Here is a 53,091-nt window from a genome sequence, read left to right on the forward strand (position 1 = left end):
GGACCGGACTGCTGATCCTGTACCCGCTGTTCCTCCTCGCATGGATTCCCATCGAGCTCCTGGCGCTCCTCAGCCTGGTGTTCGCGATCGTCGCCCTGGCGAAGCGGCAGGGCAAGACCGTCGGCACCGTCGCGATCCTGTTCGCCGACGTCGTCTTCGTCGTCATCTCGCTCCCGACGCTCTGGTTCGGCCAGATCCCGTGGTACCTCTTCATCCCTGGCGCGGCATGATCATCACGACGTGACCCCATCGCCACGGACACCCCGACGGACCGGCCTCGGACTCGGCGTGGTCCTCTGCCTGGCAGCGCTCTCCGCCTGCACGACACCAGACGAAGCCAGCACCCTGGACCGTTACTCGACGAGCAGCACGCCCGCACCGGCCGACGTCGTCGCACAGGTCGAGGTCGGCGGCATCACCGTCACCTGGCCGCAGGAACCGCGCGATCTCCTCATCACCTCCGTCGGCAGCTCGAGCTGTCCCCGCGTCCCCGTCGAGCTCCGCGGCGACGCGTCGCGGACCCTCGTCATCGCCGAGGACACCGGATCAGGCAGCGCCTGCTCAGCCGACCTCGGTCCCACCACCTCACGGATCGAACGGCCCGACGCCTGGACACCGGGCGCTGTCGTGACGGCGGATCACGACGGGGACGTGCTCCTGCTCACCGTGGAGTAGCGGCACCTCGGCGGGGGACCCCTCGGCGGACGACGCGCCCCACCGCATGGGGCGGAGGTGCCGCCCCGGAGATCGGATCGCGCTCCCGCCGCTGGGGGGGGTGTGGGGGACGAGCTACGGCGGTACCTTCACGATCATGGGGAGCGCGATGACCCGCTCACATGCCGTTCCTACCGCCAGCCCGCATTGCTCCACTCCGAACCGAGATGAGACGTCGATGAGGAACCTGTACGCGGCCGCCGCCGCGGGCGCGATGCTCATCGCCGTGTCGAGCTGCTCCCAGCCCAGCGCGAGCACGCCGGCCCCGACGGCCACACCGCGCATGAGCTTCGACGACGGCCTCCTGACCGTCCAGCAGGAGCGGGCCGCCGACGGCAGTCACATCTCCGCCACCGCCCGGCTCGCCGGCCCCTTGTCCTTCGAGGACGGATGCGTCCGCGTAGGCGGCGTCACCGTCGTCGTGCCACGCCCCGCGAGCTGGGACGGCGAGACGCTCACCGTCGGCGACCAGAGCTTCGCGCTCGGCGACGAGCTCGACATGGTCGGCGGATACGCACAGGAGCGTCAGCCCGGACAGCCCGACGACTGCCCCGGCGAGACGTTCTTCGCCGGCGGAGTCGGGCCCCTCGCAGATGAACGCTGAGCAGTGCACGTCCAGTCGCGCGAGCGGCGCTGCTTCCATCGAAGGCGTCCGATACGGGAACCTCCATCGCGACAGGTCGAAGGCTGATTCGCATCCTGCGGTGCAGGACCTCGGCCGTGCCAGCGGGATCAGTCACTCCACGGAGGGACGCGGGCACGCGCCCTCCATCGGGAAGCTGGACCGATGCAGCGTCACGAGGTGGGCCCCTACATTCCTGCGACAGCTTCGCGCAGACCACCGATGAGTCGAGCGGAGCGCACGGGGATCTGGCTGTGCGCTTCGCTGGTCCTCGGGCTGCCCGCGCTCGTGGGGCTCGGGATCTGGGCGACGTCACCTCCGCCTGTCGTGACGACCGTGGTGCGGGCGGACGGGACCGAGGAGCGCGTCGAGTGGCGTGAGCACCCCGGGCACGCGGAGTGGAGCGCCGCCGAGACGCTGACGACCCCTCCGATCGATGAGGCGATCACCACGCAGGAGTCGATGGTGCGGGAGGTGACGGACCAGCTGGGTTCTCGGTTCGGGATGTCCTGGTCCCTGGGCCCGGATCCGACTCAGAGGGAGTCGATCACGTTCGCGACCGAGAACGGATGGGGCGGGCCCTCCATGCTCCGCGGAGTCAACCTGCCGACGTGGCAGTCGGATGCCGTGCCGGGCACCTGGACCGGCAAGCAGGAGGCGATGCGGATCATCAGCGACGTGCTGACCGCGCACGGCTGGTCCGAGCCGTACCTCGATCAGGAGCGGTGGCCGGAGGCTCCCGAGGACCTCGTCGAGATGTACGGCGGCTCGCGACCGGAGGACCAGGTGCTGGTGACGGGAGGAGCGGAGGGTCCCGGAAGCCAGTGGATGTCCTTCTCGTTCCAGGACATGTCCCGGGACGACGCCGAGGGCACGTTCGCCAAGCGGTACGAAGGGGCCGCCGACTACGGCTGGGAGCAGGACTCGATCACGATCTCCTTCGGAGCCAGCGGGCTCCTGCCCGCGGGAGAGCGCGCGGAGTTCGAACGCCGCGTGGCGCCCTTCGCCGGGCTGCCTCAACCGGACGCCCTCGAGGACTAGAACCGCAGTCCGTCCGGTGAGGGGACCGGTCACCTGTCCGGTGCGCGCGCCCGCCGCTACGGTGGCGGCATGGTCGATCCCGCGCTGCAGCTTGTCGGCCGCCGACACGTCCTCGAGCGCTTCCGATGGATCGACGGCGACGCTGACACCTGGACGATGCTGCGCGAACCGGCCGCGCTGCGTGCCGTCGTGAATGCATTGGCCGACCTGATGGCCGACCAGGAGCTCGACGTGATCGTCGGCATCGAGGCGAGGGGCTTCGTGCTCGGACCGGCGGTCGCGATCGCCCTCGGGATCGGGTTCTCCCCCATCCGCAAGCACGGTGCGAAGTTCCCCGGCGATGTGGTCCGACACCAGAGCACGCCGGACTACCGCGGACGCACCCAGGTCTTCGCAGCACGACGAGACCACTTCTCGGCAGGCCTCCGGGTCGGCTTGATCGACGACTGGATCGAGACCGGGAGCCAGGCCGTGGCAGCGCAGCACCTGATCACGACCGCCGGCGCGGAGCTGGCCGCCGTCGCGGTGATCATCGACGAGGCGGGCGAGGACGCGCGGCGCGTCCTGCCGCCCATCCGATCGATCGTGACCGCGGCCGAACTCCCCTGACGAGCCGACCCGGATCACGGTCCTGACGCGTCTCCACAGGGGTGGCTTCTCGACCGCTGCCCGAAGCTGGTCAGTGCCTAGAAGCGTGAGGCCGAGCCCCTCGTGCCCGAGTGCTTCCGGCGAAGCGAGCGCGTGAGGAGAGACCCGCCGATGAGGACGAAAGCTCCGCCCGCGACGAACCCCAGGACCCGTTGCTCCGGGTGCATGACGCCGTAGACGATGGCCACGATCCCAGCGACGAGGAAGTAGAAGTACCGGGAGCGCATGAACGATCCAGACGCATCTGCGTCCTCGGACTTGCTCATGGCACCAGCCTTGCACGCCGACTGTCGGCGAGCGAGGACAGGTACGCCCCCTGGCTCCCGACGTCCCGGCCGCGCTTGCGGATACTGGGGCGCCCGAAGACGTGTCTCGAGAGGGGACCCCTGCTGGCGTCGCTACCTCAGCGCTTCTGTCGCCGTGCGTCTTCGAGGCGCATACGTCGAGCGAGCCGTACCCACAGGATGACTTGGCCGGTGACCACGAGCACCCAACCGATGACCGGCAATGCTTTCGTCTCGGACACGAAGAACGCCGCGACGAAGCAGCCGATGGCGATGGCGCTGAGGGTGAGACCGACGACGTCGACGAGCGCGAAGTGGAGGACGCCTTTGCGGCGCGGCGACGACATGAAGTCAGCTTCGCGCTGGATGGGCTCACCTCCGCCGCCCAGCAGGGGATCCCCACCCGCACGCTGACTGCCCCTCACAGCGCCTCAGCGGTCGGAGTCTCGGCCCTCGCGCTTCGCGCGAGCTCGATGAGCCACGCCCAGACCCGCCAGTCCGAGGCCGGATGCCACCGCGCCTGCCCCCATGCCCCAGACAGGCACTTCCAAATCGCCGAGCACTCCCCTCGTGCTCACCGCGTCCGGCCCCGCAGCAATGGCGATGACGAGCCCGATGGCAGCCATGACCGACCCGAAGACGATGAGATGCACGGGAGACTTCGGCGGCGGCGATCGGAACGGGTTGACGGGATCCACGGGGCACACGCTACGGGTTCGCCGGCGGCGACCATCTTTTGTGAGTGTCCGGACCGGGATGACTTACCGGACACTCAACGCCAGCCGATGCCGGGCGGCCTCCGTGCGGCTGAGCCGCCGCCTCCGACCGTCGGTCAGCGCACGTCGGACGAGAGCCGGATGCCATGTGCGAAGAACGTCTCACCAGTGCATTCGTCGGGCTGACCGGATATGCGCTCCGGGCGGTATGCGCCACCCAGGTCGACGGGGTCGCCGAGGGCGAAGCTCCTCTCGCCGACGGTCAGGGTCCGCCCGTCCCAGCTCGCAGGGCGCGCCACAGCGAGGGGGTGCCCTCCGGCGCGGACGCACCCGTCCTCGAACGACAGCAGGCCCTCGCCCCCGAGGAGGGACGCGGCGTAGCTGCCGTCGGCGGCCCGCGTCATCTCGAAGGTCAGTAGACCGTCGTCGTAGCTCATCTCGGGTGTCGACGTCCCGGCTGGTGTGCGGGCTGCCGTACCCGCGCAGCCGGACAGAGCGAGCACGAGCACGAGCTCGCTGGCGGCAGCGGCAGGGTGCAGGTGCGTCGTCCTCATCGAGTCCTCGGGCTCAGCGGTCTCGAGTCGCGAGACGCTGCATCGTCGATCGTCGGAGCCATCCGGTGACGAGCCGTCCGATCTTCTCGTCGGCACGAGACCTGCCGACACCCACCGACGGCACCCCCAGTCGTGGGAGCCACGATCCAGCGTCCGGTAGAGGATCCCGCGCCGTACCACTCGGCTTCCGGGCACGCGATCCTCAGGCGAGCCGTGGTGCTGCCACCGGCGCTCTGACACCCTCCACACATGCACATCACCGACGACATCGAGCGCGGCACTTGGCTGGCGCACCGGATGGACGAGCTCGGGCGGTGGCGACGATGAGGTTCGCGGCACAGGTGTCGGCGCAACCGGTGACCACCGCCACATTCACGGGCTAGTCTTCGACCACGCTCCCAGACCCCGGGTACCTGCACGATCACGTTCGAAGACCCGCGATCATGACTTCCTCTCGACCACCCATGCGCGTCACGGTGGCTCTGGCATTTCATGACCCGAAGGGCGCAGCTCATGTCCCGTACGATCCACCTCCCGGTGTTCGAGCACCTCATCAACCGCGTGGCCGTCGATGCGGCGATCACGCACAACTTCAACATCGCGGGTGCGCGGCGCGGGTTGTCGCCGTTGGCGTGGCGGCTGGGGTCGATCGATGAGGGCATCCACTTCTTCGGCCATGCCGATGCGTACTCGGTCGATCTGCGCTGGGACATCGTGGAGGCGTGGCTCGTGGACCTCGGTCTCGCGGACGAGTTCGAGTACGGCGATGAGCCGATCCGCCGAGCGGGACCGGACATGATGTGGACCGGCGCGGTCGATGGAGTCACGGTGCAGCTCTCGTTCCCGGCGTCGACCAGGTTCTGAGCCGCTCCCGCGCTCCAGGTGCGTGGCGATGGCTCTCTGCCCGCTGCCGCATCCGTCCGGGCAGCCATCCCCTCCCGGACAGCTGCGCTGAGCTCAGACTCGCTGCGTGGCGGTGCTGATCGTCGGCAGGTTGATGGTGTCGCCGTCCCAGGAGAGGTCGCCGTCTTCGGCGACTTCGCAGGCCTCGAAGCATCGACGAGCACGGCAGGATCGAACCGGACGTCGCCGGCGACGAGTGGGCCACCGTGACCGGCTTCCTCGACTACCAGCGAGCCACGTTCGCCTGGAAGATCGCAGGCCTCGAAACGGACCAGCTGTGCCGGCCGCTTCCACCGTCGACCATGACCCTCGCCGGACTGATGAAGCACCTCGCGTACGTCGAGGACGACTGGTTCGGCGGCTGCCTGCTCGGTGAGCCCCGTCGGGAACCGTGGGCATCGGTGGACTGGGCAGCCACTCCCGATTGGGAGTGGGACTCCGCGATCGGGCAGGACCCGGCTGAGCTGTACGCCCTCTGGGAGGGCGCCGTGATGCGAGCGCGGTCCGTCGCCCGCACCGCCTACGAGACGGGTGGGATGGGCCAGAAGGCGGTCAGGGTGTGGCGCGATGGACGCTCACCCAGCCTGCGGTGGATCCTCACGCACCTGATCGAGGAGTACTCCCGCCACAACGGCCACGCCGATCTCCTCCGCGAGGCCGCCGACGGGCAGGTCGGCGAGTAGGCCCTGACCGACTACCCGGTGCTGAGGCGTGTCCGCTGATCGTGCCGAGAGGGCACGACACCAGCCGTCATCGTGCTGCGGGCGTCGGGGAGGATGAGGAGGAGGGGCCGGCGGGCTCGTCTCGGGGATGACGAGCCCGCCATCGGCGGGGTCTGGGCCGACTGCATCAGGCACGTGCGCTTCCCGGAACCCTCGGGGTGTCCCGGAAGCAGATCGCGACGCCACCGCGACCACGGCCCGGGTAAGCCCTGGTCCGGATGCGTCTCCTCTGCTCGACCACACCGTCGAACCGATAAACCATAAGAGCGCACACGAGATACGACCAGGGTCACGGCTGCCCTTTCAAGGCCCCGTAATGACCCTTCCACCGGTCGCTCGCGGCGGACGCGATCGCGCTCGAGTGGTGAAACCGCACGACCCTCATCTCAGCACCATGTTCAGCAGCCTCGCCGCCTCCGACGTGGTCGAGGTCCTCGACGGGCTCGTCCCCGCCGGCACCGCCCTCACCTCCGCGACCGCGGGCGGCATGGTCCTCGCCGACAGGGACGGTGAGCTCCACGTCGTCGCCTCCACCCACCGAATGGGTATCTCCGTCGACGCCGCCTTCGCCGTCCTGCGGCAGCAAGCCCGCAGCACCGACCAGCGCATCCACGACGTCGTCTCACGGGTCGTGCAGCCGCGGACCGCGTGAACCGGGAGGCGCCGAGGATCGCGCCCCGCTCTCACGGAGCAGGACCTCTCCGGCACAGCCGACGCGCCACCCGCGTTCCGTTCGCACCGGCGACGGCCAGCGGTCGAAGTCAAGGGGTGCGAACCATCTTCGTCGGCGTCCCTAGGCTCGCGTCACGCCCTCCATCACCTGATCTCGCATCCGTCATCGGATCCCGCACCCGTCTGTGACGCGTCACGACGACTCGTCGGAGATCGCGCGAGGTGCCGACTCGTGGATCACGCCCACGGGGCCGAGACCGACAAGGAGCCGCCCGTGGGCCACCTCATCTACGACTCCAGCACCCGCATGGAGCTGGAGGACCGCGCCCTCGCGCACCTCCAGGTCGTCATCACCAGCAAGCTCCGCCGCCACGAGAGCTTCACGTTCTCGTGGAGGAACCCGCCCACCGAAGGCGACGGACGCCGGACACTCTGGATCGCACCGGAGGTCCCGCTCGAGTTCGTCTTCGCCGGCAGTCGTCCCCCGGCGATCAACGAGGCGTGGTTGACGTCGCTCATGCTGGCCGCCAACAGCACGGCCGGCCTGCACCTCACCCGCGAGCCCGAGCGACGGACCTCAGACCTCGAGACCGGCTAGCACGCAGCGCTTCCGGGCCGCAGCGCCGGCATGCGTGATGGCCGATCCGGCTCGTCAGGCGTGCAGGTCCCACTCGGCGACGTCATCACACGAGTGCCTGGGTGCATCTTCCGGCTGGATGTCGGCTGGTCGTTGCCGGCGCGCGATGTCTGCGCGCACGCGTTCGACGAGCTCCGCGTTGTCCGGCTCCGGCAGAGTCGAGGTGGTCGTCTCCGCCATCAACGGCACACCGCCACCCAGGAGGAACGTCGCCACCACCTCATCACCGTCACCGCTGATCGCCCGTACGTCCAACGCCTCCCCATCCCCGTCGGATGAGAGCTGCGCGGCGTACTCGAGCAGCACATCCGCCATCTCGTCACCGACCAACAGCGTCTTCTCCGCGTACGTCACATGCTTCATGCCCAGACCGTACGAGGCACCTCGCGCGTCGCCTACGGCCTTGACTCCCCTGCCGCGCGTCGGTTAGCGGAGCCCGCCACCTCAAGACGTCGTCACAGCTCGAGCAGGGGGTAGTCGATGACCGGGGGGTGCGCTTCCCACTCCGCGAGCTCCTCCTCGGTACGGTCCTGGATCTCGAACCGCACACCCAGACGCTGCGTGACCAGCACCGACACACGGCCGTGCCCGATCGTGTCGAAGTGCACGAACGACGCGCTCCTCGCCGCAGCCTCGACGATCTCCGCCTGCAACGCGTCCACGTCCTGCGCGTCATCGAGGTAGAACGTCTGGCTGTCGATCTGCAGCCTGGTGATCTTCATGAGAGGTCTTCCGGATCGGTCGTGCGTGGTGGGATCCACGTCGACATCCGGAGTGCTGGAGGGGATATGAAAGCCATGAGGCACTGCCAACGATAGGTCGCGCCCCCGACAGGCGCGCCCCCTTGCCAACCGCAGGACTTCGTGCAGTGCCTCCACGGAGGATTACTACCCGGACACGCGACCACGCTCCAGCCGTGACCTCCGCCGCCGGCATCGTGTTCGTCGACATCGTCGACATCGACGGCACGCTGGTGCCGGCAGGTTCCCGCAGCAGCTACCTGGCCGCCCACCTCGGCGATCGGTCGGAGCCCGACGCCGCAGAGGACCGATCAGCCGATGCGCCGCCGTCGGAGACAGTAGATCCGACATCCCGCTCTTCGAGGCCGTGACCGCATCGCTCTCGCTGAACGCCGGCGCCGCCGCCCGAGCCGCAGCCACCCACTCGATCGACGCGACCGACCTCCGCGAGATCCTGCCGTGGCTCGAGAGCTGGCACAGCACGACGACGTGGGCTCGACCGACCGACACTGCCAGCTCAGCTGGTTGCGCGACCTCGGGCGCATCGATGCGGGCTCCGCGTGTCCGGTAGGGGCTCCCCATCCGGACACCCGACCAGCGCTCGCGCCGTCGCGACCGGAAGGGGCCGTGGGAGCGTTCCACGCCCGAAGGGCCCCGGCTGGCGGCGACCTCAGTGACATATGCGGACAAGCGCCCCGGACACCAGGGTCTGCACGAGTTCGTCGGCGTCGTACCGGGCGTCGCCGGCGGCTCCGATGCAGAGGTTGCCGACGCCCTTCAAGAGGCTGTACCCGTCGACGCCCCGCTCATCTCCGGCGGATCCGACTTCTGCCCGAGCAGCGTCGAGGAGCGCACCGCACACGGGCACGAGCCGGTCGACGAAGTACGCGTGGAGCGCATCGGACCCAGCGCTGTCACCGTGCAGCGCGGCAGCGAGGCCGTGCTTCGTCACCAGGAAGTCGACGAACAGGGACATCCACGTGCGCAGCGCCGCCTCCGCGGTCGCGCTCTCCTCCATGAACCGAGGGCCTGCCTCCGCACAGGCCTCCACCTGATGGCGATACACCGCCACGACCAACTCCGCTCGCGTCGGGAAGTGACGGTAGATCGTGCCCATCCCCACTTCGGCCTCAGCCGCGATCTCCCGGACGGGGGCATCCACACCGGAGCGCACGAACACCGCCGCGGCCGCATCCAGCAGCGCCTGCTGGCTCCGTCGAGGTCGCCCGGCCCGCGCGGGAGACACCCGCTCCCCCTGCGTCTCGGCCATGGATCCTCCTCGTGCGCGGGTAGCGCTTGCATTACGGAGCACTGCTCCGTAATGTTGCGGAGCGGCGCTCCGATAATCAGTATCGCAGAGCGCATCCCTATCGGAAGGCATGGCTCATGACCTCATCGACCATCGACGCATTGGACGGCATCGTCGGCGCAGGAACACCCGTGGTGTCCGTCGCCCCTGTCATCCTCTCCGCCCCCGGCCGGCCGGTGCCGCTCGAGGTGCGGGTCTCCGCACCGGCCACGGGCTCGGACCTGCCCGTCATCGTCTTCTCGCACGGCAACGGGTGGAACCTCGACGGCTACGCCCCGCTCACCGCGTTCTGGGCCTCCCGCGGCTTCGTCGTGATCCAGCCCACCCACCTCGACTCCCGCCGCAACGGCTTCGGGTTCGACGACCACCCCGTGTTCCCGACCATCTGGACCGAGCGGATCACGGACCTCACCCGCATCCTCGACCAGCTCGACACCATCGAAGCCGCCGTGCCGGGTCTCACAGGTCGGGTCGACCGCAGCCGCATCGCTGCGACCGGTCACTCCTGGGGCGGGCAGACCGCGCAGGCGCTCCTGGGCGCACGGATCCTCGACGAGGACGGCCACGTCGGGGAGGACATGTCCGACGGTCGCGTCACCGCGGGCATCCTGTTCGCCGCGACCGGCCTCGGCGGTGACGACCTCCACCCGTTCGCACAGGCCAACTTCCCGTTCATGCGACCCTCCTTCGCAGAGCTGACGACGCCGACCCTCGTCATCGCCGGCGACCACGACCAGTCCAAGATGTCCAGCCGCGGCCCCGACTGGTTCACCGACGCCTACACGCACAGCCCCGGCGCCACCGACCTCGTCACCCTCTACGACGCCGAGCACGCCCTCGGCGGGATCGTCGGCTACGAGGTCGCCGAGACCACGGACGAGGACCCCGAACGCGTCGCCGTCATCCAGCGCCTGAGCACCGCCTACCTCCGGACCGCTCTCCACATCGACGAGGCCGCCTGGGCTGCCGCTCGGGCCGCTTTCCACGACGGCGGCGGCGACATCGGTCGAGCCGACGCGAAGTGACACCGAGGCCCGTCACTACCGAGCGCGACAGGGATGGCAGTGACGGGCCCGCGGCAGCCGGGGGCGGGTCTCATCACGGGATCCGCCCCCGGACGCTCCCACGACTCGCGAGAGGTCGCCGGCTCCTGGATCGGCATCGGATGCGCGCATGCAAGTCTCCGAGATCGCGCCCGCTGCTTCAATGCAGGCTAGGCAGGCGTCACACTGATCGCATGCCGACCCGCAGGGAGACCGCGAGGAGCCATCGCCCCGCTGCGCATCTCCCCGTGCGGGTGCGAGCTCGGCCCCACCGCTTCCTGGCCACGATCACGGCGCTGGTGGCGTGCGCGGCGCTGCTCGCGTCCTGCACCGGCGCCCGCCCCGCCGTGATCGGCGAGGTCTACACGAACGCCGGTCCCGGGACCCTCGGCCTGGACGGCACCCATGACACGACGCCGACACTGGGATGGGTCGAGCCGGGCGTGCAGTTCTACGTGACGACCTACGGCTCCTCGTCGTGCCCCTATGCACCGACTTCGCTGCACGCGGACGTTGGCGCACTCGAGATCGAGATGACCGCCACCGGAGGCGAGGCATGCACCACGGACCTCGGACCCAAGAGCTACGCCCTCGACCTGCCCCCTCGACTCCGCACCGCGGATGCGATCAGCGTCACCCTCCAGTTCGAGAGTGCACCGGCGCAGCACCTCACGCTGGAGCGCGTCCGGTAGGGGATCCCCTACCGGACGCCAATGTGCCACGAGCGCAGCCGCCTATTCGACGCGCGTCCGGACGGTGTCGCGGTCGGTGGCCATCGTCCAGAACCGGTCGGCGATGGCGTGCGGGTCGATTCCGGTCCCGGGGGCGCTGGCTGGGGTGCGGACAGCGCTGCCGATGATGACCTCACCGACATAGACACCGTCGGGTCGCAGCCGTTCGGCGAGGATGCCGACGAGCTTGGACTTGGCGGCCGCCTCGAGAGAGGTGCCGTCGATGTCGTACGTGGCGGCCGCCTGCTCGGCCGCGGTGGTCTGGTCGCCCAGTCCGCCGTTCGCGACGAGGACCGCTGCGCCGGGGTGGGCCTTGAGGTCGTCGAGCGTGGTCTGGACCGTGGCGAGGAGACCGTCGATGCCGACCGCGAAGACGCGGCTGATCTCGTCGGGTCGGGTGGCGAGGACGTTGGTGACGCCCGCCGCGCGAGGTGCGGTCCAGAGGACGGCGCCGATCGGTCCCTGTGCTTCGCGGACCGCACCGATCGTCTCCGTGATCTGTGCCTGATCGCCGGCGTCCGCGACGTAGGCGCGAGCGTCCACTCCGAGCTCCTGGAGTCGGGAGGCACCGGCCTCGACGCGGTCGCGGGTCCGCCCGATGAGGGCGAGTGCGTAGCCCTCCCGCGCGAACCGCTCTGCGGTGGCGTGGGAGACGCCGGGATCGTACCCGACGACGAGGAGAAGAGACATGTGGGGACCTTTCAGTAGGAGAAGTGGAAGTGGGTGGGGAAGTCGATGATGGAGCTCAGTCCGAGCCGATGAGCCATGCCGGCATGACGGAGAGGAGCCGGTCGACGATGACGCCCTGCGGGACGGTGTCGTCCCCCTCGCGGATCCACTTCGTCAGGATCGCGACGGCACCTCCGGCGATGAACGTGGCGAGGTCGTCGATGCTCGCTCCTGCTGGCACGGCATCACGTCGGGCCTCGATCGCGTCATGGATGCCGTCGGCGTAGGCCTGGGTGACCGTCTCGTGCGCGCGCGAGCTGACCGGCCAATCCAGTGAGGAGCGGATGAAAGCGCGTCGGGCACTGATGAAGGCGACGAGCTGCTCCTGCGCGTGACGTGCTACCTGCGCGGGGTGAGCCGGGTCGGTGGTCGAGTACGTCGCAGCAATGCCGTGGTAGGTGTCCGAGAGCATCGCGACGAGAAGGTCATCGAGACCAGAGAAGTGGGCGTAGAAGCCGCTGCGACTCACGCCAGAGGCGCGGAGGATCGCGTTGACCGAGACCTCCTGGCCCGGTTCACCTGTCAGGTCCGCGACCGCCGCGTAGATCGCAGCTCGGGTGCGAGCCGGGCGGGGATCGGCGGCTCGCGGCTGCGTACTGCTTTGCATAAGGCGATTCTACTCTTTTTCGCACACCTGTTCGCGAAAGGCGGCTTGCACGGCGAGAGGTCGCGACTCCCTCCTGACACGCCACGAGACCGGCGTGGCGGCCGGGACCACGACTCGAAGGGAGGCGGGCACTGCAACATCGAGCGACGCTGGTCACGCGGTCCGCTTACCGCTGAGGTAGTCCGGTGAAAGATCCGTGAGCGGGCGAGTCAGCGCTGGGGGCAGCCCGCCTCGAGCACGGCTCAATCCTCATCGACCCACATCCTTGAGCACTGACGCTCCTGCGCCGGGCTGCTCATCACAGAGGCCGACGTCAGATGGTCCTGCGAATGCACGTGGCCACGACCTGCGGGCGATGTCGCCGCCTCGACGCTCAAAGAGGCTGGGCTCATGTCCAGGACAAGCGCTCCTGACCCAGTGTCGCCCGCCGGGCGCCGCGCCGATCCGAGGAGCACATCGTGAAGAACATCCGCACCGCCGTCATCGGCTCCGCCCTCGCCCTCGCAGCAGGGCTGGCGCCCATGACGTCCGCCGCCGCCTCCACCGTCGACGATAAGCCCACCGCTGTCGATGCGCCGCTCATCACCCAGGACGCAGCCGGGTACCAGGGCACGTGGACGATCCAGGGAGGCGCCCTGGAGGAGTCCTTCCAGAAGGACGGCGTCATCATCTCCACCGGGAGCACGAGCCTGCGCGCCGGACTGGCCGCCGACGGCATCGTGTCCTTCGGCTACGTGGCCGGTTTCGGGGATCGCGACTCCGGCGAGGACTACGCCCAGCTCAGCGGTCAGGCCGGTGCCGACATCACGGCTGTCCGCGTGATCAGCGCTTCCGGCGTCACGACCGAGGCGGACCTGGCCGACGGCGTCTGGGGCGCCGTCTGGCTCGCGGGGGACGACGCCGACGAGTACGGCGCGGCGACGCTCGAGATCGACACGTCCACGGGGACCACGACGGTGTCCACCGACGCGGTCGACGTGATCGCGGCGGACCAGCGCGCCGCCGAGATCGGCTGATCCCCGAGGCTGGCCCGCAGCCGCTCTTCCCGCGGCGCCCCGTGCCTCCGCGGGAAGCGCGGCCGGCCCGCGCGCTAGGGAAACGAGAGGTCATCCCGTACGCCTCAGGTGCACGTGCGTGTCCGGTGGGGGACCGCTCACCGGACGTCGCGACGGCTGCCGGCCCGCCTCTCGCCCTCCGTGGCCGTGTGTCTCAATTGACCAGTCCGGTGAAGTGACCGGTGAGGGGGGCCGGACGAGACACCCTCTGTGGCCTTTCAGCTGCTGTTCGCGGCCGTCGCTTGAGCTCCATTCATGTCTCGAGCTCAGCGATGAAGGGTCGCCCTCGATACGACCATGTCGCGCGCGGCCTGCGCGCCCGGCTCTCCGGCAACGAGGAGCCGGGCGTCGTTCGTGACCCGGCTGTCGGTGAAGGCCTGGCGCCGACCACCCAGGGCCCTGCCCGCCGCACGCCGCTTCGACACGCACCTGGTCGAGCACCTGCTCGGAGCTCCGGACGCATTCCCCCCCCCCGGGAGGGACGACGTGTCTCGGAGCACGATGATCCGCGCTTCCCCTACGCCGCACTCTGCATGCATGATTCAGGGATCGGGCTGCGCACGGCGAGGGGAAGGCCGGCCACATGGACGCGATGGACGAGGGGCGATCTGAGGACGCCCTGCGTCGTCGTCTCCGCGATGACCCCGCTGCTGCAGCCCGTCTCGACGAGCTCCGCCGCGCTGCCTTCAGCCGTGACGGTGATGAGGCCGTGCTGGTCGACGTGCCGCAGGAGCTGCAGCTCGCTGCCGGTGGCGAGCCGGGCCGCCTCCCGGCGCCGATGGTCCGCTTGCTCACGGAGGAGGCCCGCCTCCGGCGGGAAGGCCAGGCGCTGCTCGCCCTCGAGCGCTCGCACCTGCGCGCCGCTGCCGCATCCGCATCCGCATCCGCCCCACCGGACGAGGTCGACACCGTCGAGGCGGAGGGGCACCGGTCGGCGCCTCCCGCCTCTCCTGGACCGACCTCGCGTCCGGAGCGCTCCGGGGCGGCGCTCGTGCCGTGGTACCGCCGGCTGCTCCGACCCGTCCCGCTCGCCGCAGTGGCGGCCGGGATGCTGGCCGTCGGCGCGCTCGGCGCGCTCTCCTCGACCGGGGTCCTCATGCAGGACGACAGCTGGCGGCTGCAGGCCCCCACCGCCTCTCCACGAGCAGCATCCACGAGCAGCCCCGAGGTGCCGGCGGACCCGCCACCTCCGTTCACGGCGCTTCCCCCGGTCGACGAGCCGCTGGCCGCAGAGGAGACGGCGAAGGCGCTGGAGGCATCCGCCGCTGCCAACTGGGAGATGGCGAAGTCGACCGTGCCGGGCGCCGTGCGGCCGGACGTGTCCGTGGAGCGCATCGTGTCAGCGGACGAGTGGGGAGAGCAGCAGGTCGCATGCCTGGCCGAAGCGGGGATCGCGGCGACCAGCTCCCGCGACGGCTTCTCCTACACGGGCGGCGATCCCGTCGCGGCGTATGCGTGCACCGTCCGCTTCCCCACGCGACCGGAGCCCCCGGCCTCCGACGCGATGCTCGCGTACGTCCACGACTACTACGTCAGCTACCTCATCCCCTGCTACGCCTCCGAAGGCGAGCCGTACGAGGGAGAGGTACCCGACACGGCTGCCTTCGTGGCCGGAGTCCGGTCCGGCGAGTACTGGAGCCCCCTACCCGCGCAGCTGGAACCGATCCTGCAATCCCGGTGCCCCGAGGTCCCGCCGGCGATGCGCTGATCGGCACGCTTCGATCGGCTGCTCGAAGGCCTCTCGCTGTGTGATCCGCCGACGACCATCCTCGGACCGAGAGCCGCGGGACGGCCTGGACCGGCCCGTGAGACGTCTCGCGGGACCGCGGCTACAGCTCCGGGTGGTCGTCCTCGAGCAGGTGGAAGCGTCGGTCGCGGTAGACGAGCGGCGGGGCCTGCTCGCCGAGGATCACGTCGAGGACCTCGGCGACGACGAGCACCGATCCGCCGACCGGCACGGTCTGGATCGTGCGGCAGCGGAGGGCGGCACGCGCGTCCGCGAGCAGCGGCTCGCCGGTCGGCAGCTCCTGGAAGCCCTGCTCCGCGGTGAAGCGCGGCGACCCTGAGACGGCGAACGCCCGCGCGAGCGCCGCGTGGCGACCGGCGAGCAGGTGCACGAGGTAGGTGTCGGCCTCGAGGATCGCGCCGGCGGATCCCGTCGCGCGCGTCACCGAGAACGAGAGCGCGGGAGGGTCCACCGAGAGCGAGGCGACGCTGGAGGCGGTGAGCCCCGACGGCCCCTCCGCGGTGCGCGCGGTGATGAGCGCGACGCCTGCCGGGTGCCCGCGGAACGCGGCCTTGAAGAGGTCCGGGTCGGCGCTCACGCGGCGGGGCCCTGGGGCGGGAGCACGGCGATCACCGGGTGGTCCTTGGCGATGACGCCCACCTTCGTCGCGCCGCCGGGCGACCCGAGGTCGGCGAAGAACTCGACGTTCGCGGTGTAGTAGTCCGACCACTTCTCGGGCAGGTCGTCCTCGTAGTAGATGGCCTCGACGGGGCACACGGGCTCGCAGGCGCCGCAGTCGACGCACTCGTCGGGGTGGATGTAGAGGGAGCGCTCGCCCTCGTAGATGCAGTCCACCGGGCACTCGTCGATGCAGGCGCGGTCCTTCACGTCGACGCACGGGAGGGCGATCACGTAGGTCACAGGGCGTCCTCACGGGTGGGGGCCGACGCGGCGGCGGGGGTGGTGATGGGCATGGTCTCCAAGTTAGAACCTCACGTACCCTTGAGGTCAATCGAGGGGAGACGTCGTGGCGGATGCGCAGGCTGGGCCGCGGCACGCGCCCGGGGAGCTGCTCACGGTGGGCGAGATGACCACGCGCACGGGCGTCGCCGCGTCCGCGCTCCGCTTCTACGAGGAGCTCGGGCTCATCGCCGCCGAGCGCACCGCCGGCAACCAGCGCCGGTACGCGCGGCACATGCTGCGGCGGGTGTCGCTGATCACGGTGGCCAAGCGCCTCGGGATCCCGCTCGCCGACGTCCAGGCCACCTTCGACGACGTGCCGCTCGACCGCCCGCCGAGCCACGCCGACTGGCAGCGCGCGTCCCGCCGCTGGAAGCGCCTGCTCGAGGAGCGGCGCCAGGGCATCGAGCGGCTGGAGCGCGAGCTCACGGGGTGCATCGGCTGCGGCTGCCTCTCGATGAAGGCATGCGGCCTGCTCAACCCGGACGACGCGCTGGGCGACCGCGGCGCGGGGCCGCGTCGCGTCCAGCTCGACTGACCGGGCCGGCTCCGCCGACCGGGGTCAGCGACGCTTCCGCCGCACCACGAACAGCAGCGTCACGGCGGCGATGGGCCAGGCGCCGACGATCAGCGGATCGAGCCACATGTGCTTCATGTCGGTGCGCCCGCGCCCGAACCGCGACGAGATGGGGTGGTGGCGCGGCTCGCTCAGCACGCCGGTCTCGGTGAACGGGTCGTCCGGCTTGCCGCTCACGAGGGATCCGAGGTGCGCGCCCGCCGCGTCGACCCGGTCCCCGAGCATCAGCAGCAGCCAGTGCACGGAGCGGCCCTCGCTGAAGGTGGCGTAGGCGTAGCGCTTGATCGCACCCGAGACGCCGTGCAGCGGCGCGACGGTGCCGAACACGGGCGGCAGCTCGGTGTGCTCGATGGAGCGCTCGCGGGGAGAGAGCTCCTCCTGGCGCTCCGGCATGTCCCAGTGCGCGCCGGACACGAGGTCGGTGCGCTCGCGCGGGAACGCGGGGCGGTCGGCGTGGTCGAGGTCGGCGCCCCAGCCCGGGATGCGGGCCCGGAGGGCGTCGGCGTCGATGGGGCGGTGGTGGTCGCTCGCGCGGTACGGCATGGTCGGCTCCTAGTCCTCGTCGAACGTGATGACGGTCTTGACGCAGTCGTCGAGCTTCGCGGAGAACGTGTGGTACCCCTCCGCGATGTGCTCGAGCGGGATCCGATGCGTGATGATGTCCCGCGGCGCGAAGTGCCCCGCCCGGATGTGCTCCATGAGCCGCGGCCACTGCCGCTTCACCGGCGCCTGGTTCATGCGCATCGTGATGCCCTTGTTCACGGCGTCGCCGAACTTGATCGCAGCGGGCACGGGCCCGTAGGCGCCCATGACGCTCACGGTGCCGCCCTTGCGCACGCCGTCGATGGCCCAGTTCAGCGCGACGGGCGATCCGCCCTGCAGCTTGATCTTGGTGCCCGTGATCTGGTGCAGCGCGTGCCCGTCGGCCTCCGCGCCCACCGCGTCGATGACCACGTCCGCGCCGAGACCGCCGGTGCGGTGCTTGAGCTCCAGCACGGTGTCCTTCACGGCGGAGAAGTCGAGCGTCTCCGCGTGCGCGAACGACTCGGCCATGCGGAGGCGGTAGTCGAGCTGGTCGACGACGATCACGCGGCCGGCGCCCATGAACCACGCCGAGCGCGCGGCGTACAGGCCGACGGGTCCCGCACCGAGCACGGCCACGGTGTCGCCCTCGACGATGTCTCCGAGCTGCGCGCCGAAGTAGCCCGTGGAGAGCGCGTCCGTCATGAGGAGCGCGTCCTCGTCGTGGATGTCCTCGGGGATCACCATGGGCCCGACGTCCGCGAACGGCACGCGCACGTACTCGGCCTGGCCGCCGTCGTAGCCGCCCGTGGTGTGCGAGTAGCCGTAGATGCCGCCGACCGCCGTGGCGTTCGGGTTCACGTTGTGGCAGTTCGAGTAGAGGCCGCGGGCGCAGAAGAAGCAGGACCCGCAGTAGATGTTGAACGGCACCATCACGCGGTCGCCCACGGACAGGTTCTCGACCGACGAGCCGACCTCGTGCACGACGCCGATGAACTCGTGGCCGAACGTGGTGCCGACCCGCGTGTCCGGCAGGAGGCCGTGGTACAGGTGCAGGTCGGATCCGCAGATCGCCGCCCGGGTGACGCGGATGATCGCGTCGTTCGGGTGCTCGATGCGGGGGATGTCCTTCTCCTCCACACGGATCCTGTAGGGCCCTCGGTAGACCATCGCTCGCATGTCGCTCCCCTCGTCCGGTGCCTCCAGCACACTCCTCACGAGGCGGAGCGCCTACCCCTTGACAGGCGCGGTGCCGCGGATCAGCCCCGGTCGAAGCGCATGCCGCAGGCGCGCGCGTCGGCGTCCGCCGCCACCGTCCCCGTACGGGCGAAGTCGGCCCACACCCGCCGCACGGCGCGTCCGCGCTCCGCCACCTCCGGCCACGCCGCCGGGCCGACGAGGTCCACGGCCGTCCACGCGGCGCGCGTGCCGAGGATCAGCGGCACGTCCGCGGTGTGCCCCGCGCCGATGGGACTCGACGCGGGCGCCGCCCGGAGGACGTAGCGCACGGCCCGGCCGCCCGCCGCGCGGTGCCGAGCGGCGAACGCCCGGACGGGCCGCGCGTAGACGAGGCGGGTGGTGGGCCGGACGACGGCGCGCATGAGCGCGCGCCGGAGCGCCGGTCCGACGACCGGCACCCGGAGCAGCGGCGCGACCACCGGCAGCGCGGGCAGGTACATCGCGGTCTCGTCGCGGGTCGTGCCGATGAGGAGGTCCACCTCGGGGGCGACCGCGCGCCAGGCGGCGTCCCGGGCGGCCTCGGCGGGCAGCGGCGCGTGGCCGTAGCGCGGTCCCCACGGCAGGCCCGCGCGGATCCCCGACGCCCACGACGCGCGCTCGGCCCGCGCCTGCCGCCGCATCACCTCGTCGAGCGGCGCGTCGGGGGCCAGCGACCGGGTCGCGCGCGCCATCGCCCGGAACATGCGCTCCCGCCCGCCCGTGATCCCGATGGGCGGGCTCTGCACGATCGCCCGGCGGAAGAGGCCCCGGGCGCCGTCGCTGATCATGAGGTGCAGGATCGCGTCGCCGCCCGCCGACTGGCCCATCGAGGTGACCTCGTCGGGGCGGCCGCCGAACGCGGCGACGGAGTCGCGGATCCAGCGCAGCGCCTCCACCTGGTCGAGCAGCCCGAGGTTCGCGGGCGGCCCGTCGTGCGGCCGTCGCCCGCCGCCGCCTCCGCCGAAGCCGAGGAGCCCGAGCCGCGCGGTGACCGCGACCACGATCACCCGCTGCTCGACGACGAGGTCGCGCGGGTCGTGGATGGCGAGGTCGCCCGCGCCCGTCGTGTACCCGCCGCCGTGGAACCAGACGATGACGGGCAGCGTCTCGCCGGGTGCCATGTCGGCCGGGCGCGTGATCGAGAGGCGCTGGCAGTCCTCCGACCGCTCGACGCCGTCGAGGGCGCCGCGCATCAGGGTGTCGAGGATCCGCGACGACGGCTGCGGGCACGCCGGCGCGGGACGCACGGCCGAGACCACGACGGCCTCGCCGTCGGATCCGCGCACGGGCTCGGCCGCGACCGGAGGCTCGCCCCGGGCGGCGGTCGCGTAGCGGATGCCCAGGTACCGCTCGACGTCGCCGTCGCGGATCCCCGTCACCGGGCCGGATCGCGTCGGGACCGGGCCGGGGACGGTGGGGTCGGGCATCCCCCCACGCTATCCGCCGGGCACCGCCCCGCCCGCGCCGGTCGAGGAGGGCTTCCCGGCGGGCGTAGCGTCGAGGGGTACCGCATCCGAAGAGGGCGCGGCCGGATCGACCCGATCCCTCCCCTCCCCCACCGGACAGCTCAAGGAGAACCATGCGCACCGTCAACGCCTACGCGGCCACGTCCGCCACCGATCCCATCACCAAGACCACCATCGAGCGCCGCGACGTCGGCCCGAAGGACGTCTCCATCGACATCGCCTACTCGGGGCGTCTGCCACTCCGACATCCACACCGTCCGCGGCGAGTGGGGACCCATCGCGTACCCGCAGGTCGTCGGCCACGAGATCGTCGGCCGCGTCACCGAGGTCGGCTCCGAGGTGTCCAAGCACCAGGTCGGCGACCTCGTCGGCGTCGGCTGCATGGTCAACTCCTGCGGGGAGTGCGCGCAGTGCACGGCCGGCCAGGAGCAGTACTGCCTGAAGGGCAACATCCAGACCTACGGCGGCACCGACCCGGCCGACGGCACCATCACGCAGGGCGGCTACTCCGAGGCCGTCGTGGTCGACGAGGACTTCGTGCTCCGCGTCCCCGAGTCCCTCGACGTCGAGAAGGTCGCGCCGCTGCTCTGCGCCGGCATCACCACCTACTCGCCGCTGCGCCACTGGAACGCGGGTCCCGGCACCAAGGTCGCCGTCGTCGGCATGGGCGGCCTCGGCCACATGGCCGTGAAGATCGCCCACGCCATGGGCGCCGACGTCACCGTGCTGTCGCAGACGCTCTCCAAGAAGGAGGACGGCCTCCGCCTCGGCGCCGACCGCTACTTCGCGACCAGCGACGAGTCGACCTTCGAGGAGCTCGCCAGCTCGTTCGACCTGATCATCAACACCGTCTCCGCGAAGCTCGACATGTCGAAGTACATCGGCCTGCTCGCGATCGACGGCACGCTGGTCAACGTCGGCGCCCCGTCGGAGCCGCTCGAGATCCCCGCGTTCGCGCTCATCCCCGCGCGTCGCAGCTGGGCCGGATCCATGATCGGCGGCATCGCCGAGACGCAGGAGATGCTCGACTTCTGCGCCGAGCACGACATCCTCCCGGAGACCGAGCTCATCTCGGCCGACCAGATCAACGAGGCCTACGAGCGCGTCCTCAAGTCCGACGTGCGCTACCGCTTCGTCATCGACGCGAAGACGTTCGCGTAGCCGCACCTCGCTGACGCGACCGGCGAGGGCCCCGCGGATCACCCGATCCTCGGGGCCCTCCCGCATCCCCGCGACGGCCCGGACCACGGGCCGACCACGCGCCTAGGCTGGGACGGCCGGCACCACCGAAGGGTCACCGTGGACATCACCCCCCGCTCCGCACCCGGGCACGCGGATGCGGCGTGGTGGCGCACCGCCGCCATCTACCAGGTGTTCCTGCGCAGCTTCGCCGACGGGGACGGCGACGGCGTCGGCGACCTCGCGGGCCTCCGCGCGCGCCTGCCGTACCTCGCCGCGCTCGGGGTCGACGCGATCTGGGTGAACCCCTGGTACCCGTCGCCGATGGTCGACGTCGGCTACGACGTGGCCGACTACCGCGACGTGGATCCGATGTTCGGCACGCTCGCCGAGGCGGAGGCCCTGATCGTCGAGGCGCACGACCTCGGCCTGCGGGTCCTCCTCGACATCGTCCCGAACCACACCTCCGACGCCCACCCCTGGTTCCGCGCGGCCCTCGCCGGGGATCAGGCAGCCCGCGCCCGCTACCTCCTCCGCGACGGGAAGGGCCCCGACGGCGAGCTGCCGCCGAACGACTGGGAGAGCTGCTTCCGCGGTCCGGCCTGGACGCGCACGACCGACGCGGACGGCCGCCCCGGCGCCTGGTACCTGCACATGTTCGCGCCGGAGCAGCCCGACCTCGACTGGACGAACCCGGAGGTGCGGGCCGAGTTCGTCGACGTCCTGCGGTTCTGGTTCGACCGCGGCGTCGACGGCTTCCGCGTCGACGTGGCGCACGGCCTCGCCAAGGCCGAGGGTCTGCCGGACGGCCTCGGCGCCGACCGGCGCACCGAGGCGCACCCCGGCTGGGACCAGGACGAGGTGCACGACGTCTACCGGGAGTGGCGCCGCGTGGCCGACTCCTACGATCCGCCGCGCGTCTTCGTCGCCGAGGCCTGGGTCGCGCGGCCCGAGCGGCTGCCGCTGTACCTGCGCCCCGACGAGCTGCACACGGCCTTCGAGTTCGAGCCGCTGCACGTGACCTTCCGGGCGGATCCCTGGCGCCGGGTGATCGACGACGGCCTGGCGAAGGCCGCGCTGTCCGGTGCGCCGAGCGCGTGGGCGCTGACCAACCACGACGTCGTGCGCCAGGCGACGCGGTACGGCCGGGAGCAGCCGGAGGTCCGCGCGTCGAACGAGCAGCAGCGGGCGCGCTTCGGCGTCGACCCGGTGGACCTCGAGCTCGGCCGCCGCCGCGCCCGCGCCGCCGTCACGCTGACGATGGCCCTGCCGGGCGTCGCGTACCTCTACTTCGGCGAGGAGCTGGGGCTGCACGAGGTCGAGGACCTGCCGGATGCGCGGCGGCGGGATCCGATCCACCTCCGCTCCGGCGGCACCGACCCCGGTCGGGACGGGTCCCGGGTGCCGATCCCCTGGTCCGGCGACTCCGCGCCCTACGGCTTCTCGGGCACGGCGCCGGACGGCGGCGGCGAGCCGTGGCTGCCGCAGCCGGAGGCGTGGGCGGAGCTGACGGTCGAGCGCCAGGAGGCGGATCCGGCGTCGACGCTGCAGCACTACCGTCGGCTGCTCGCCGCCCGCCGTGCGCTGATCGTGCCGACGGAGCCGCTGGTCTGGCTGGAGACCCTGCCCGACGTGCTCGCGTTCCGTCGGGGCGAGCTGCAGTGCTGGGTCGCCTTCGGGACGGATCCCGTGCCCCTGCCGCCGGGGCTCCGGGTCGCGATCAGCTCGACGGGGGACGTCGACGGGGTGCTGCCGCCCGACACGGCCGTGTGGCTGGTGCCCGAGCGGCCGTGACGGCACGTCCGACCGGATCGGCCGGCCGCGGTCCGCGCGCCCGCGGTACCGTCGAGGCATGCGCCTGATCCTCATCCGACACGGCCAGACCGCCTCCAACGTCGAGGGCGTCCTCGACACCCGCATCCCCGGGCCCGTGCTCACCGCGCTCGGCCGCGAGCAGGCGGCCCTGCTGCCGGAGACCCTCCGGGGCGAGGCGATCGGCGCCCTGTACGTCTCGACCATGGTCCGCACCCACGAGACGGCCGCGCCGCTCGCGGAGGCTCTCGGCCTCGCACCGGTCGAGCGCGACGGCATCCGCGAGATCGCCGCCGCCGACCTCGAGATGCGCGGCGACCGCGCGGCCGTCATGGAGTACCTGGGCACGATGGTCCGCTGGGTGGGCGGCGAGGACGCGCTGCCGCTGGCCGGCGGGGAGACGGGCCGGGAGTTCGCCGCGCGGTTCGACGCCGTCGTCGCGGAGGCCGAGGCCTCGGGGCACGGCACCGTGGCGATCGTCAGCCACGGGGCCGCCATCCGCTCGTGGACGGGCCTGCGGGCGCGCGGGCTCGACGCGGCCTTCGTGGCCGACCACGCGCTGGAGAACACGGGCGTCGTGGTGCTCGAGGGGTCCGGCACCGACTGGGTCCTCGAGTCCTGGGAGGGCGAGCCCGTCAGCGGCGTCGGCGAGGACGCCCCCTCCGGCCCGGCGGGCGAGCCGACAGGCTAGGTCCCCGGACCGGCCGTCCGCCCGCCCCGGTCAGTCCGGCGCGGGCCCCGCGCGGTGGGAGGCGACGTAGGCGGCGGCCTCGCGGATCAGCTGCTCGCGCATCAGCACCGCCCCGCCGATCGTCACGCCGAGGACCCGACCGCCGGGAGCGCCCAGCCAGGTGAGGTCGAGGACCGTCGAGCCGTGCAGATCACGCCGCTCGGTGACGTGGAACCGCTCGCCGCCCGCCTCGATCTCGAACCCGTCCATCCCGCGAGCCTACGAGCGGTCGTCGGCACCCGCCGGCGGCCCGGCCCCCGCCCGTTACCGTGGACGGATGATCTCCACGCTCCCGCCCACCGCCGAGCTGCACCTGCACGTCGAGGGGACGCTCGAGCCCGAGCTCGTCTTCGAGCTGGCCGAGCGCAACGGCGTCGAGCTGCCCTACGGGGGCATCGAGGACCTCCGCTCGCGCTACGCCTTCACCGACCTGCAGTCGTTCCTCGACCTCTACTACGCGTGCACCGCGGTCCTCCGCACCCGCCGCGACTTCCACGACCTCGCCGCCGCGTACCTCGAGCGGGCGGCGGCCGACGGGATCCGGCACGTCGAGATGTCCTTCGACCCGCAGGCGCACACGACCCGCGGCGTGCCCGTGGACGACGTGCTCGACGGCCTCCTCGACGCCCTCCGCGACGCGCGCGTCCGCCACGGCATCTCCGGCGGCCTGATCCTCAGCTTCCTGCGCGACCGCCCGGTGGAGGAGGCGATGGCGACCCTGGAGTCGGTCGCGGGCCGCGCGCACGAGATCCTCGCCGTGGGCCTCGACTCGGCGGAGGTCGGCTACCCGCCGTCCCTCTTCGTCGACGTGTTCGCCCGCGCCCGCGAGCTCGGGCTGCACGCGGTCGCGCACGCGGGCGAGGAGGGGCCGCCGTCCTACATCCACGAGGCGCTCGACCTCCTGCACGTGGAGCGGGTGGATCACGGGGTGCGCTGCCTGGAGGATCCCGCGCTCGTCGACCGGCTGGTCGCCGAGCGGATCCCGCTCACGGTCTGCCCGCTCTCGAACGTGCGCCTCGGCGTGAACGAGTCCCTCGATGAGCACGCGCTCCCGGAGCTGCTCGCGCGCGGCGTCCTCGTGACCATCAACAGCGACGACCCGGCCTACTTCGGCGGCTACCTCGGCGAGAACCTCCGTCAGCTCCGCCGCGCGCACGCCTTCGACGACGACGCGCTCGCGCTGCTCGCCCGCAACTCGTTCGAGGCGTCCTTCCTCCCCGACGGCCGCCGCGCCGAGCTGCTGGCCGCGGTCGACGCGTGGCGCGCCTCCGCGCTCTGATCCCTCGGGCCCCGGCTCAGTCGACGAGGGCGGCGACCGCCTCGACCTCCACGAGCTGGTCGTCGTAGCCGAGCACGGTGACCCCGAGCAGCGTGCTCGGCGGGTCGTGCGGCGCGAGCGCGTCGCGGACGACCTCCCACGCGGTCACGAGGTCCGCCTGCCGGCTCGACGCGACGAGGACGCGCGTGCTGACGAGGTCGGCGAAGGTCGCGCCCGCCGCCTGCAGCGCGACCCGCAGGTTCTCGATGCAGCGCCCGGCCTGGGCAGCGTGGTCGCCGATCCCGACCGTCCGGCCGTCCGCGTCGAGCGGGCACGATCCCGCCAGGTACACCAGCCGCGCGTCGGCCGGCGCGGTGGCCGCGTAGGCGTACTCGGCGACGCCGGAGAGCGCGGCGGAGCGGATCAGGGTCACGGCGGTCATGGGGCTCCCGTCTCGCGCGCGGGCAGGTCCGCGCGTCGCGACCAGCCTCGCATCCGCCTGTCGCTTCAGGAGGCGCGCGCTACCCGAGCCCGCGCGAGGATCGCCCCGATCACGCCGGACTCGGCGTCCGCGTAGGCGTTCATGTCGTCCCAGCGCCGCTCCATGAGCTCCCGCTTCGTGCGCGCGTAGAGCTCGCGGTCCTCCGCGTCGGAGCGGAGCCGGCCGCGGTCGTGGATCACCGGCCGATCGTCGCAGGACCGCTCTGCGGTCAGTCGAACGCCACGTGCTGCGTGATCCACGCGTGCATCACGACCGCGGCTGCCGCCGACGCGTTGATGGAGCGGGTGGAGCCGAACTGCGAGATCGCGACGGTCATCTCGGCCGCCGCCACCGCCTCGTCGCTGAGGCCCGGGCCCTCCTGGCCGAAGACGAGCACGCAGCGCTCGGGGAGGCGCGTCCTCTCCAGCAGCACGGATCCGTCGACGTTGTCGATGGCGATGATCGGCAGGCCCTCGGCCGCGGCCCACGCGACGAGATCGGCGATGGTCGCGTGGTGCACGACGTGCTGGTAGCGGTCGGTGACCATCGCGCCGCGCTTGTTCCACCGGCGGCGGCCGACGATGTGCACCGTGTCGGCCGCGAAGGCGTTGGCGCTCCGGACGATCGACCCGATGTTCATGTCGTGCTGCCAGTTCTCGATGGCGATGTGGAACGGGTGCCGGTGCTGGTCGAGGTCGGCGACGATCGCGTCCATGGACCAGTACCGGTAGCGGTCGATGACGTTGCGGGTGTCGCCGCGCTCCAGCAGCTCCGGATCCAGGTGCGGCTCGTCGGGCCAGGCCTCGGGGCCGCCCGGCCAGGGACCGACCCCGTGCGTCGACAGCTCGACGGTGGGCGTCGGCTCGGCCGCGTCGGGCCGGGCGGGGAGCTGGGGGACCTCGGGATCGCCCGGCATCAGATGTAGATCGCCGGGTCGACGAAGAAGGCCGGATCCACGTGCGCGTCGGGCCCGCGGCCCGCCCGCTTCCCGGTCTCCACCGCGGGGATGCCCGTGAGCACGGACCCCGCGGGCGCGTCCTTCACGACCACCGCGTTGGCGCCGATGACGCTGCCCGCTCCGATCGCGATGGGCCCGAGCAGCTTCGCCCCCGCGCCGATGGTGACGCCGTCGCCGACCGTGGGGTGCCGCTTGCCGTGCACGAGGCTCTTCCCGCCGAGCGTGACGCCGTGGTACATCAGCACGTCGTCGCCGATCTCCGCGGTCGCGCCGATGACCACGCCCATGCCGTGGTCGATGAAGAGCCGCCGCCCGATCCGCGCACCCGGGTGGATCTCCACCCCGGTGAGCGAGCGCCCGACCTGCGCGAGCAGCCGGGCGGCGAGCCGCACCCGATGTCGCCAGAGCGCGTGCGAGATCCGGTGCAGCCACACGGCGTGCAGCCCCGGGTAGCCGAGCACCATCTCCAGGTACCCGCGCGCGGCCGGGTCGTGGGCGCGGGCGGAGCGGAGGTCCTCGACGACGCGGGCGACTATGCCCACGCCTAGTCGCGCAGGTCGTCGAACAGCATCGTCGAGAGGTACCGCTCGCCGTAGTCGCACACGATGGCGACGATGGTCTTGCCCGCGCTCTCGGGCCGCTTCGCGATCTCGAGGGCGGCCCACACGATGGATCCCGACGAGATGCCGCAGAGGATGCCCTCGTCGGTCGCGAGCGCGCGCGCGACGCGGATGGAGTCCTCGAGCGACACGTCGACGACCTCGTCGTAGACCTCGGTGTCGAGGATCTCGGGCACGAAGTTCGCGCCGATGCCCTGGATCTTGTGCGGGCCGGGCTTCCCGCCGGAGAGGATGGGCGAGTCGAGCGGCTCGACCGCGACGATGCGCACGTCCGGCTTCCGCTGCTTGAGCACCTGGCCGACGCCCGTGATGGTGCCGCCCGTGCCGACGCCCGCGATGAACACGTCGACGGCGCCGTCGGTGTCCGCCCAGACCTCCTCGGCCGTGGTCTCGCGGTGCTTCTGCGGGTTGGCGGCGTTCGCGAACTGCTGGGCCCAGATGGCGTTCGGCGTCTCGTCGACGATCTGCTTCGCCCGCTCGACCGCGCCGCGCATGCCCTCGGGGCCGGGGGTCAGGACGATGCGCGCCCCGTACGCGCGCAGCACCAGCCGGCGCTCCATGCTCATGGTCTCGGGCATGGTGAGGATGACCGTGTAGCCGCGGGCCGCTCCCACCATCGCGAGCGCGATGCCCGTGTTGCCGCTCGTGCCCTCGACGATGGTGCCGCCCGGCTGCAGCTGGCCGGACGCCTCCGCCGCGTCGATGATGGCGACGCCGATGCGGTCCTTCACGCTGGACGCCGGGTTGTGCGACTCGAGCTTCACGAGGACGGTCGCGTCGAGCCCCTCCGTGAGCCGGTTGAGGCGGACGAGCGGCGTGCCGCCGACCAGCTGGGTGATGTCGTCGTAGACGCGACCTGCCATGGGTTCCACCTTCGTCGTGATCCGGGTCGGTGCGGGGCGCTGCCGCGCGCACCTGCTCGTCGTCGAGCCTATGCGAGGCGAACCGCGCGCACGGCGGCGGCATTCCGGGTGGGGCGGTCGGTGACGACGGATGAGCTGTGGAGGGGGCCGTCGCCGGCCGTGCCGACGGGGCGAGGATGCGCGCGACCACCCCCAGGCGCTCTCGCCGCGGCCGCCGTCCGCACCCGACGCGGGATCGCTCCTGCCCACGGAGGAGGAACATGTCCAGCCATCCCGCACCCCGTCTCCCGATGATCCTCGTCGTCACCGCCGCGTCCCTCGTCGGCGCGATGACGGCAGCCCTGGCAGCCGCTCCCGCACCGACGGCGGGTGCCACGACGCACCCAGCAGCGGTCGCGCGCGGGCCAGCCTCCGCGGCTCTCGCGTCGACCATGACGGCGGTGGAGGCGGTCGAGCTCGCGTGGTCGAGGGCATGGCGACCGGGCGACACCGACGCCGAGTTCCACGAGAAGTGGGTCGCGTTCCGGGAGTTGACGAAGGAGACGTTCGCGCCGGACGTGGCGGAGGTCCGACGGCGGCTGGACGAGCGGGCGATGGACGGGTACCGCCGGAGGATCGCCGAGCGCGAGGCGCAGCGGGAGCAGGACGAGCAGGAGCGACCGTCGCGGGACGCGTGACCTGAGGGCCGCGACGCGGCAGGCTGGACCCATGAGCGCGCGCATCGAGGTGGAGGGGCCCGGCGGGCCCGAGGTCATGACGCTGACGGACGGGCCCGTGCCGGATCCCGGGCCGGGCGAGGTGCGGATCCGCGTGCACGCCGCGGGCGTCAACTTCATCGACACCTACCGCCGCAGCGGCGTCTACCCGATGGCGCACCCGTATGTGCCGGGGTCCGAGGCCGCGGGGGTCGTCGAGGCGCTCGGCGACGGCGTCACGGGCGTCCACGTCGGCGACCGCGTGGCGACGGCCGAGGCGTCCGGCACCTACGCGCAGCACGCGCTCGTCCGCGCGGAGACCCTGCTGCCCGTGCCCGACGGCGTCGACATGGAGACGGCCGCCGCGCTGCCGCTCCAGGGCCTCACCGCGCACTACCTCGCGACGAGCTCGTACCCGGCCGGCCCCGGGGATCGCGCGCTCGTGCACGCGGGCGCCGGCGGCGTGGGGCTCCTCCTCACGCAGCTGTTGCGCGACCGCGGCGTCGAGGTGATCACCACCGTCTCCAGCGAGGAGAAGGCCGCCCTCTCGCGCACGGCCGGCGCGACGCACGTGCTCGGCTACGGCGACGTCCCCGTGCGGGTGCGGGAGCTGACCGAGGGGCGCGGCGTCGACGTGGTCTACGACGGCGTCGGGCGCGACACGTTCGACGGCTCGCTCGACTCCCTGCGCATCCGCGGCACGCTCGTGCTCTTCGGCGGCGCGAGCGGGCAGGTCCCGCCGTTCGACCTGCAGCGCCTGAACTCCGGCGGATCCCTGTCCGTCACCCGCCCGACCCTCGCCCACTTCCTGCTCGACGCGGAGGAGCGGCGGTGGCGCGCGGGCGAGCTGTTCGCCGGGGTGCTCGACGGATCCCTCGACGTGCGCGTCGGCGCGACCTACCCGCTCGCGGACGCGGCCCGCGCGCACGAGGACCTGGAGGCCCGGCGCACGACGGGCTCCATCGTGCTCATCCCCTGACGCGGGAACCCGCGGATCGCTTGCCACGACGGAAAACGACATGTAGGTTTCCCTCATGGAAAACGATCGAGCAGCAGACGCGGCCGCCGCCCTCGCCGGCCTCCACTCCGACCGCGAGGCGCTGGCCGCCCGCATCCCCGTGCCGCGCGGGCACCTCGCGGGCTTCGGGGCCATCGCCCTCGCCTGGGTCGCGCAGGCCGCGACCCTCTCCCCCGGCGCCGACTACGAGCCGCCGCGGACCTCCTGGGTCCTGATCGCCGCCGCGGTGGTCCTCCTGGTCCTCATCCGCCGCCATGCGGGCATCCGGTTCCGCCGGGTCGGCGTGCGCGCGGTGCTCCTCGTCGCGACCGCGCTCCTCGGCTGCCTCGTGCTCTTCTCGATCTCGCTGGGCCTCGTCGCGCAGGGGCTCGGCTGGGCCGTGGCGCTCACGGCGCTGGCGGCCTTCGCGCTCGTCACCTGGCTCGCGACGCGGGCGTTCGAGGCCGCCGTCGACGGGATCCGCCGCCGTGGCTGAGGCCGCGTTCGACGAGCTCATCCACGCGCCGGTCCGCCTGCGCATCTGCGGGATCCTCCGCCGCGTCGACCAGATCGACTTCACCGTGCTGCGGGACGCGCTCGGGATCGCCGACGCGAGCCTCAGCAAGCACCTGAAGGCGCTGGCGGACGCGGGGTACGTGTCGTCGCGGAAGGCGTCCTCGGCCGGGCGCGCGGACCGGCGGCAGCTGACGTGGCTGGCCCTCACCCCGGCCGGCCGCCGGGCCTTCGACGGCCACGTCGCCGCGCTGACGGAGATCGCGGGCGCCGTCGAGGACGGCGCCCGCGCCTGAGACCCTCCGGGTCAGTCCGCGATGAACGCGAGGATGTCCTGGTCGAGCTGCGCCTGGTACTCGCCGGAGATGCCGTGCGGAGCGCCCGCGTAGACCTTCACGGTGCCGTGCTTCACGAGCTCGGCGGACTTGAGCGACGCGTTGGCGATCGGCACGATCTGGTCGTCGTCGCCGTGCGCCAGGAGGATCGGCACGTCGAGCGCCTTCAGGTCCTCCGAGAAGTCGGTCTCGGAGAAGGCGGCCACGCAGTCGTACGCCGCGATCAGGTTGACGAGCATGCCCTGGCGCCAGAAGTCGCGCTTCGCGCCCTCGGAGACGACGCTGCCCTCGCGGTTCGCGCCGAAGAACGCGTCGGAGAGGTCGATGTAGAACTGGGAGGCGTCGGCGAGCACGCCCGCGCGGATCCCGTCGAAGACCTCCAGGGGGACGCCGTCGGGGTTGGTGTCCGACGCGACCATCACGGGCGGGACGGCACCCGCGGTCACGACCTTGCGCACGCGGCCGACGCCGTGCTGCGCGGCGTAGCGGACGACCTCGCCGCCGCCCGTGGAGTGCCCGATGACGACGAGGTCCTGCAGGTCGAGGTGCTCCACGAGCTCCGCGAGGTCGCGGGCGTACGTGTCCATGTCGTTGCCGGTCGAGGTCTTGGCCGAGCGGCCGTGGCCGCGGCGGTCGTGCGCGATGGCCCGGTAGCCGGCGTCGACGAGGACCTTGATCTCGACCTGCCAGGCGTCGGAGCTGAGCGGCCAGCCGTGGCTGAGCAGCACGGGCTTCCCGGCGCCCTGGTCGGTGTAGTACAGCTCGGTCCCGTCGGAGGTGGTGAAGTGCGGCATGGTTCCCTCTCTGCTGGGGTCGGGGGCGCCCGCCGCGTCACGCGGCCGATCGGCGGCCCGTCCCGCGTTTGCCGGGAGGACCCGCGGTCTGCGAATCTCTCCCTGGTGATCACGCCCATCGAACCGTCACCAGGGGGTCCGACACCATGCAGGTAGCAGGCAGTTCGCATGCTGTTCCCACGGCCGTCCACGGGCGGCCCGCGTGACGGGGGTCGGCGGCCTCCTCCGCGGCCTGCGGATGTCGGCGGATCTCACGCTCGAGGCCCTCGCGGAGCGCTCGGGCGTGAGCGTGCGCACCATCAGCGACATCGAGCGCGGCGTCAGCGCGCGACCGCGCCGGGCGACCGCGCACGCGCTCGCGGACGCGCTCGGCCTCGAGGGGAGCCGGCGTGACCGGCTGCTCGCCGCGGCCCGTCCGACCGCGGAGGCCGCCGCGGGCTCGACGACCCGGCCCGCGGGATCCGGCGGCCCCGCGCCCTACCGGCTGGCCGACTTCCGCGGCCGCGACGAGGAGATCGAGCGCCTGGTCGCGGCCGCGACGGGTCCCGCCGCCGGCCCGCGCCACGCCCCGACGCTCGTCGTGCTGAGCGGGGCGCCGGGCGTCGGCAAGTCGAGCATCGCGGTCGAGGCGGCCCACCGGATCACGGCGGGGTCGCGGCCGCCGCTGTTCGTCGACCTGGGCGGGCTCGACGACGCGCCCGCCGAGCCGCTGCACGTCATCCAGTCGCTGCTGCGGCAGCTGACCGGCGCGGAGGGCGCCCGGGGCGACCTCGCGGACGCGACCGCGGCCTGGGCCGCCGCCACCGCCGCGCAGCCCGTCGTGGTGGTGCTGGACGACGCGGCGACCGAGGCGCAGGTGCGTCCCGTCATGGCGGCGGATCCGGGCGCGACGGTGCTCGTCACCTCGCGGCGGACGCTCGCCGGGCTCGCCAGCGCGCGCCACCTCCGCGTCCCCGTCCTGCCGCGGAGGGACGGCGTCGCGCTGCTGGAGGCGATCGTCCCCGAGGCGCAGCGCGTCGGCGCCGACCTCGACGAGCTGGCGCGCCTGTGCGGCGACCTGCCGCTCGCGCTCCGGGTGGCGGGGCACCGCATCGCCTCGCAGCCCGCCTCCACCGTCGAGGACCACGTGCGGCGCCTCCGCGCGGAGGGCCGTCGGCTCGGCGCCCTGGTCGCCGGCGACACGGGCGTGCAGGCTGCCTTCGCCACCTCGTGCGCCCACCTCACCCCCGGCGCACGCGACCTGTTCCGGAGCCTCGCGCTCCTCCGCGGATCCTCGTTCGCGGCGCCCATGGCCGGCGCGGTCCTCGGCCTCGGCGAGGACGCGGCCCTCGGGCTGCTCGACGAGCTCGCGGACCTCGGCATGGTCGAGACGATGAGCGGATCCCGCTACCGCCTCCACGACCTGCTGCGCCTCTACGCCGCCGAGCGCCTGCACGCCGACGTGGATCCCGTCGAGATCCGGCGCCGAAGCGAGCGGCTCGGCCGGTGGACGCTCGCGACCGCCGCCGCCGCGGGCCGCGTGTTCGCCCCGGACGACGCGCCGCACCCCCGGCTCGGCCCGGCGCTCGCGTTCGGCTCGCGCGCCGCGGCCCGCGCGTGGCTCGTCACCGAGGTCGACGCGTGGTTCCCGGAGTACGCCGCCGCCGCGACCGACGGCCGGGAGGCGCTCGCGCTGGCCGCGGCCCCGCACATCCGGTGGTTCGGCGACCGGTGGTTCGAGTGGGGGCGCTGGCACGAGCTGTTCGCCGTCACCGCCGAGCTCGCGCATCGCGCCGGCGACGCCGTCCTCGAGGCGGAGGCCCTCACGGACGTCGCGTTCATCCAGCACTACGCGCGATGGGATCCGGCGGCCGCCGTCGTCACGGCCCGGCGCGCGCTCGCCCTCGCGACCGCGAGCGGCGACGGCCGCGGGCGGGCCAGGGCCCTCTCCGACATCGGCGCGTGCCTCGAGGCGCTCGGCGACGTCGACGGCGCGGTCGCCTCCACGCGCCTCGCGATCACCGCGTTCGAGCAGCTCGGCCTCCCGGGTCCCGTCCTCGACTCCCGCGGCGTCCTGGCCAGGTCGCTGCTGGCGACGGACCCGGCTGCGGGCCTCGCGGCGTACGAGGAGATCCTCGAGCGCACGCGCGAGCCGCAGCCCGGCATGGCCGAGCACGACCGCTGGGCGGCGCACCTCGACGCGCTGGCGCAGTGCGGCAAGGCACTCGTCCGCCTCGGTCGGCACACGGAGTCGATCGAGCTCGCGGAGACGATGCTGACCACCGCGGACGGTCCCGCCGTCGACCACGCGGGCGAGCGCGACCGCGCCCGCGCGCTCCGCAACCGCGGCCTCGCCCGGCTCGCCCTCGGCGAGGTGGACGCCGGCCGCGCCGACCTCGAGCGCGCCCTCGTCCTCGCGGGTGACCTGCCGCCGGCCGAGTGGTCGGCGGAGATCCGCGACGCCCTCGACGGTCTCCCGGCCGCGACCGCCTAGCCTCGTGCCATGCCCGCATCCGGTACCCCGCTGAGGCGCCTCGGCTTCCTCACCATCGGCCTGTTCGACCCCTCGGATCCCGCGGCGGGCCACGAGACGACCCTCCGCATCATCGAGCGCGGCGAGCAGCTGGGCCTCGACAGCGCCTGGCTCCGCCACCGCCACCTCCAGCACGGGATCTCCTCCCCCGTCGCCGTGCTCGCCGCCGCGTCCCAGCGCACGAGCCGCATCGACCTCGGCACGGCCGTGACGCCCATCGGCGCCGAGAACCCGTTCCGCCTCGCCGAGGACCTCGCCACGGTGGACCTCCTCACGGGCGGCCGCCTGCAGCCCGGCTTCTCGGTGGGCCGGCCGATGCGCTTCGAGACCTACCGCCACGCGATCTACCCGACCACGGCCGACCAGGAGGAGCTCGGCTACGACCGCCTCCTCCGCTTCCGCGACCTCGTGCGCGGCGACGAGGTGAGCGGCGTCACCGGCCGCGAGGGCCAGGAGGAGTACGCGTCGACCGTGCAGCCGCAGTCCGCGGGGCTCGTCGACCGGCTCTGGTACGGCGCGGGGAGCACCCGATCCGCGGTGTGGGCGGCCGAGAACGGCTTCCACCTCCTCACGTCGAGCGTGATCCAGGGCGAGCTCGGCCCGGACTTCGCCGCGAACCAGCGGGCGCAGATCGACGCGTACCGGGCCGCCCATCCGGCGGGTGCCGCGGCGCGCGTCTCGCAGGGGCTCGTGGTGATCCCCACCGACCGCGCCACCCCGGAGCAGCGCCGGCGCTACGAGGCGTACGCCGCCGAGCGCTCGGCCCGCGTCGGCGTCCCGCAGGGCCCGAAGAGCATGCTCTTCGCGGCCGACCTGGTGGGCACGTCCGAGCAGATCGCCGAGCGCCTGCACGCGGATCCCGCGTTCCAGGCGGTCGACGAGGTCGCCTTCGCCCTGCCGTTCACCTTCGGCGAGGCCGACCTCGAGCAGATCCTCACCGACATCGCGGAGCGCCTGGGCCCGGCGCTCGGCTGGTCGCCCGCCGCCTGACCGCAGGCGCGGCCGCGCGCCGCATGCACGACGACGCCCCTCCCGCACGAGCGGAGAGGGGCGTCGTCGTGATCCGGTGACGGGATCAGTGCATGCTGACGGCCTCGGTCGAGGCGCCCTCGCGGAAGCGCTCGATCGGGACGCGCACCATCGACCACGAGATGACCGAGGCGCAGGCCACGCCGATCGCCGCGGCGAGGAAGACCACGTGGTAGCCGTCGACCTGCTGCTGCAGCGGGTTCGCCACGCCGTCGGTGGCCGCCGCGGTGACGGCCGAGGCGAACAGGGCCGTGAAGACCGCGGTGCCGATGGATCCGCCGATCTGCTGCGTGCCCGTGAGCGCCGCGCCCGCGACGCCGGCGTCACGCGGCTCGATCCCGGAGAGCGCGACGTTCTGCATGGGCACGAACACGAACGCGAGGCCCACGCCGAGGAGGATCTGCCCGGGCAGCACCTGGACGACGTACGCGCCGTCGACCGTCACGCGGCTGAACCAGAGGAGGCCGGCGGCCGCGACGAGCGGGCCGACGGTCATGAGGATCCGCGGGCCGACGCGCGGCAGCAGCCGGGCGACCTGCGGGGCCGTGAGCATGATCGACGCGGCCATGGGCAGCGACGCGAGACCCGAGATCAGCGGCGACATGCCGAGCACGATCTGGAAGTGCAGCGTGAGGTACAGCAGGCCGCCGAGGAGCGCCGCGCCCACCATCACGGAGGTGAGGTACGCGCCGCCGCGGGTGCGGTCGGCGACGACGCGGAGCGGCAGGAGCGGGTTGCGTGCCCGCGACTCCCACCAGACGAACGCGACCATGAGGCCGACGCCGAGCGCGAGGAAGCCGATGGTGTCGGCGTTGCCCCAGCCGTCCTCCGCGCGGGAGAAGCCGTAGACGATCGAGCCGAGGCCGAGGGTCACGAGCAGGGCGCCCGGGATGTCGTAGCTGCGGTCGCCGTCCGCGCGGCTCTCCTTCACCAGCGGGATGGCCGCGATGATCGCGACGACCGCGATCGGCACGTTGACGAGCAGGCACCAGTGCCAGCTGAGGTACTCGGTGAGCACGCCGCCGAGCAGCAGGCCCACGGCGGCGCCGGATCCGGCCACGGTGCCGTACACCGCGAACGCCTTCACGCGGTCGGGCCCGGACGGGAACGTCACCGAGAGGAGCGCGAGCGCGGCGGGCGCGAGGAGCGCCGCGAAGACGCCCTGGAGGCCGCGCGCGATGAGCAGCATCTCGGCCGAGACGGCGACGCCGCCCAGCGCGCTGGCCGCGGCGAAGCCGACCATGCCGAGGATGAAGGAGCGCTTGCGGCCCCAGTAGTCGGCGATGCGGCCGCCGAGGAGGAGCAGCGACCCGAAGGCGAGCGCGTAGACGGTGACGACCCAGGTGCGGTCGGCGTCGCTCATGCCGAGCTCGCGCTGGGCGGCCGGGAGGGCGATGTTCACGATGGTGCCGTCGAGCACGACCATCAGCTGGGCGAGGGCGACGACGGCGAGGAGGATCCACTTGCTGCGGGCGGGGGCGGCGGGAGCGGCCGGGACGGCGGGAGCGGCGGGGCCGGCCGGGGACGTGGAGGGCGGTGCGTCTTCGGGGGTGCGTGCGTGCGGGATCTGGTGCTCCTGGAGGGTCGTGCGGCGCCCGGGCGGGCGAGGACGGTCCAATCTAGGTCCGCTCCGCCCCGAGAGTCAAACGAACCGGTTCGTTTGACATACGCTGTTCACATGGCAGAGACGACGGGGTCCGCCCGATCCACCCGAGACAAGCCCGACGACGTCCGGCACCGCATCCTCCTCGCGGCGCGCGAGGAGTTCGCCGCCCACGGGCTGGCGGGGGCGCGCGTCGACCGCATCGCCCGCTCCGGCCGCGCGAGCAAGGAGCGGCTGTACGCGCACTTCACGGACAAGGAGTCGCTGTTCCGCGCGGTGCTGAAGCTCAACGGCGTGGAGTTCTTCTCCGCCGTGACGCTCGACCCCGCCGACCTCCCCGGCTTCGTCGGCCAGATCTTCGACCACGCCTACGACCACCCGGAGCACCGGCGCATGCTCGCCTGGGCCCGGCTCGACGGCGTGGTGCTCGACGTCCCGCACAGCGAGACGTCCCCGTCGGCCAAGGTCGAGGCGATCCGGCGCGGGCAGGAGGTGGGCACCATCGACCCGTCGTGGGATCCGCAGCGCCTCCTCACGATGCTGTTCGCGCTCGCGCAGGCGTGGGTCCAGTCGCCGTACCCCGCCATGCACGAGGACGGGCCGGCCGGCCGCGCGGCGGACCGGGCGGCCGTGGTCGAGGCGGCCCGGCGGATCACGGCGCCGCCCGCGCGCTGAGCCCGCCTGGCCGTCGCATGGCTGCCTCCTGCGGATTCCCCGGGTGAGGAGGACGGACCCCCGTCGCCGCACGTAGCGTGGGAGCATGTCGGACACCCTGACCCGCGAGATCGAGGCCGGGACCAGCCACGCCCACCCGCTGCGCCGGTTCCTGCGCCGCTGCCGGGCCTGGATCGAGCTGCACCCGAAGGCACGCTGGCTCTACCGGATCCTCGTCGGCATCCTGGGCCTCGCCATCGTCCTCGTGGGCGTCGTGCTCATCCCGCTGCCCGGCCCGGGCTGGCTCGTCGTCTTCCTCGGGATCGCGGTGCTCGGCACCGAGTTCCCCGCCGCGCACCGCGTGAACGTGTTCCTCAAGCGCCAGCTGCACCGCTTCTGGGAGGCGTGGCGCCGCTGGCGCGCGTCGCGTGCCGAGCGCAGGGCCCAGCGCACCGTCCGCTGATCCCGCACCCCCTCCCCTTCGCGACCAGCGGCATCTCCCTCCTCCGGTCGATACGGAGGCCGACCCGCCGTCCGTAGGGTCGGGGCATGTCCTCCCCCATCGCACCGGCGCCGCGGTCACGTGCCCGGACGCTCGGCCGCGAGAGCGCGCTGGTCGCCCTCTCCCTCGTCGTCGGCGTCATCGCCTTCGGCGCCTCGCTCACCTTCCTCGAGGAGTCCGGCGTCTCCGGCACGCGCACCGAGGTGCTCCTGCTGCTCGACGTCGCCGGCGGGATCCTCGCCCTCGCGCTCCTGCCCCTCCGCCGCCACGCACCGGTCGCCATCGGGGTCACGCTCGCGGTGCTGGCCGCGATGTCGACCCTCGCGATCCTCGCCTCCGTGATCGCCCTCGTCTCGGTCGCGACGCGGCGTCGCCCGCGCGAGATCGCCCTGGTGGTGTCCGCGTGGGTCGTCGCGCTCGTGGCCTGGGAGCTCGCGGGCCTCGCGCAGACGCCGCTCGAGCAGGGCGACGGGCCCCTGTACGTGATCATGCTCGCGCTCGTCGTCGGCGTGCCCGTCGTCGTCGGCCTCTACGTGGGCGGCCGGCGCGAGCTGCTGGCGTCGCTGCGGGAGCGGGCCCGGCTCGCGGAGGAGGAGCAGGCGCTCCGCCTGGAGCAGGCGGCGGACCACGAGCGCACGCGCATCGCCCGGGAGATGCACGACGTCCTCGCGCACCGGCTCTCCCTGGTGGCCCTGCACGCGGGCGCCCTCGAGTACCGGGACGACCTGGACGCGTCCGAGGTGCGGCAGACGGCCACGGTCGTCCGCGAGAACGCGCGCACGGCCCTCGACGAGCTGCGCGAGGTGCTGGGGGTGCTGCGGGACCCGTCGGGATCCCCGGCGACCGCTCCCCCGCAGCCGACGCTCGCCGACCTCCCCGAGCTGCTCGACGACGCCCGGGTCCTCGGCGGGGACGTGCGGCTCGACCTCGACGCCGGGAGCCGCGACGCCCTCCCTCTCCTGGGCGCGTCGGCCTCCCGCCACGCGTACCGCATCGTCCAGGAGTGCCTGACGAACGCCCGGCGGCACGCGCCCGGCGCACCGGTGGACGTCGTGATCGACGGCCGGCCCGGCGGGATGCTCCGGGTCGTCGTGCGGAACCCCCTGACCGCCGCGGAGGAGGACGGGCCTGCGCCCGCGTCGCCCGGGCACGGCCTCCTCGGCCTCGCCGAGAGGGCGCGATCGGCGGGCGGGACGCTCGAGGTCACGGTGCGCGACGGGGCGCACGTGGTCACGGCCGAGCTGGCGTGGATCCCGTGACCCGCTCGGGCGACGGCCCCGTCCGCATCGTGATCGTCGACGACGACGCGCTCATGCGCGCCGGCCTCCGCATGCTCCTCGGCGGGGACGCGGGCCTCGTGGTGGTCGGGGAGGCCGCCGACGGGCTGGAGGCCGCCGCGGTGATCGACCGGTCCGATCCCGACCTCGTGCTCATGGACATCCGGATGCCGCGCTGCGACGGGATCACCGCGACGGCCCGCGAGGTCGCCCGCCGGCCCGACCTCGCGGTGATCGTGCTCACGACGTTCGACGCCGACGAGCTGGTGCTCGGCGCGCTCCGGGCGGGCGCCCGCGGGTTCCTCCTCAAGGACACGCCGCCGGCCGAGCTCGTCGACGCGGTGCGGCTGGCGGCCGCGGGCCGGTCGATCCTCTCCCCGTCGGTGCTCGACACCGTGATCGGCGTCGCGGCCGAGCGGGATCGCGGCGACCGGACGGCCGAGCGCGCGCGCTTCGCGACGCTGACCGAGCGCGAGCAGGAGGTCGCGCTCGCCATCGCGCGCGGCCGGTCGAACGCGCGCATCGCGTCCGACATGTACGTGAGCGTGGCGACCGTGAAGACGCACGTGGGCCACGTGCTGGAGAAGCTCGGCGTCGAGGGCCGGGTGCAGGTCGCCGTGCTCGTGCACGAGGCCGGGCTCGCCCCGACGGGGTGAGCCCGGCCTCGGGCGGTGCCGGCCGGAGCCGGTCAGGCGTCGCGGATCAGCTCGCGAGCGCCGGGTAGTCCGTGTAGCCCTCGGCGCCGGGGCCGTAGAACGTGGCGGGGTTCGGGTCGTTCGTCTCGGCGCCCTGCTCCCAGCGCTCGACGAGGTCGGGGTTCGCGATGATCATGCGGCCGACGGCCACGACGTCGGCCGTGCCCTCCTCGACCAGCTGGATCGCCTCGTCGCGCTCGGTCTGCACGCCGAAGCCGCTGTTGATCATGAGCGGCCCGCCGAACGTCGCGCGGAGGCCCTGCACGAGCTCGCCCGCGGGCTCCGCGTGCAGGATGCTCACGTAGGCGAGGCCGAGCGGCGCGATGCCGGAGAGCAGCGCCTCGTACGTCGCGCGGGTCTCCTCGGGGTCCTCCTCGAGGACGTCCTGGATGTTGTGGCTCGGCGAGATGCGGATGCCGACGCGGTCCGCGCCGATCTCCCGCGAGATCGCGTGGGTGACGTCGATGCCGAGCTTCGCGCGGTTCGCGGGCGATCCGCCGTACGCGTCGGTGCGCACGTTGGAGACGGGCGAGAGGAACTCGTGCAGCAGGTAGCCGTTGGCGGAGTGGATCTCCACGCCGTCGAACCCGGCGTCGACGGCGTTGCGCGCGGCGACCGTGAGCTCGTCGACGATGAGCGGGACCTCGTCGGTCTCCGGCTCGCTCGGCACGGGGTACGGCGCCTTGCCGCTGGGCACGTGCACCTCGCCCTGGATCGCGATGGCGCTCGGCGCGAGCAGGGGCAGTCCGCCCGTGATCTCCTCGTGCGAGACGCGGCCTCCGTGCATGAGCTGCATCACGATGCGGCCGCCGTCGGCGTGCACCGCGTCGGTCACGCGGCGCCAGCCGGCGATCTGCTCGTCCGTCACGATGCCGGGCTGGCCCGGGTACGCCTTGCTGCGCTCGCTCGTGAACACGCCCTCGGAGACGATGAGGCCGGTGGACGCGCGCTGGCGGTAGTACTCGACGACGAGGTCGCCGGGCACGCCGTGCTCGTCGGAGCGCATGCGGGTCAGCGGCGCCATGGCGACGCGGTTCGGGAGCTCGAGGGCGCCGAGGGTGACGGGGGAGAAGAGCTTCACGGGGGAGTTCCTTCGTCTCGCGGGTGGCCCGGCGCGTGCCGCGACGGATCGCGTCGGGCGGGGCGGCGGGGACCAGCGGTCCGAGCGGACCGCCCTGGGCCGAACCCGCCGTCCGACAGGGCCATTCCGCGGGGCGCGCTTCTCCCAGGCGCTCGTCAGGCAGCGGACAGCCCGGGCGCGCCGTCGACGACGGCACGCGGCCGGTCAGGAGGAGGCGTGCGCCGCGGTCCGGCGGGCGAGCACGACGTCGTCGGCGGCCAGGTCGTGCCAGCCGCGGAGCAGGTGCCGGGAGTCCCAGCCGACGGACGCGTACGGCAGCCAGACCGTGAACAGCCAGCCGAGGGCGAACCCGTTCTGCACGACGCCGCGGAGGAGCGCGCGGCCGAACCCGAGCATCCCCGGCTCGGAGAAGCGCTGGACGCGGATCCCGACCATCGCCTTCCCCGGCGTCGAGCCCTTCCACCCGAGCCACCACGTGGCGATGAGGAGGTAGGAGACCAGGCTGATCAGCACGGCCAGGCCCGCGGCGCCGAAGTAGGAGTCCATCACGTCCTCCGCGGCCTCGCCGAAGAGCTGGAGGTCGGCGATCCGCTGCCGCGCCATGCCCTGCAGGGGGACGATGGCGGCCCACGCGGAGAGCCCGCCGACGAGGCCGAACACGACCTGGTCGAGGATCCGCCCGGCGGCACGGCGTCCCACCCCGGCGAGGCGCCAGGCGGGGTCGATGTGCGGCGGGAGCGGACGCTGCGCGTGCGGCAGGAGCGCCATGCCGTAGCCGGGCGGGACGGCGCCGGGGTACGAGGCGGCGGCGTATGGGCCGGCGGGGTACGGGCCGGCGGGGTACGGACTGCCTGCGTACGCGGGCGGTGCGCCGTCCGCCTGCCCCGCGTCCTGCCGTCCGTCGTCGTGCGTGCCGCTCATCGCGTCTCCCCCGGTCCCCGCGCCCCACGCGCGGGACCAGGGTATCCAGCAGGTGGGGGAACCCGCGGCCGGACGCGAGGAGGGCCCGGCACCCTCTCGGATGCCGGGCCCTCCCGGTGGTGCGGTGACGCGGTGTCAGCCCTCGATCTCCCCGCGGGAGACGGCCTCGGCGTACTTGCGGAGGTCCGGCCCGGGCTCGAAGTCGATGAACCGGCCCTTGAGCTGCTCGAAGAGGCTCTGGTACACGGTCTCCCAGTCCTCGCCCTTCAGCTCCTCGGCCGCCTTGTGCACGGCCTCCTGGAGTACGCGGTCGCTGTCCGTGAGGATCTTGTCGCGCGCCTCCTGGTTCCAGCGGATCTCGTCGGTCTGCATGATCAGGCCTGGACGTCGCCGCGCCAGGCGCCCTCTTCGGTGCCGCGCTTCTCGATGAACTCCTTGAAGTTCTTGAGGTCGCCCTTGATGACGTGGTCGTCGACGCCGATCACGGCGCCGACCTTCTCGACGAGGCCCTTCGCGGCCCAGTCCAGCTGGACGGTGACGCGGGTCTCGGTGTCGCTCAGCTTGTGGAACGTGACGACGCCGGCGTGGTCCTCGTCGCCGCCCGTGGAGTTCCAGGCGACGCGCTCGTCGGGGTGCTGCTCGGTGATGTTGGCCTCGAAGGTGCGCTCGATGCCGCCGATCTTGACCTTCCACTCGGTGAGCGTGTCGGTGACCTGCGTGATCGACTCGACGTAGCTGAGGAAGTTCGGGAACGACTCGAACTGGGTCCACTGGTTGTAGGCGGTGCTGACGGGGACGTTGACGTCGACGGTCTCGATTACCTGGGGCATTGCTTCTCCTCGTTCGGACTCGGTGCGTGGGGTCTCAGGTCGTCGTGCGACCCGCGAGCCCGGGCTCCGATGTGGACATCGGGGCGGGCACGCATCCGACGCTACGCCCGGGCCCGCCCTCGGTTCCCGCACCCGAGGAATGCACAGGGAACGTTCAACCGCCTGTCACCCCTCGGCGAGGCGCGCGGGTCCGAGGAGCCGCTGGACGAACGCCCGGGCCCACATGGCGTAGACCCGGGAGGCCTGCGCGGCATCGGGATCGCCGATGTCGATGACGGCCTCGCTCGGGAACGGGACGCAGTCGGCGTCCGCGCGGGAGGCGACGATCTCCTCGGTGACGCGGTTGAGCAGGCGCGCGTGCCGGGCGGCGACGGGACGCCAGGGCGCGGGGATCCCGACGCTCTCCTTGAGCGGCGGCACGTCGGGGATGAGCACCCGCGCGCCCTCGGGCAGACCCGCGACGAGGTCGTCGATGGCGGCGCACAGGAGCCTCCGCCAGGTGCGCTGCGGCGTGAGCCGGATGCTGTCGCCCACGCCCACCATGAGGAGCACCACGTCGACGCCCGCGAGGAGCGTCCGGTCGCGGACGGTGCCCGCGGCCGTGTGGATCGTGAGGTCGGCGAAGGGCCGCGTCGCCCATTCGACGCCCCGGCCCGTGCGCCGCGCGAGCTGGCGGGAGAAGTGCCCGGCCATGCCGAGCTCGTGCGAGAGCACCCCGAAGCCGACGGCCGTGGCCTCGCCGATGACGAGCACGCGCTGGGGCGACTCGCCCGGCACCGTGCCGGATCCGGCGTCCCGCGGGACGACCGTGCTCTCGAGCCCGACGCGGAGGGCCACGTACTGCACGAAGATGGCGGGCCGCGCGATGGCCTGCGCCACGCGCCTCAGTCGTCCCGTCATGCGCCGCACCCCCCGGTCATGGACGCGCTCAGCGTACCCGGCCGGTCAGACGCCGCGGGCGCGGAGGAACGGGATGGGCGAGGTGGCGACGCCGCCCTGCCGGATCTCGAAGTGCAGGTGGCAGCCGGTGCTGTACCCCGCGCTGCCGACGGCGCCGATCTGCTGGCCCGCCTGCACGGTCTGGCCCGTGCGGACCATGACGCCGTACGAGTACATGTGGCCGTAGACGCTCGTCACGCCGCCCCCGTGGTTGAGGGTGATGGCGTTGCCGAAGCCGCTGGATCCGCCCGCGAACTGCACCGTGCCGGCGGCCGTGGCGTAGATGGGCGTGCCGCAGCCCGCGCCGAAGTCGTCGCCCGCGTGCAGGCGCCAGACCTTCGCGATGGGGTGGAGGCGCATGCCGTAGGACTGATAGGAGCCGTAGCTGCGGATCGGCATGGTCCAGCCGGACGACGAGGGCTGGCCGCCCGAGGCGGGGGGCCGAGGCGCGTTGGCCGGGGGGCGGGCGGCGGCGTTGGCCGCGGCGGCCGCAGCGGCGGCGGCCGCGCGGGCGTCGGCCTGGCGTCGTGCCTCGGCGGCGGCCTCCTCCTGGCGCTTCCGCTCACCGATGGCGAAGCCCTCCTCGACGGAGATGCGCGAGTCGCGGAGCGTCGTGAGCTGCGCCTGGAGCTCGGAGCTGCGGGCCTCCTGCTCGGCGAGCGCCTGATCCGCCCGGGCCTGGGCCGCGGAGGCCTCCTGCAGCTTGGCCTCGGCGTCGGCGGCGAGCACGGCGAGCGCGTCCTTGGCGACGGACGCCTGCCTGCCGAGCGACTCGGCCGTGCGGGCGGACGTGACGGCGCTGGTGAAGGCGGTGTCCTGGCGGTCGGCGAGCTTGGTCGCCGTGCCCATGCGGGCGAGGAGCGCGTCCGCGTCCTCGCCGCCGCTCGTGAAGAGGCGGAGGGAGACGTCGCCGCCGCCCCCGCTGCGGGCGAGCTGGGCCACGAGCTGGCCGACCTGGCGCTTCGCCGCGTCGGCCTCGGCCTGGGCCTTCTCGGCCTTGGACTGGAGGGCCTCGAGCTCGCCCGTGGCCTGGTCGAGCGCGTCGACGGCGGCGGCGTGCTCGTCGGCGCGCTGGAGGGCGAGCGCCGTGGCGGCCTCGACCTCGGCGGACAGGCCGTCGATGAGGGAGGTGATGCGCGTCACCTGGTCGGCGGTGGCCTGCTCGCTCGAGCGCGCGGCCTGGACCTCGGACCAGGTCGGGTACTCCTCCGCCGCCTGCGCGGAGGGGACGCCGAGGCCGAGCAGGAGGCCGGATGCGGCGAGCGCGGCGGCCAGTCGCCGGCGCGGTGCGGAGCCGATCCGCGGGTGCCCGGGGGCACGGCGGAGGGAGCGGGCGATGCGGGAGATGGCGGGCCTCGTCGACGTCGGTGGAGCGCGGTCCCTCCGACGGTAGCCGAAATGTGCAGGAACACCACCATCCCCATTCGTTTCTGCACATGAGGAAATACGCGGCGGCGGCGCGGGGGGACGCGGCTCGGACCCTAGGATCGGGCGGCAGGACGACCGGCGTCCGGTCGGGAGCGCGCATGACGGGGATCGAGGCGCGCGGGGGACGGGCGCAGGCGCGCGGGGCCGGGATCGTCACCGCGGTCGTCGGCTTCGCCGGCACCTCCGCGGTCGTGCTGACCGGGCTCACCGCGGTCGGGGCGTCCCCGTCGCAGGCCGCGTCGGGCCTGCTCGCGCTCTGCATCACCCAGGGGCTCGGCACGGTCCTCCTCGCGCACCGCTTCCGCCGGCCCATCACGCTCTCCTGGTCGACGCCCGGGGCGGCGCTCCTCATCGGGTCCGGCGCCGTCGAGGGCGGCTGGGCCGCGGCGGTGGGCGCCTTCGTCGTCTGCGGGATCCTCGTGCTGGCGACCGCCCTCTGGCCGCTGCTCGGGCGGCTCGTGCGGCTGATCCCCGCGAGCGTGGCCGCCGCGATGCTCGCGGGCGTGCTCCTCCCCCTCTGCGTCGCGACCGTGACCGCGGCGGTCCGGACGCCGCTCGTCGTGCTGCCGGTGATCCTCGCCTGGCTCGCCGCCGCCCGCTGGGCCCCGCGCTGGGCCGCCCCGACCGCGCTCGCCGCCGCGCTCGCGGTCGTCGGCGTCGCGCTCGCCGTCGCGGGGCCCGCGCCCGGGTCGTCGCTCGACCTCGCGCACCTGCTCCCCCGCATCGAGCCGACCGCCCCCGTCTTCACGCTCGCGGCGGCCGTGGCGCTCGGGATCCCCCTCTTCATCGTGACCATGGCGTCGCAGAACCTGCCAGGCGTCGCGGTGCTCGGGTCCTTCGGGTACGAGACGCCGTGGCGGGCCGCGATGGCGACGACCGCCGCGGCGACGCTCGTGAGCGCGCCGTTCGGCGGCCACGCGGTGAACCTCGCGGCCCTGTCGGCCGCGCTCTCGGCGTCGCCCTCCGCGCACCCGGATCCCGCCGAGCGGTGGCGCGCGGCGAGCACGGCCGGGTGGACGAACCTGGTGCTCGGCCTCGCGTCCGCCGCCCTCGCGGCCGTGATCGTGGCGGGCCCCGCGGGCGTCGTCGCCGCGGCGGCGGGGCTCGCGCTCGCGCCGTCGCTCGCGGGGAGCCTCGCCTCGGCCGTCCGGGACCCGGGCGCGCACCTGCCGGCGGTCGCGACGTTCGTGGTCGCCGCGTCGGGGATCACGGTCGGCGGGCTGGGCGCGGCCTTCTGCGCTCTCGTGGCCGGCGTCCTCGTGCACCTCGCGCTCCGGACGCGCGCGACCCCCCGTGACAGACTCGATCGACACGAGGAGCCCGACGCCGCATGAGCCACGACACCACCCCCGCATCGCCCGGAGCGGACGACGCCGCGCCCCGCGACACCGAGCTGCAGAGCACGACCTGGACCCTGGTCCTCGCGCTGAGCGCCGAGCAGGTCTCGGGCGACGGCACGCGGTCCGCCCGCCTGGCCGAGGCGCAGGGCGCGTTCGAGCGCCTGCTGCCCGCCGACCACGTCGTCGTCCGCTGGACCCGCGAGGTCGGCCGAATGATGACCGAGGAGGCGCGGCTCTGGACCCGGTGGGAGCTGTTCACGCCCACGGTCGCGACGCCGCTGAAGCTGTGGTCGGAGGGCTACGTCGACGAGGCGTGGTTCGCGGAGCGGCTGGAGGACGACCCGTTCGTCCCCGTCGTCATGAAGGCCCCCGAGGGCCAGGCAGGAGCGGGCGCATGAAGGTCCTCGTCACCGGATCCCGCGGCAAGGTGGGCCGCGCCGCCGTGGAGGCGCTCGTCGCCGCCGGGCACGACGTCACGGGCGTCGACCTCGTGCGCCCCGTCTTCGACGCCGGCGTCGTGGTCCCGGGCCGCTACGTCATGGCCGACCTCACCGACCAGGGCGCCGCGTTCGCGGTCGTCGCCGGCATGGACGCGGTCGTCCACGTCGCCGCGATCCCGCAGCCGACCGGCAACCCCGCGCACGTCGTGCTGCAGACCAACCTCATGTCGACGTTCCACCTCATCGAGGCCGCCGTGCGCTTCGGCGTGCCGCGCTTCGTCAACATCTCGAGCGAGAGCATCGTCGGCAACTTCTTCCCCGAGCGGCCGTTCCTCCCGGACTACGCGCCCGTCGACGAGGAGCACCCGCTGCACCCGCAGGATCCGTACGCGCTCTCCAAGGCGTTCGGCGAGCAGCTGATGGACGCGGCCGTGCGCCGGTCCGACATCCGCGTGATCTCGCTCCGCCCGAGCACCGTGCACAACGAGGACAACTACGCGTCCAACCTCGGCAAGCAGGTGCGCGACGCCTCCGTGCTCACGGCGAACCTCTGGAGCTACATCGACGCGGACGACCTGGCTGACGCCATCGTGCTGTCGGTCACCTCCGACCTGCCCGGCCACGAGGTGTTCTACATCGCCGCCGCCGACAACGCGGGCGGGCACGACTTCGCCGCCGAGCTGCACCGGCACTACGGCGACGCCATCGAGCTGCGGGCCCTCGAGCGGGTGGACTCCTCGGGCATCTCGACCGCGAAGGCCCGCCGGCTCCTCGGCTGGGAGCCGAAGCGCTCCTGGCGCGACCACCTCGACGCCGACGGGAACGCGCTGCCCCGCTAGGCGGATCCGGCCGCGGGCGCCGGTCCGGTCGACGCGCGGGCCACGAGCGACGTCGGCACCACCGTGGTGCCGGCGTCGCCGCCGTCGAGCCGCTCGATGAGCCGGCGGGCGGCCGCGGCGCCGAGCGCGGTGCGGTCGACGGCGATCGTCGTGAGCGCCGGCGCGAGGAAGCGGCTCGTGCCGAGGTCGTCGTGGCCGACGACGCTCACGTCGACGCCCATCCGGAGTCCCGTCGCGGCGGCGGCCGAGTAGACGGCGGTCGCGAGGTAGTCGCTGCTCGTCACGACGGCCGTGGGACGCGTGGCCCGGGGCTCCGCGAGCGCGCGCGTGAGCGCCTCGACGGCGGCGTCGTGCTGCATGGCGGTCTCGATGACGCGCGGGGCGATGCTGCGCTCGGCGCAGATCCGGTGGAAGGCCGCCACCCGCTCGTCGTCGGCGCTGCGGTCGCGGGGCGCGGCGACGATCGCGATGCGCCGGTGGCCGAGGTCCGCGAGGTGCCCCATCGCCTGCGCGACCGCCGCCTCGCCGTCGACGTGCACGCGGCTCGCGTCGATGCCGGGGGCGTGACGGGCGCCGTTGATGAGCACGACCGGCTTCCCGGTGGATCCGTCCCAGTCGGCCGCCGCGCTCCCCCCGCCGATGGGCGCGAGCGCGAGCCCGTCCACGCCGCGGGCCGCCAGGGTCGCGACGAGCTCGGCCTCGCGCGCGGGCGAGTAGTCGGCGGACCCGATGACGACGCCGAGCCCGGCCGCCGCGCACGTGGCGTCGAACCCGTCGATGACGTCGAGGAAGAAGGGGTTCCGCATGTTGCGGATCAGGAGGCCGACCGTGCCCGAGCGCCCGGTGCGCAGCGCGACCGCGGACGTGGACGGCACGTAGCCGAGGCGCGCAGCGGCCTCCTTGACGCGCGCCCGCACGACCTCGCCGACGCCCGAGCGGCCGTTGAGCGCGAAGCTCGCGGCGGTGGCGGAGACCCCGGCCTCGCGGGCCACGTCCGTGAGGGAGACCCGGCGGCGCGGGGCGGGGTCGCGGGTCATCCGTCATTCCTAGCGGCTCGGGGCGGGCGGGTCGGCGGGGGCCCGGCGTGCGATCGTGTCGACCGCGGCTGTTCAGACGGCGTTCACGGAGCGGACCGGAGCGGTCCGCTCCCTACTTTAACGTTTTAGTCATCCCCGACGAAAGGCCCCTCCCGTCATGTCCCCGTTCCGCATCCGCGTGGCCGCCACGGCCGTCGCCGCCGTCGCCGCGCTGGCCCTCGCCGGCTGCACCTCCGCCAGCACCGGCACGTCGTCCCCCGCCGCATCCGGTGCCGCCGACACCTCGGCCGGCACGCTCATCACCTACAACTCCCCCTCCTCCTTCGCGAACTTCGGCGCGCTGCTGACGCAGTTCGGCTCCGAGCAGTCCGTCGCCGCCCCCAGCGACACCAAGAACTCCGGCCAGGCGCTCGCCGCGCTCGTGGCCGAGCAGGCCGCGCCCCAGGCCGACGCCGTCTACCTCGGCATCGCGTTCGGCCCGAAGGCCGTCGAGGCCGGCGTGACCGAGCCCTACGAGCCCGCCGGCTTCGACGCCATCCCGGACGGCCTCAAGGACCCCGAGGGCCGCTGGTTCGCCGTGCACACGGGCGCCATCGCCTTCATCTGCAACACCGAGGCGCTCGGCGACCTGGCCTGCCCGACCAGCTGGGCGGATCTGCTGAAGCCCGAGTACCAGGGGATGACCGGGTACCTCGACCCGTCGCAGGCCGCCGTCGGCTACTCCGTCGCGGCCGCCGTCAACCTGGCGATGGGCGGGTCGATCGACGACTTCGGCCCCGGCATCGACTACCTCACGAAGCTCAAGGCGAACGGCGCGGTCACGCCCGCGCAGACCGCCACGGCCAAGGTCGTGCAGGGCGAGATCCCGATCCTCATCGACGCCGACTTCAACGGCTACGCGGCGAAGTACAACGACGGCGCCCCGCTCGAGGTCGTGATCCCCGCCGAGGGCTCCATCCAGGTGCCCTACATCGCCGCGCTCGTGAAGGGCGCGCCGCACCCGGAGCTCGCGAAGGAGTGGCTCGACTACCTGCTCTCCGAGCAGGGCCAGTCGACGCTCGCGGGCGGCTACGTGCGGCCGATCTCGGGCGAGGTGCCCGCGGAGATCGCCGACAAGGTCGAGAGCGCGGACGACTTCGCCCGTGCCGAGGTCGTGGACTACGCGGCGCTCGCCGACGCGCAGGCCGCCTTCGTCACGCGCTACCAGGCCGAGGTCCGCTAGACCGTGCCCTCCCGACCCCTCCGGGTCGGGTGGGGCGGCCTCCTCGCCGCCCTCCCCGCCCTCGCGCTCCTCGTCTGGTTCCTGCTGCGGCCCCTCGCGGGTCTCGTGATCGACTCGCTGCACCGCACGGTCCTCGGGGTGCGCGAGGGCGGCCTCACGCTCGACAACTACGCCGCCATCGCGCTCGACGACCGGCTCCGCGCCTCCCTCGTCACCACGGTGCTGCTGTCCGCGGGCGTCACGCTCGTGACCCTCGTGATCTGCACGCCCGCCGCCATCACGCTCGCCCGCTCCGGCCCGCGCACCTCCGCGCTGGTGGACGCGGTGCTCGTGTTCCCGCTCGCGTTCCCCGGCATCGTCATCGGCTTCTTCGTCATCGTGCTGCTCGGCCGCAACGGCCTCCTGTCGCAGGCGGTCGAGGCGGCGACGGGCGAGCCCGGCGGGCGCTGGGCGTACACGGCCGGCGGCCTCGCCGCGGCCTACGTCTACTTCTGCATCCCGCGCGTGATCGGCACCCTGCGCGGCGCCGCGTCCGGGCTCGATCCCGAGCTGACCGCGGTCGCCGCGTCGCTCGGCGCACGGCCGTCGCGCGTGGCGTGGACGGTCACCCTGCCGCTGCTGCGCGGGCCGCTGCTCGCCGCCGCGGGCGTCTGCATGGCGACCTCCCTGGGCGCGTACGGCACCGCCGCGACGCTGTCCGAGGGGATCCGCGTCCTGCCGCTCGACGTGGCCGACGCCCTCTACAACCAGGGCGACCAGGGCCTCGCCGCCGCGCTCTCGGTGGTGCTCGCGCTGCTGGCCGTGCTGTCTCTCGTGCTGTGCGCGGCCGGCGCGCGGATCGTCGACGGGCGGGGCGGGCGCGGATCCGGTGCCGCGGGATCGGCGCTCGTCGCCTCGGTCGCGCCGGTCGCCGCCGCACCTGCGCCCGTCGCCGCCGGTCGGGGGATCAGGTGAGCCGCCGCCCCGGCCACCGCGACGTGGTCGGCCCCGCCGCCCTGGCGCTGTGCGTCGCGTTCGTGCTCATCCCCATCCTCGGCACCGTCGTCGTCTCGGTCTCACCCGACGCCTCCCGCGGCCCGCTCGCGGGCGGGATCACGGCGGACTGGTACGCGATGGCATGGGAGCTGCTCCGGCCGCGCGTCGGCCCGACCCTCGCCGTGACCGCCGTCGTGCTCGTGCTGTCGCTCGTCGTGGTGCTCCCGCTCTGCCACGCGCTCGCCCGCCGGCTGGTGCCGGGCGGGGCGGCCGTGCGGCAGATCACGATGCTCCCGCTCGCGGTGCCGGGCGTCGCGCTCGGCCTCGCGCTCGCGGCGTCGGATCCCGCGCTCCGCTCGAGCGGCGCCCTCCTCGTCGTGGGGCAGCTGCTCATCGCGCTGCCGTTCCTCGTCGCGGGGCTCGTGCCGTCGCTCGCGTCGGCCGACCTCGTGGAGGCCGAGCGCGTCGCCGCGACCCTGGGCGCGGGACCCGTGCGGCGCTTCGCCACCGTCACGCTGCCGGCGATCCGCCTGCCGCTCGCGGCCGCGCTCCTCATGGCGGCCGCCCTCTCCATCGGCGAGTTCAATCTCAGCTTCTTCGTGGTGCCGCCCGCGAACCAGACCGCGCCGTTCGCGCTCTACTCGGCGTTCACCACCCAGCGGCTCGAGCTCGGCGCCGCCGGATCCCTGCTCTTCGGCGTGGCCCTCGTGCCCGCCGCCGTCGCCGCCGCCCTGCTGGCGCGCAACGCCCTCTCCCGGAAGGAGAACGCATGACCGTCATCGACGCCCCGGCCGTCCCCGCGACCGCCGCGGCCGCGCCCGTCCCCGCCCTGCGGCTGGAGGGGATCGGCCACCGCTACGGATCCACGCAGGCCGTCGCCGACGTGACCCTCGAGGTCGCGCCGGGCCGCGTGCTCGCGCTCGTCGGCCCGAGCGGCTGCGGCAAGTCCACGCTGCTGCGCCTCGTCGCGGGCCTCCTCACGCCGTCGAGCGGATCCCTGCACCTCGACGGCGAGGACGCCACCCGCCTCCGCGCCGAGCGCCGCCGCATCGGCTACGTGCCGCAGTCGTACGCGCTCTTCCCGCACCTCAGCGTCCGCGACAACGTCGCCTACGGCCTCCGCGCGCAGCGGGTGCCGCGCGCCGAGCGGGACGAGCGGGTGGACCAGGCCGCTCGAGCTCACGCGCATGACCGCCTACGCCGACCGCTCCCCCGCCCAGCTCTCCGGCGGCCAGCGCCAGCGCGTCGCCCTCGCCCGGGCCCTCGCGATCCGGCCCCGCGTGCTGCTCCTCGACGAGCCGCTCTCCGCGCTCGACCCGCAGCTGCGCGACGGCATGCGGCGCGACCTCCGGCGCCTGCTCGCCGAGGCCGACTGCTGCACGATCATCGTCACGCACGACCAGGCCGAGGCGCTCGCCCTGGCGGACGAGGTCGCGGTGATGCGGGCCGGCCGGCTCGTGCAGCGCGACACGGTCGAGGGCGTGTGGAGCCGTCCCGCGGATCCGTTCGTCGCCGAGTTCGTCGCGGGCGCGGCCGCGCTTCCCGCGCGCGTGGCCGACGGCGAGCTCGTGGTCGGCGACGGGTGGAGGATGCCCGTCGCGGCGTTCGCGCCCGCGGACGGGAGCGCGCGCGTCGACGGCCCGTGCTTCGCCGTGGTGCGCCCGGTCGGCGGCGCGAGCCTGCACGCGGGCCCGGTCGCCGGATCCCGACCCGCCGTGGTCGTGGACGTCGAGCCGCGCGGATCCAGCTGGTCGCTCCGGCTGCGGCTCGTCGGGGACGGGACGGACAGGATCGACGGCACCGAGCTCACCGTCTCGAGCGCCGTCGCGCACCTGCCCGGGCACGCCGTGCACCTGCGGCTCGACGCGCCGGGGACGACCGTGCACGCGCTGGCCGCGGACGCGGATCCGGCCGGCCCCGCCCCGGTCCCCAGCCCCGCATCGGATGCCGCGCCGGGCGCCCGCACCCGCACGAGAGGACGACGCGCATGACCTGGACCCTGGACATCCTCGGCGTCGCGGCCACCGCGCCCGTCGCCGGATCCGCCGCGAGCGGCTACCTGCTGCGCGGCCCGCGCGGATCGGTGCTGGTCGACTGCGGCCCCGGCATCGTGCGCGAACTGGCGGAGCGCGGCGCGCTCGACGACCTGGTGGCGGTGGTCGTCACGCACCGGCACGCCGACCACGCGCTCGACCTCGGCGCGCTCGCCTTCCGCCTGCAGTTCCCGCGGCCGCGGGACGCCCGGCTGCCGCTCCACCTGCCCGCCGAGAGCCTCGACTACGTGGACGCCTTCGACGCGCTGATCGGGATCCCGACCGTCCCCACGCTGCAGGCGC

General features: G+C 73.3%; 65 protein-coding genes and 2 pseudogenes (2 of these 67 cut by a window edge). 38 read left to right on the forward strand and 29 right to left on the reverse strand.

Annotated features, from left to right (window positions below):
* The 5 genes from QFZ62_RS07405 to QFZ62_RS07425 form a co-directional block, all read left to right on the forward strand.
* Nucleotides 1-230, forward strand: partial view of a hypothetical protein gene (locus QFZ62_RS07405; protein WP_307503674.1) — the 3' portion only. Its footprint begins 124 nt before the window's first position; the window shows 230 of its 354 coding nt (coding positions 125-354); its start codon lies off the left edge, out of view; its stop codon occupies nucleotides 228-230.
* Between the two features lie 10 nt (nucleotides 231-240).
* Nucleotides 241-675 carry a hypothetical protein gene (locus tag QFZ62_RS07410; protein WP_307503676.1) on the forward strand — a complete coding sequence of 145 codons (435 nt, stop codon included), beginning with the start codon at nucleotides 241-243 and terminating at the stop codon, nucleotides 673-675.
* A gap of 217 nt (nucleotides 676-892) precedes the next feature.
* Nucleotides 893-1,318, forward strand: coding sequence for a hypothetical protein (locus QFZ62_RS07415; protein ID WP_307503678.1), 426 nt, complete (start codon nucleotides 893-895; stop codon nucleotides 1,316-1,318).
* A 240-nt stretch (nucleotides 1,319-1,558) separates the two neighbouring features.
* A complete protein-coding gene (locus QFZ62_RS07420; RefSeq protein ID WP_307503681.1) occupies nucleotides 1,559-2,377 on the forward strand; it encodes a hypothetical protein in 819 nt (272 codons plus the stop codon).
* A 69-nt stretch (nucleotides 2,378-2,446) separates the two neighbouring features.
* On the forward strand, nucleotides 2,447-2,986 hold the full coding sequence (locus QFZ62_RS07425; RefSeq protein ID WP_307503684.1) for a phosphoribosyltransferase family protein: 540 nt from the start codon (nucleotides 2,447-2,449) through the stop codon (nucleotides 2,984-2,986).
* 77 nt (nucleotides 2,987-3,063) lie between these two features.
* On the opposite strand, the gene QFZ62_RS07430 is transcribed toward QFZ62_RS07425, so the two are convergent.
* The 4 genes from QFZ62_RS07430 to QFZ62_RS07445 all read right to left on the reverse strand — a co-directional run bounded on the left by QFZ62_RS07430 (nucleotide 3,064) and on the right by QFZ62_RS07445 (nucleotide 4,462).
* The gene (locus tag QFZ62_RS07430) at nucleotides 3,064-3,291 is read right to left on the reverse strand and encodes a hypothetical protein (protein ID WP_307503687.1); all 228 of its coding nucleotides are present in this window, start codon (nucleotides 3,289-3,291) and stop codon (nucleotides 3,064-3,066) included.
* Nucleotides 3,292-3,428: 137 nt separating this feature from the next.
* Nucleotides 3,429-3,656, reverse strand: a complete 228-nt coding sequence (locus QFZ62_RS07435) for a hypothetical protein (RefSeq protein ID WP_307503690.1) — start codon at nucleotides 3,654-3,656, stop codon at nucleotides 3,429-3,431.
* An 84-nt stretch (nucleotides 3,657-3,740) separates the two neighbouring features.
* Nucleotides 3,741-4,007: a hypothetical protein gene (locus QFZ62_RS07440; RefSeq protein WP_307503693.1), complete on the reverse strand. Its 267-nt coding sequence runs from the start codon at nucleotides 4,005-4,007 to the stop codon at nucleotides 3,741-3,743.
* A gap of 134 nt (nucleotides 4,008-4,141) precedes the next feature.
* Nucleotides 4,142-4,462 carry a hypothetical protein gene (locus QFZ62_RS07445; RefSeq protein ID WP_307503694.1) on the reverse strand — a complete coding sequence of 107 codons (321 nt, stop codon included), beginning with the start codon at nucleotides 4,460-4,462 and terminating at the stop codon, nucleotides 4,142-4,144.
* Nucleotides 4,463-5,116: 654 nt separating this feature from the next.
* On the opposite strand from QFZ62_RS07445, the gene QFZ62_RS07450 reads away from it, so the two are divergent.
* From QFZ62_RS07450 to QFZ62_RS07465, 4 genes are all read left to right on the forward strand, one after another.
* Entirely contained in the window at nucleotides 5,117-5,443 is a 327-nt protein-coding gene (locus tag QFZ62_RS07450; RefSeq protein WP_307503697.1) for a hypothetical protein, read from the forward strand.
* A gap of 245 nt (nucleotides 5,444-5,688) precedes the next feature.
* On the forward strand, nucleotides 5,689-6,165 hold the full coding sequence (locus tag QFZ62_RS07455; protein ID WP_307503700.1) for a DinB family protein: 477 nt from the start codon (nucleotides 5,689-5,691) through the stop codon (nucleotides 6,163-6,165).
* A 433-nt stretch (nucleotides 6,166-6,598) separates the two neighbouring features.
* Nucleotides 6,599-6,856 carry an ANTAR domain-containing protein gene (locus QFZ62_RS07460; protein WP_307503703.1) on the forward strand — a complete coding sequence of 86 codons (258 nt, stop codon included), beginning with the start codon at nucleotides 6,599-6,601 and terminating at the stop codon, nucleotides 6,854-6,856.
* A 252-nt stretch (nucleotides 6,857-7,108) separates the two neighbouring features.
* Nucleotides 7,109-7,474, forward strand: coding sequence for an ATP-dependent DNA ligase (locus QFZ62_RS07465; RefSeq protein ID WP_307503705.1), 366 nt, complete (start codon nucleotides 7,109-7,111; stop codon nucleotides 7,472-7,474).
* 54 nt (nucleotides 7,475-7,528) lie between these two features.
* Here QFZ62_RS07465 and QFZ62_RS07470 read toward each other — a convergent pair whose 3' ends face one another.
* Both QFZ62_RS07470 and QFZ62_RS07475 read right to left on the reverse strand, forming a co-directional pair.
* Complete coding sequence (locus tag QFZ62_RS07470) at nucleotides 7,529-7,876, reverse strand: hypothetical protein (RefSeq protein WP_307503708.1); 348 nt, start codon at nucleotides 7,874-7,876, stop codon at nucleotides 7,529-7,531.
* Nucleotides 7,877-7,968: 92 nt separating this feature from the next.
* Entirely contained in the window at nucleotides 7,969-8,235 is a 267-nt protein-coding gene (locus QFZ62_RS07475; protein ID WP_307503710.1) for a hypothetical protein, read from the reverse strand.
* A gap of 194 nt (nucleotides 8,236-8,429) precedes the next feature.
* On the opposite strand from QFZ62_RS07475, the gene QFZ62_RS07480 reads away from it, so the two are divergent.
* Complete coding sequence (locus QFZ62_RS07480; protein ID WP_307503714.1) at nucleotides 8,430-8,624, forward strand: hypothetical protein; 195 nt, start codon at nucleotides 8,430-8,432, stop codon at nucleotides 8,622-8,624.
* Nucleotides 8,625-8,923: 299 nt separating this feature from the next.
* Here the strand turns inward: QFZ62_RS07480 and QFZ62_RS07485 are convergent, their stop codons facing one another.
* On the reverse strand, nucleotides 8,924-9,523 hold the full coding sequence (locus QFZ62_RS07485; RefSeq protein ID WP_307503716.1) for a TetR/AcrR family transcriptional regulator: 600 nt from the start codon (nucleotides 9,521-9,523) through the stop codon (nucleotides 8,924-8,926).
* 116 nt (nucleotides 9,524-9,639) lie between these two features.
* Here QFZ62_RS07485 and QFZ62_RS07490 point away from each other — a divergent pair, with 116 nt between their 5' ends.
* Nucleotides 9,640-10,587, forward strand: coding sequence for an alpha/beta fold hydrolase (locus QFZ62_RS07490; RefSeq protein WP_307503719.1), 948 nt, complete (start codon nucleotides 9,640-9,642; stop codon nucleotides 10,585-10,587).
* A gap of 272 nt (nucleotides 10,588-10,859) precedes the next feature.
* The gene (locus tag QFZ62_RS07495) at nucleotides 10,860-11,297 is read left to right on the forward strand and encodes a hypothetical protein (RefSeq protein ID WP_307503722.1); all 438 of its coding nucleotides are present in this window, start codon (nucleotides 10,860-10,862) and stop codon (nucleotides 11,295-11,297) included.
* 42 nt (nucleotides 11,298-11,339) lie between these two features.
* Here QFZ62_RS07495 and QFZ62_RS07500 read toward each other — a convergent pair whose 3' ends face one another.
* Nucleotides 11,340-12,026, reverse strand: a complete 687-nt coding sequence (locus QFZ62_RS07500) for an SDR family NAD(P)-dependent oxidoreductase (RefSeq protein ID WP_307503726.1) — start codon at nucleotides 12,024-12,026, stop codon at nucleotides 11,340-11,342.
* A 55-nt stretch (nucleotides 12,027-12,081) separates the two neighbouring features.
* Nucleotides 12,082-12,672 (reverse strand): TetR/AcrR family transcriptional regulator, encoded by a 591-nt coding sequence (locus QFZ62_RS07505; protein ID WP_307503728.1) that lies wholly within the window; start codon nucleotides 12,670-12,672, stop codon nucleotides 12,082-12,084.
* Between the two features lie 458 nt (nucleotides 12,673-13,130).
* Between QFZ62_RS07505 and QFZ62_RS07510 the strand changes: the two genes are divergently transcribed.
* Entirely contained in the window at nucleotides 13,131-13,688 is a 558-nt protein-coding gene (locus QFZ62_RS07510) for a hypothetical protein (protein ID WP_307503731.1), read from the forward strand.
* A gap of 622 nt (nucleotides 13,689-14,310) precedes the next feature.
* Nucleotides 14,311-15,435 (forward strand): hypothetical protein, encoded by a 1,125-nt coding sequence (locus QFZ62_RS07515; RefSeq protein ID WP_307503736.1) that lies wholly within the window; start codon nucleotides 14,311-14,313, stop codon nucleotides 15,433-15,435.
* Between the two features lie 121 nt (nucleotides 15,436-15,556).
* Here the strand turns inward: QFZ62_RS07515 and QFZ62_RS07520 are convergent, their stop codons facing one another.
* Nucleotides 15,557-16,051 (reverse strand): flavin reductase family protein, encoded by a 495-nt coding sequence (locus QFZ62_RS07520; protein WP_307503738.1) that lies wholly within the window; start codon nucleotides 16,049-16,051, stop codon nucleotides 15,557-15,559.
* Nucleotides 16,048-16,374, reverse strand: coding sequence for a ferredoxin (gene fdxA / locus QFZ62_RS07525; protein WP_307503741.1), 327 nt, complete (start codon nucleotides 16,372-16,374; stop codon nucleotides 16,048-16,050). Before fdxA ends, QFZ62_RS07520 begins: the two co-directional genes overlap by 4 nt.
* 106 nt (nucleotides 16,375-16,480) lie before the next feature.
* On the opposite strand from fdxA, the gene soxR reads away from it, so the two are divergent.
* Nucleotides 16,481-16,951, forward strand: a complete 471-nt coding sequence (soxR, locus tag QFZ62_RS07530) for a redox-sensitive transcriptional activator SoxR (protein WP_307503744.1) — start codon at nucleotides 16,481-16,483, stop codon at nucleotides 16,949-16,951.
* Between the two features lie 24 nt (nucleotides 16,952-16,975).
* Here the strand turns inward: soxR and QFZ62_RS07535 are convergent, their stop codons facing one another.
* The 3 genes from QFZ62_RS07535 to QFZ62_RS07545 all read right to left on the reverse strand — a co-directional run bounded on the left by QFZ62_RS07535 (nucleotide 16,976) and on the right by QFZ62_RS07545 (nucleotide 20,157).
* Complete coding sequence (locus QFZ62_RS07535) at nucleotides 16,976-17,533, reverse strand: hypothetical protein (protein ID WP_307503747.1); 558 nt, start codon at nucleotides 17,531-17,533, stop codon at nucleotides 16,976-16,978.
* Nucleotides 17,534-17,542: 9 nt separating this feature from the next.
* Nucleotides 17,543-18,691, reverse strand: coding sequence for a zinc-dependent alcohol dehydrogenase (locus QFZ62_RS07540; RefSeq protein WP_307503750.1), 1,149 nt, complete (start codon nucleotides 18,689-18,691; stop codon nucleotides 17,543-17,545).
* Between the two features lie 80 nt (nucleotides 18,692-18,771).
* Complete coding sequence (locus QFZ62_RS07545) at nucleotides 18,772-20,157, reverse strand: carboxylesterase family protein (protein WP_307503753.1); 1,386 nt, start codon at nucleotides 20,155-20,157, stop codon at nucleotides 18,772-18,774.
* Between the two features lie 152 nt (nucleotides 20,158-20,309).
* Here QFZ62_RS07545 and QFZ62_RS07550 point away from each other — a divergent pair.
* From QFZ62_RS07550 to QFZ62_RS07560, 3 genes and pseudogenes are all read left to right on the forward strand, one after another.
* Nucleotides 20,310-21,357: pseudogene (locus QFZ62_RS07550) on the forward strand (NAD(P)-dependent alcohol dehydrogenase).
* A gap of 138 nt (nucleotides 21,358-21,495) precedes the next feature.
* Nucleotides 21,496-23,169: a glycoside hydrolase family 13 protein gene (locus QFZ62_RS07555; protein WP_307503754.1), complete on the forward strand. Its 1,674-nt coding sequence runs from the start codon at nucleotides 21,496-21,498 to the stop codon at nucleotides 23,167-23,169.
* A 58-nt stretch (nucleotides 23,170-23,227) separates the two neighbouring features.
* A complete protein-coding gene (locus QFZ62_RS07560; RefSeq protein WP_307503757.1) occupies nucleotides 23,228-23,878 on the forward strand; it encodes a histidine phosphatase family protein in 651 nt (216 codons plus the stop codon).
* 30 nt (nucleotides 23,879-23,908) lie between these two features.
* Here the strand turns inward: QFZ62_RS07560 and QFZ62_RS07565 are convergent, their stop codons facing one another.
* Nucleotides 23,909-24,127, reverse strand: a complete 219-nt coding sequence (locus QFZ62_RS07565; protein WP_307503759.1) for a hypothetical protein — start codon at nucleotides 24,125-24,127, stop codon at nucleotides 23,909-23,911.
* 67 nt (nucleotides 24,128-24,194) lie between these two features.
* Here QFZ62_RS07565 and QFZ62_RS07570 point away from each other — a divergent pair, with 67 nt between their 5' ends.
* Nucleotides 24,195-25,196, forward strand: a complete 1,002-nt coding sequence (locus tag QFZ62_RS07570) for an adenosine deaminase (RefSeq protein WP_307503761.1) — start codon at nucleotides 24,195-24,197, stop codon at nucleotides 25,194-25,196.
* Nucleotides 25,197-25,212: 16 nt separating this feature from the next.
* Here the strand turns inward: QFZ62_RS07570 and QFZ62_RS07575 are convergent, their stop codons facing one another.
* The 5 genes from QFZ62_RS07575 to cysK all read right to left on the reverse strand — a co-directional run bounded on the left by QFZ62_RS07575 (nucleotide 25,213) and on the right by cysK (nucleotide 28,097).
* A complete protein-coding gene (locus tag QFZ62_RS07575; protein WP_307503763.1) occupies nucleotides 25,213-25,617 on the reverse strand; it encodes a RidA family protein in 405 nt (134 codons plus the stop codon).
* A 65-nt stretch (nucleotides 25,618-25,682) separates the two neighbouring features.
* Nucleotides 25,683-25,856 (reverse strand): GrpB family protein, encoded by a 174-nt coding sequence (locus QFZ62_RS07580; protein WP_307503766.1) that lies wholly within the window; start codon nucleotides 25,854-25,856, stop codon nucleotides 25,683-25,685.
* 29 nt (nucleotides 25,857-25,885) lie between these two features.
* The gene (locus tag QFZ62_RS07585; protein WP_307503769.1) at nucleotides 25,886-26,572 is read right to left on the reverse strand and encodes an RNA methyltransferase; all 687 of its coding nucleotides are present in this window, start codon (nucleotides 26,570-26,572) and stop codon (nucleotides 25,886-25,888) included.
* Nucleotides 26,572-27,156: a serine O-acetyltransferase EpsC gene (epsC, locus tag QFZ62_RS07590; protein ID WP_307503771.1), complete on the reverse strand. Its 585-nt coding sequence runs from the start codon at nucleotides 27,154-27,156 to the stop codon at nucleotides 26,572-26,574. Before epsC ends, QFZ62_RS07585 begins: the two co-directional genes overlap by 1 nt.
* Before the next feature lie 2 nt (nucleotides 27,157-27,158).
* Nucleotides 27,159-28,097, reverse strand: coding sequence for a cysteine synthase A (gene cysK, locus QFZ62_RS07595; RefSeq protein WP_307503772.1), 939 nt, complete (start codon nucleotides 28,095-28,097; stop codon nucleotides 27,159-27,161).
* Nucleotides 28,098-28,357: 260 nt separating this feature from the next.
* Between cysK and QFZ62_RS07600 the strand changes: the two genes are divergently transcribed.
* The 4 genes from QFZ62_RS07600 to QFZ62_RS07615 are packed head-to-tail and all read left to right on the forward strand — an operon-like array spanning nucleotide 28,358 to nucleotide 30,598.
* Nucleotides 28,358-28,774: a hypothetical protein gene (locus QFZ62_RS07600; protein ID WP_307503775.1), complete on the forward strand. Its 417-nt coding sequence runs from the start codon at nucleotides 28,358-28,360 to the stop codon at nucleotides 28,772-28,774.
* A 31-nt stretch (nucleotides 28,775-28,805) separates the two neighbouring features.
* A complete protein-coding gene (locus QFZ62_RS07605) occupies nucleotides 28,806-29,771 on the forward strand; it encodes a quinone oxidoreductase (RefSeq protein WP_307503777.1) in 966 nt (321 codons plus the stop codon).
* A 55-nt stretch (nucleotides 29,772-29,826) separates the two neighbouring features.
* On the forward strand, nucleotides 29,827-30,285 hold the full coding sequence (locus QFZ62_RS07610) for a hypothetical protein (protein WP_307503780.1): 459 nt from the start codon (nucleotides 29,827-29,829) through the stop codon (nucleotides 30,283-30,285).
* Nucleotides 30,278-30,598, forward strand: coding sequence for a transcriptional regulator (locus QFZ62_RS07615; RefSeq protein ID WP_307503782.1), 321 nt, complete (start codon nucleotides 30,278-30,280; stop codon nucleotides 30,596-30,598). The genes QFZ62_RS07610 and QFZ62_RS07615 overlap by 8 nt, the downstream gene beginning before the upstream one ends.
* Before the next feature lie 11 nt (nucleotides 30,599-30,609).
* Here the strand turns inward: QFZ62_RS07615 and QFZ62_RS07620 are convergent, their stop codons facing one another.
* Nucleotides 30,610-31,431: an alpha/beta fold hydrolase gene (locus tag QFZ62_RS07620; protein ID WP_307503784.1), complete on the reverse strand. Its 822-nt coding sequence runs from the start codon at nucleotides 31,429-31,431 to the stop codon at nucleotides 30,610-30,612.
* A gap of 202 nt (nucleotides 31,432-31,633) precedes the next feature.
* On the opposite strand from QFZ62_RS07620, the gene QFZ62_RS07625 reads away from it, so the two are divergent.
* Nucleotides 31,634-33,904, forward strand: a complete 2,271-nt coding sequence (locus tag QFZ62_RS07625; RefSeq protein ID WP_307503786.1) for a helix-turn-helix domain-containing protein — start codon at nucleotides 31,634-31,636, stop codon at nucleotides 33,902-33,904.
* Between the two features lie 9 nt (nucleotides 33,905-33,913).
* Nucleotides 33,914-34,933 carry an LLM class flavin-dependent oxidoreductase gene (locus QFZ62_RS07630; RefSeq protein WP_307503789.1) on the forward strand — a complete coding sequence of 340 codons (1,020 nt, stop codon included), beginning with the start codon at nucleotides 33,914-33,916 and terminating at the stop codon, nucleotides 34,931-34,933.
* Between the two features lie 85 nt (nucleotides 34,934-35,018).
* On the opposite strand, the gene QFZ62_RS07635 is transcribed toward QFZ62_RS07630, so the two are convergent.
* Complete coding sequence (locus QFZ62_RS07635) at nucleotides 35,019-36,590, reverse strand: MFS transporter (protein ID WP_307503792.1); 1,572 nt, start codon at nucleotides 36,588-36,590, stop codon at nucleotides 35,019-35,021.
* 60 nt (nucleotides 36,591-36,650) lie between these two features.
* Here QFZ62_RS07635 and QFZ62_RS07640 point away from each other — a divergent pair, with 60 nt between their 5' ends.
* The 4 genes from QFZ62_RS07640 to QFZ62_RS07655 all read left to right on the forward strand — a co-directional run bounded on the left by QFZ62_RS07640 (nucleotide 36,651) and on the right by QFZ62_RS07655 (nucleotide 39,664).
* The gene (locus QFZ62_RS07640) at nucleotides 36,651-37,250 is read left to right on the forward strand and encodes a TetR family transcriptional regulator (RefSeq protein WP_307503794.1); all 600 of its coding nucleotides are present in this window, start codon (nucleotides 36,651-36,653) and stop codon (nucleotides 37,248-37,250) included.
* A gap of 85 nt (nucleotides 37,251-37,335) precedes the next feature.
* Entirely contained in the window at nucleotides 37,336-37,692 is a 357-nt protein-coding gene (locus QFZ62_RS07645) for a TIGR02611 family protein (RefSeq protein WP_307503796.1), read from the forward strand.
* An 86-nt stretch (nucleotides 37,693-37,778) separates the two neighbouring features.
* The gene (locus QFZ62_RS07650) at nucleotides 37,779-38,990 is read left to right on the forward strand and encodes a sensor histidine kinase (RefSeq protein WP_307503799.1); all 1,212 of its coding nucleotides are present in this window, start codon (nucleotides 37,779-37,781) and stop codon (nucleotides 38,988-38,990) included.
* Nucleotides 38,978-39,664, forward strand: coding sequence for a response regulator transcription factor (locus QFZ62_RS07655; RefSeq protein WP_307503802.1), 687 nt, complete (start codon nucleotides 38,978-38,980; stop codon nucleotides 39,662-39,664). Before QFZ62_RS07650 ends, QFZ62_RS07655 begins: the two co-directional genes overlap by 13 nt.
* A 46-nt stretch (nucleotides 39,665-39,710) precedes the next feature.
* Here QFZ62_RS07655 and QFZ62_RS07660 read toward each other — a convergent pair whose 3' ends face one another.
* From QFZ62_RS07660 to QFZ62_RS07685, 6 genes are all read right to left on the reverse strand, one after another.
* On the reverse strand, nucleotides 39,711-40,784 hold the full coding sequence (locus QFZ62_RS07660) for an alkene reductase (RefSeq protein ID WP_307503803.1): 1,074 nt from the start codon (nucleotides 40,782-40,784) through the stop codon (nucleotides 39,711-39,713).
* 204 nt (nucleotides 40,785-40,988) lie between these two features.
* Entirely contained in the window at nucleotides 40,989-41,705 is a 717-nt protein-coding gene (locus QFZ62_RS07665) for an RDD family protein (protein ID WP_307503806.1), read from the reverse strand.
* Nucleotides 41,706-41,840: 135 nt separating this feature from the next.
* Complete coding sequence (locus tag QFZ62_RS07670) at nucleotides 41,841-42,077, reverse strand: hypothetical protein (RefSeq protein ID WP_307503808.1); 237 nt, start codon at nucleotides 42,075-42,077, stop codon at nucleotides 41,841-41,843.
* A 2-nt stretch (nucleotides 42,078-42,079) separates the two neighbouring features.
* Entirely contained in the window at nucleotides 42,080-42,535 is a 456-nt protein-coding gene (locus QFZ62_RS07675; protein WP_307503811.1) for an SRPBCC family protein, read from the reverse strand.
* A 165-nt stretch (nucleotides 42,536-42,700) separates the two neighbouring features.
* Nucleotides 42,701-43,435, reverse strand: coding sequence for an SGNH/GDSL hydrolase family protein (locus tag QFZ62_RS07680; RefSeq protein WP_307503813.1), 735 nt, complete (start codon nucleotides 43,433-43,435; stop codon nucleotides 42,701-42,703).
* Nucleotides 43,436-43,480: 45 nt separating this feature from the next.
* Nucleotides 43,481-44,617, reverse strand: a complete 1,137-nt coding sequence (locus QFZ62_RS07685; protein WP_307503815.1) for a M23 family metallopeptidase — start codon at nucleotides 44,615-44,617, stop codon at nucleotides 43,481-43,483.
* Between the two features lie 383 nt (nucleotides 44,618-45,000).
* Between QFZ62_RS07685 and QFZ62_RS07690 the strand changes: the two genes are divergently transcribed.
* Genes QFZ62_RS07690 through QFZ62_RS07700 form a run of 3 tightly spaced genes read left to right on the forward strand, consistent with a single transcriptional unit; the run spans nucleotide 45,001 to nucleotide 47,521 of the window.
* Nucleotides 45,001-46,236, forward strand: a complete 1,236-nt coding sequence (locus tag QFZ62_RS07690; protein ID WP_307503818.1) for a benzoate/H(+) symporter BenE family transporter — start codon at nucleotides 45,001-45,003, stop codon at nucleotides 46,234-46,236.
* Entirely contained in the window at nucleotides 46,233-46,640 is a 408-nt protein-coding gene (locus QFZ62_RS07695) for a hypothetical protein (protein WP_307503820.1), read from the forward strand. Before QFZ62_RS07690 ends, QFZ62_RS07695 begins: the two co-directional genes overlap by 4 nt.
* Nucleotides 46,637-47,521, forward strand: a complete 885-nt coding sequence (locus QFZ62_RS07700) for an NAD(P)-dependent oxidoreductase (RefSeq protein WP_307503823.1) — start codon at nucleotides 46,637-46,639, stop codon at nucleotides 47,519-47,521. The genes QFZ62_RS07695 and QFZ62_RS07700 overlap by 4 nt, the downstream gene beginning before the upstream one ends.
* Here the strand turns inward: QFZ62_RS07700 and QFZ62_RS07705 are convergent.
* Entirely contained in the window at nucleotides 47,518-48,558 is a 1,041-nt protein-coding gene (locus tag QFZ62_RS07705; RefSeq protein ID WP_307503826.1) for a LacI family DNA-binding transcriptional regulator, read from the reverse strand. The genes QFZ62_RS07700 and QFZ62_RS07705 overlap by 4 nt on opposite strands.
* Nucleotides 48,559-48,715: 157 nt before the next feature.
* Here QFZ62_RS07705 and QFZ62_RS07710 point away from each other — a divergent pair, with 157 nt between their 5' ends.
* From QFZ62_RS07710 to QFZ62_RS07735, 6 genes and pseudogenes are all read left to right on the forward strand, one after another.
* Nucleotides 48,716-49,780, forward strand: a complete 1,065-nt coding sequence (locus QFZ62_RS07710; RefSeq protein ID WP_307503830.1) for an extracellular solute-binding protein — start codon at nucleotides 48,716-48,718, stop codon at nucleotides 49,778-49,780.
* A 3-nt stretch (nucleotides 49,781-49,783) separates the two neighbouring features.
* The gene (locus tag QFZ62_RS07715; RefSeq protein ID WP_307503831.1) at nucleotides 49,784-50,734 is read left to right on the forward strand and encodes an ABC transporter permease; all 951 of its coding nucleotides are present in this window, start codon (nucleotides 49,784-49,786) and stop codon (nucleotides 50,732-50,734) included.
* Nucleotides 50,731-51,528, forward strand: a complete 798-nt coding sequence (locus QFZ62_RS07720; protein WP_307503834.1) for an ABC transporter permease — start codon at nucleotides 50,731-50,733, stop codon at nucleotides 51,526-51,528. Before QFZ62_RS07715 ends, QFZ62_RS07720 begins: the two co-directional genes overlap by 4 nt.
* A pseudogene (locus QFZ62_RS07725) lies at nucleotides 51,525-51,875 on the forward strand (ATP-binding cassette domain-containing protein); the annotation flags it as partial. The gene QFZ62_RS07720 and the pseudogene QFZ62_RS07725, both read left to right, overlap by 4 nt.
* A 67-nt stretch (nucleotides 51,876-51,942) precedes the next feature.
* Entirely contained in the window at nucleotides 51,943-52,746 is an 804-nt protein-coding gene (locus QFZ62_RS07730; protein WP_307503837.1) for an ABC transporter ATP-binding protein, read from the forward strand.
* Nucleotides 52,743-53,091: the 5' portion of an MBL fold metallo-hydrolase gene (locus QFZ62_RS07735; RefSeq protein WP_307507720.1), read on the forward strand. The gene runs 491 nt beyond the window's last position; 349 of the gene's 840 nt are visible here — the first part of the coding sequence; it begins with the start codon at nucleotides 52,743-52,745; the stop codon falls past the right edge of the window. Before QFZ62_RS07730 ends, QFZ62_RS07735 begins: the two co-directional genes overlap by 4 nt.

Origin of the sequence: Clavibacter sp. B3I6 (assembly GCF_030816895.1) — a bacterium.
Classification (GTDB): domain Bacteria; phylum Actinomycetota; class Actinomycetes; order Actinomycetales; family Microbacteriaceae; genus Clavibacter.

Bases quoted from the DNA above. Each gene is read 5' to 3' on its own strand.
- QFZ62_RS07415 (WP_307503678.1), top strand. From the start codon at position 893: ATGAGGAACCTGTACGCGGCCGCCGCCGCGGGCGCGATGCTCATCGCC.
- QFZ62_RS07420 (WP_307503681.1), top strand. From the start codon at position 1,559: ATGAGTCGAGCGGAGCGCACGGGGATCTGGCTGTGCGCTTCGCTGGTC.
- QFZ62_RS07425 (WP_307503684.1), top strand. From the start codon at position 2,447: ATGGTCGATCCCGCGCTGCAGCTTGTCGGCCGCCGACACGTCCTCGAG.
- QFZ62_RS07430 (WP_307503687.1), bottom strand. From the start codon at position 3,291: ATGAGCAAGTCCGAGGACGCAGATGCGTCTGGATCGTTCATGCGCTCC.
- QFZ62_RS07435 (WP_307503690.1), bottom strand. From the start codon at position 3,656: ATGTCGTCGCCGCGCCGCAAAGGCGTCCTCCACTTCGCGCTCGTCGAC.
- QFZ62_RS07445 (WP_307503694.1), bottom strand. From the start codon at position 4,462: ATGAGCTACGACGACGGTCTACTGACCTTCGAGATGACGCGGGCCGCC.
- QFZ62_RS07460 (WP_307503703.1), top strand. From the start codon at position 6,599: ATGTTCAGCAGCCTCGCCGCCTCCGACGTGGTCGAGGTCCTCGACGGG.
- QFZ62_RS07470 (WP_307503708.1), bottom strand. From the start codon at position 7,876: ATGAAGCATGTGACGTACGCGGAGAAGACGCTGTTGGTCGGTGACGAG.
- QFZ62_RS07475 (WP_307503710.1), bottom strand. From the start codon at position 8,235: ATGAAGATCACCAGGCTGCAGATCGACAGCCAGACGTTCTACCTCGAT.
- QFZ62_RS07485 (WP_307503716.1), bottom strand. From the start codon at position 9,523: ATGGCCGAGACGCAGGGGGAGCGGGTGTCTCCCGCGCGGGCCGGGCGA.
- QFZ62_RS07490 (WP_307503719.1), top strand. From the start codon at position 9,640: ATGACCTCATCGACCATCGACGCATTGGACGGCATCGTCGGCGCAGGA.
- QFZ62_RS07500 (WP_307503726.1), bottom strand. From the start codon at position 12,026: ATGTCTCTTCTCCTCGTCGTCGGGTACGATCCCGGCGTCTCCCACGCC.
- QFZ62_RS07505 (WP_307503728.1), bottom strand. From the start codon at position 12,672: ATGCAAAGCAGTACGCAGCCGCGAGCCGCCGATCCCCGCCCGGCTCGC.
- QFZ62_RS07515 (WP_307503736.1), top strand. From the start codon at position 14,311: ATGGACGCGATGGACGAGGGGCGATCTGAGGACGCCCTGCGTCGTCGT.
- QFZ62_RS07535 (WP_307503747.1), bottom strand. From the start codon at position 17,533: ATGCCGTACCGCGCGAGCGACCACCACCGCCCCATCGACGCCGACGCC.
- QFZ62_RS07540 (WP_307503750.1), bottom strand. From the start codon at position 18,691: ATGCGAGCGATGGTCTACCGAGGGCCCTACAGGATCCGTGTGGAGGAG.
- QFZ62_RS07545 (WP_307503753.1), bottom strand. From the start codon at position 20,157: ATGCCCGACCCCACCGTCCCCGGCCCGGTCCCGACGCGATCCGGCCCG.
- QFZ62_RS07560 (WP_307503757.1), top strand. From the start codon at position 23,228: ATGCGCCTGATCCTCATCCGACACGGCCAGACCGCCTCCAACGTCGAG.
- QFZ62_RS07565 (WP_307503759.1), bottom strand. From the start codon at position 24,127: ATGGACGGGTTCGAGATCGAGGCGGGCGGCGAGCGGTTCCACGTCACC.
- QFZ62_RS07570 (WP_307503761.1), top strand. From the start codon at position 24,195: ATGATCTCCACGCTCCCGCCCACCGCCGAGCTGCACCTGCACGTCGAG.
- QFZ62_RS07575 (WP_307503763.1), bottom strand. From the start codon at position 25,617: ATGACCGCCGTGACCCTGATCCGCTCCGCCGCGCTCTCCGGCGTCGCC.
- QFZ62_RS07585 (WP_307503769.1), bottom strand. From the start codon at position 26,572: ATGCCGGGCGATCCCGAGGTCCCCCAGCTCCCCGCCCGGCCCGACGCG.
- cysK (WP_307503772.1), bottom strand. From the start codon at position 28,097: ATGGCAGGTCGCGTCTACGACGACATCACCCAGCTGGTCGGCGGCACG.
- QFZ62_RS07600 (WP_307503775.1), top strand. From the start codon at position 28,358: ATGTCCAGCCATCCCGCACCCCGTCTCCCGATGATCCTCGTCGTCACC.
- QFZ62_RS07605 (WP_307503777.1), top strand. From the start codon at position 28,806: ATGAGCGCGCGCATCGAGGTGGAGGGGCCCGGCGGGCCCGAGGTCATG.
- QFZ62_RS07610 (WP_307503780.1), top strand. From the start codon at position 29,827: ATGGAAAACGATCGAGCAGCAGACGCGGCCGCCGCCCTCGCCGGCCTC.
- QFZ62_RS07620 (WP_307503784.1), bottom strand. From the start codon at position 31,431: ATGCCGCACTTCACCACCTCCGACGGGACCGAGCTGTACTACACCGAC.
- QFZ62_RS07630 (WP_307503789.1), top strand. From the start codon at position 33,914: ATGCCCGCATCCGGTACCCCGCTGAGGCGCCTCGGCTTCCTCACCATC.
- QFZ62_RS07640 (WP_307503794.1), top strand. From the start codon at position 36,651: ATGGCAGAGACGACGGGGTCCGCCCGATCCACCCGAGACAAGCCCGAC.
- QFZ62_RS07645 (WP_307503796.1), top strand. From the start codon at position 37,336: ATGTCGGACACCCTGACCCGCGAGATCGAGGCCGGGACCAGCCACGCC.
- QFZ62_RS07650 (WP_307503799.1), top strand. From the start codon at position 37,779: ATGTCCTCCCCCATCGCACCGGCGCCGCGGTCACGTGCCCGGACGCTC.
- QFZ62_RS07665 (WP_307503806.1), bottom strand. From the start codon at position 41,705: ATGAGCGGCACGCACGACGACGGACGGCAGGACGCGGGGCAGGCGGAC.
- QFZ62_RS07670 (WP_307503808.1), bottom strand. From the start codon at position 42,077: ATGCAGACCGACGAGATCCGCTGGAACCAGGAGGCGCGCGACAAGATC.
- QFZ62_RS07675 (WP_307503811.1), bottom strand. From the start codon at position 42,535: ATGCCCCAGGTAATCGAGACCGTCGACGTCAACGTCCCCGTCAGCACC.
- QFZ62_RS07680 (WP_307503813.1), bottom strand. From the start codon at position 43,435: ATGACGGGACGACTGAGGCGCGTGGCGCAGGCCATCGCGCGGCCCGCC.
- QFZ62_RS07690 (WP_307503818.1), top strand. From the start codon at position 45,001: ATGACGGGGATCGAGGCGCGCGGGGGACGGGCGCAGGCGCGCGGGGCC.
- QFZ62_RS07695 (WP_307503820.1), top strand. From the start codon at position 46,233: ATGAGCCACGACACCACCCCCGCATCGCCCGGAGCGGACGACGCCGCG.
- QFZ62_RS07700 (WP_307503823.1), top strand. From the start codon at position 46,637: ATGAAGGTCCTCGTCACCGGATCCCGCGGCAAGGTGGGCCGCGCCGCC.
- QFZ62_RS07705 (WP_307503826.1), bottom strand. From the start codon at position 48,558: ATGACCCGCGACCCCGCCCCGCGCCGCCGGGTCTCCCTCACGGACGTG.
- QFZ62_RS07710 (WP_307503830.1), top strand. From the start codon at position 48,716: ATGTCCCCGTTCCGCATCCGCGTGGCCGCCACGGCCGTCGCCGCCGTC.
- QFZ62_RS07730 (WP_307503837.1), top strand. From the start codon at position 51,943: ATGACCGCCTACGCCGACCGCTCCCCCGCCCAGCTCTCCGGCGGCCAG.